This window comes from Sphingobium bisphenolivorans (assembly GCF_000412635.1).
Taxonomy (GTDB): domain Bacteria; phylum Pseudomonadota; class Alphaproteobacteria; order Sphingomonadales; family Sphingomonadaceae; genus Sphingobium; species Sphingobium bisphenolivorans.
The window spans coordinates 1-54,829 of sequence record NZ_ASTG01000007.1 but is presented as its reverse complement, the minus strand read 5'-3'; the positions used below and the strand labels follow the sequence as shown (position 1 = coordinate 54,829).

The following is a 54,829-nucleotide window of genomic DNA, read 5'->3' as shown; positions in this document are numbered from 1 at the left end:
AGCGCGCGGAGCAGCGCGGCTCGCCCCAAGGCCTGTGGCCCGAGGTCCGCAGCGTCCTCATGCTGGGCATGAGCTATGCGCCCGGCCGCGATCCGCTGGCGCTGGCCGAGGTGGGCGATCGAGGACGAATTTCCGTCTATGCGCAGGGGCGCGACTATCATGATGTGGTGAAGAAGGGACTGAAGGCCCTCGCCCGCTGGCTGGTGGAGCAACAGCCGAGCGCGCTCAAGGTCTTTGTCGACACAGCGCCGGTGATGGAAAAGCCGCTGGCGGCGGCGGCGGGACTGGGCTGGCAGGGCAAGCACAGCAACCTCGTCAGCCGAGCGCATGGCAGCTGGCTCTTCCTGGGGGCCATCTATAGCGAGATCGCGCTGGAGCCCGACGCGCCGGAAATTGACCATTGCGGCAGCTGCACCGCCTGCCAGGCTGCCTGTCCGACAGACGCCTTCCCCGCGCCCTATGTGGTCGATGCGAGGCGGTGCATTTCCTATCTTACCATCGAACATAAAGGGCCGATCCCGGAGGAGTTTCGCGCGAGCATCGGCAACCGCATCTATGGCTGCGATGATTGCCTGGCCGTGTGTCCATGGAACAAATTCGCCGATTCAGCGGCGGCGAACCGGGCCTTCATCGGACGGGCAGAACTGGCCGCGCCTGAGCTCGGCGATCTGCTTGCGCTCGACGATGCAGGCTTTCGCGAGATTTTTTCCGGTTCGCCCATCAAGCGGATCGGGCGCAACCGGATGGTGCGCAACGCAGCGGTCGCGGCGGGCAATAGCGGCGACGCGCGCTTGATCGAGCGGCTGCGCCTGCTGACCGCCGACGAGGACGCGGTGGTGGCCGAAGCCGCGGCATGGGCGCTGGAGCGCCTGTCGCGGTCGTAAGAAGAATCAGCGCTGGAGCGCGGCGGCGCAGCTGGCCGGGTCCATGTCCGCACCCGCAGGCGAGCGGGCATCGACATGGGTGACGAGCGGCTCCTTCCCCTGCGGCGGGACATAGAGATAGGCGTCGAGGACGCAGCGCCCGTTGCCGAACTGAAGCTTGCGCATCGTGCTTTCGCGAATGTCGAGGCGGGGCGTGCCGAACTTCTGCGTGAGGTGCCGGGCGTCCATACCGATCAGCGGACCGGACTTGGTGAAGGCGCTGGCGGGCGGGCCAGCCGGCGGCGCAGCGATCCGGGACGGCGGCGGCGGCACAACGCCACCGCAGGCGGCCAGCGGCAGCGAGAGAAGCACGGCGAGAGCCGGACGGCAGCGGATCATATGGCTTTCCTTCGGGACCCATGCAGCATGTGCACCGCCATAGCCGCGCTCCAGATCGGCGCAAGCAGGTTGACCAGCGGCACAAGGAACAGAAGCGCCGAGACGAGGCCGAGGAGCCACCGGCTGCCGCGCCGGAGCGGCGGCAGATCGGGATGGCGCGGCTCGACCATGTCGGCAAGGTCGCGGCCGAGCAGCATGGCGTTAACAATCAGGAACAGGCCGAGCGTGCCGACACCCGTCGCCAGCAGCAGCAGATAGAGGGGAAGCGCAAGGAGGTTCCAGCCGATCGCGCGCCCAACGGAGGCCAGCGCCAGTGCCAGGCTGCGGCTCCAGCCCACGGACCGGGCCGCCGCGGCCGCCCGCGGATAGCTGTCCCGTTCCACGGCCGTGACGATGTCGTCCGCGAAAAGATTCATGATCGCCATCGCGGCCGCGCGGAACAGCAGCCATGCGGCGGCGGCAAGGACGATCGTGGTGGCGACGGCCTCCGCCAGCCCTCCCCCGCCCCAGCCGAAATGAAGGCGGACCATATGGAAGCCACCCCAGAGGGCCGCCGCCAGGAGCAGAAAGGCGAGCAGCGTCAGGAACAGGGTCTTGACCAGCAGCCGCAGCGCTGCGGGATGGAAGATCGAGGGAAAGGCGCGCAACGCTGCGGTAAGAAGCATAAGCCAGCTATTCCCCGCCGCATGGCTGCGGTCAATCAGCGGCGTTGCGCCCCGCCCTTCGCCTCGATAGAGAAGCGCGAAATTTTCAGGCTCATGATGAAGGATATCGCGTGACCGCTGCTGCCCCCACGCTGGACGTTGTCGCCATTGGGAACGCCATTGTCGACGTGCTCGCGCCCAGCGACGACGCGTTCATCGCCGAACATGCGCTGACCAAGGGCGGCATGCAGCTGATCGACGCCGCGACCGCCGAGAGCCTTTATGCCGACATGGGCTCGGGCAAGGAAATCAGCGGCGGATCGGCCGCCAATACGCTCGCGGGGCTCGCGGCGTTGGGCAAGAAGTGTGGCTTTATCGGTCAGGTGAATGACGACCAGTTGGGCGCCGTCTTCGCGCATGACGTGCGCGCGCTCGGCATCCGTTACGAGACGCCGGTGGCGAAGGGCGATGTGCCGACAGCCCGCTGCCTGATCCTGGTAACGCCCGATGCGCAGCGGACGATGAACACCTTTCTGGGAGCGTCGCAGTTCCTTCCCGAGACAGCGCTGGACCTGGAACTGATCCGATCGGCCAGCATCCTCTATCTCGAAGGCTATCTCTGGGACCCGGAACAACCGCGCGCGGCGATGCGGGCCGCGATCGATGCGGCGCGCGGGGCGGGAAGGAAGGTCGCCTTCACCCTGTCCGACAATTTCGTGATCGACCGGCATCGCGCCGATTTCATCGACCTGATCGACCAGGGGCTGATCGACATTCTCTTCTCCAATGAGGGTGAGATCCAGTCGCTTGCCCAGATCGACGATTTCGACAAGGCGGTGGCCGCGATCGCCGCCAAGGTGCCGGTGCTGGTATCGACGCGCAGCGAGAAGGGCGCTGTCGCCGTGGTCGATGGCACCCGCTACGAGGCGCATGCCGCCCTCGTCGCCGAGGTGATCGACACGACCGGCGCGGGCGACCTGTTCGCGGCCGGCTTCCTGGCGGGGCATCTGGAAGGGCTGGCCGTCGAGCAGTGCTTGAAGCTGGGCGCGGCGGCGGCGGCCGAGGTGATCTCGCACTGGGGAGCGCGGCCGGAGGCGGACTTGCAGGCGATTCGCGCAGCGACGCTGGGGTGACTTGAGCGTCCCGGCTGATGCCCGCCCTGTTCAGGCGGCTTTTTGCTTCTTGAACAGCGCCCGGTCATCCGGGCCGAAGCCCCAGCGCCAGATGACTACCCCATAGACGGCGAGGATCGTCGCGACGCCGAAGACCAGCTCGACCCATTCGAAACGGGCGGGCAAGGCGACGAAGGCGGAGCCGACGAGACAGGCCACGCCAGACGCGCTCAGCAGCGGCCAGCGCCACGCGTTGATCCGGGCACCGAGCAGGTGGGACAGAAGCCGCGCCTTGATCAGGGCGCTAACGCCCAGCGCCAGGCAGAGCGCCAGCGCGGGCGCCGCCGCGATCGCCATGGGGGGAAGCCGCAGATGGCGCGCGAGCATGATCAGCGCGAAACTGAGCCCCGCCTGCACCGCGATCATCAACAGCGAAATCACCAAGTTACGGTGCCGCGCTATATAGACGAGCGCCGATTCGCTGACCACCGCGGTAGCGGCGACAACTTCGGCCAGCAGCAGGAAGGCGAGCGCGCCGGTGCCGCCGACGAAGTGCGGTCCGACCAATCCCATCACCGCCTCTCCGGGGATGCCAAGCGCCAGGGCGATGCCCGCCTGTGCCGCGATGATCCAGAAGCCGACCTGACTCACCTGTCGTGCAATGGCGGCCAGATTCCCCTCGGCAAGGTTGCGGGTGATGACCGGGCCAAGGATCGGATCGAAGCTGGTCTTGAGCTTTTGCGGCAAGGAGGCGACCTGCTGCGCGACATAATAGACGCCAACCACGGCCGGGCTGACGAACAGGCCAAGGATTGCCAGGTCAAGGCGGCGCGAGCCCCACTCGACCCCGTCCGCCGCCGCAAGGGGCAGGTTTCGCCGCGCGAGGCGCCAAAGCCGGCCGGGGTCGGGACGCCAGCCATAGGGGATGCCATAATGGCGGGTCATTGGAATGATCGAGGCGACCAGCGCCGCGACCATCGAGAGGACATAGGAAAGGATGAGGCCGTCGCGCGTCGAATAAAAGGCGAAGGAAAAGGCGCCGATGCTGATCGCCCATGGCTCTATGATCGATCGCGCCCGCACCGTGGCGCCGATATCGAAGCGGTAGGCACAGGCGGCGAGCGCCACGTCGGAGCACGCCACGGCGATGACGATCAGCGCCAGCAGCCGGTCGAGGCCGTTGATGCCGCTGTTGGGGAACATCGCGTGAGGAAAGGCGACCAGAATACCGCTGCCGATCAACGCCGCGATCAGCGTCACCAGCATGGCGTCAGTGACGACATGGCTGTGCGGGCGCTCGGTCTGGGCAAGCGCGCCAGCGAGGCCGCGCTTAAGGCCAAGGGTGGCGAGTTGCGCCACGAACTCCACGACCAGCACGGCATAGGCGAAACGGCCGAGCGCATCGGCCCCATACCAGCGGCCGGCGATGAACAGGAAGGGCAGGCGCGCGGCGAGGCGCAGCAGGAAGCCGAACACATTGGTCCGGCCCCCCTTGGCAAGCGCGGCGATATCATCCTGCTGCGCGGGAGAGGCGCTATCGGCCGCCAAAGAAATCTGATCCCCCTGTCGCATCGTCTTTTCGGGCCGCAATGTAGCAGTATCTGCCGGAAGCGCGACGATTATTCCGCGCGCAGCGGACGGGCGAGCAGCGCGTCCATCACCTGGGCGAGCGGCGCGGCCTCTTCCAGCAGCGCGCACACGGCCTCCACTACCGGCATTTCCACCTGCGCGGCGCGGGCGGCTTCGCGCAGAACGGGGGCGGTGAAGGCTCCTTCCGCCACGGTACGGCGGTTTGCGAGCAGCTGCTGGGCAGACTGCCCCTCGCCCAACCCCTTGCCCAGCGAGAAGTTACGGCTGTTGGTCGACGAACAGGTGAGGACCAGGTCGCCAAGGCCTGAGAGGCCGCCCAGCGTCTCCGCCCGGGCGCCCCGAGCAAGGCCGAAGCGGGTCATTTCGGCGAAACCCCGGCTGATCAAGGAAGCGCGGGCGTTGAGGCCAAGGCCCGCGCCCTCCGCGACACCGCAGGCGATGGCGAGTACATTCTTGACCGCGCCCCCGATCTCCGCACCGACGACATCGTCGGAGAGATAGGGGCGGAAGGCCGGCCGGGCGATCCGCGCCGCGATCCGCGCTGCAAGCTCCGCGTCGCCGCAGGCGAGCGTGATCGCGGTGGGCAGGCCCTTCGCCACCTCGTGCGCGAAGGTCGGGCCGGAAAGAACGGCGATCGGGGATGTCGGCTGCGCCTGCGCCGCGACTTCGGACATGAGCAGGCTGCTGCCCGCCTCTATGCCCTTTGAGCAGAGGATGAGCGGCGTGCCCGCCGGCGCCTGTGCCACGACGCTGCGCAGATGCTGGGCCGGGCTGACGATCAGCAGCATGTCCCGGTCGGCCATCGCGGCGATGTCGCCGGTCGCCTCGATCGAAGCGCTCAAGGGAATACCGGGCAGGTAGAGCGGGTTCTGCCGATCGCTGTTCACCGCCTCGACCACTTCGGGTTCGAGCGCCCAGAGGCGGACATGCTGGCCGTTCGCGGCAAGCGTCTGCGCGAGGGCCGTGCCCCATGCGCCTGCTCCGATGACGCCTGCCTTCATGCCTTCACTCCTGCTCCGCGCGCCTTTTCCGCGTCCGGGTCGAGCGGCCAGCGCGGACGCGCTGGGACCGTGAGGTCGTCGACCAGTCCAGCGGCGTAGCGCTCGGCCCCCGCCCATGCGATCATTGCCGCATTGTCGGTGCAAAGCCAAAGCGGCGGTGCGACGAAGGGCAGATCGTGGCGCGCGGCCAGCGCTTCCAGCGCGGCGCGGATCGACTGGTTCGCGGCGACACCGCCTGCCACGACGAGCGCCGTGATGTCGGTGAGGCCGGCAAGCTGACGCTCGGTCCGGTCGATCAGGCAGTCGATCACCGCTTGCTGGAAGCTGGCGGCGATGTCCTGCGTCGAATAGCGCCCCGACTGAGCGGCGCGCATCACCGCGCTTTTCAGTCCGGCGAAGGAAAAATGCGGTTCAGCCGTGCCGACCAGGGGGCGCGGTAGGGGCACCGCCTTTCCGTTGCCCTCAGCAGCGGCTTTCTCGACGGCCGGGCCGCCGGGATAGCCGAGGCCGAGCAGCTTGGCCGTCTTGTCGAAAGCCTCGCCCGAGGCGTCGTCGATGGTGGTGGCGAGCCGGGCATAGTCGCCAGGCCCGCGCACATGGAGAAGCTGACAATGGCCGCCCGACACCAGCAGCAGCAGATAGGGAAATCGCAGCGACGGATCGGCTAGGCGGGGTGAGAGCGCGTGGCCTTCCAGATGGTTGACCGCCACCAGCGGCTTGCCCGCCGCGTGGGCCAGGGCCTTGCCGGTGACCAGGCCGACCATCACGCCGCCGATCAGGCCGGGGCCGGCCGTCGCGGCGATCACGTCCACATCGCTGAGTTTCAGCTCCGCATCATCGAGCGCCGCCTCGATCAGCGGGGCGAGTGCCTCCACATGGGCGCGCGCGGCGATTTCGGGCACCACGCCGCCATAGGGGCGGTGCGCCTCCTCCTGCGTGGCAAGCCGGTGGGCGAGGATCTTGCCCTCGGCCGTCACCAGCGCCGCCGCCGTCTCGTCGCAGCTAGATTCCAGGCCAAGGATGATCGTCATTGCCGCTTCCATCTAATGTCCGCGCCCATTAGAGCAAGCGGCATCATGCAAAAGCCCTCCCGTCCGCTTCGCCTTGGCACCCGTGGTTCCCCGCTCGCGCTTGCACAGGCGCGGATGACGAGGGAGGCGCTCTGTGCCCGGCATGGCTGGGATGCGGAAGATGTGACGATCGTCACCGTGCAGACCAGCGGCGACCGTATTCAGGATCGCGCGCTGGCGGACATCGGCGGCAAGGCGCTGTGGACCAAGGAACTGGACCGCGCTCTGATAGGGGGCGAGATCGACTTTGCCGTCCACTCGATGAAGGATGTCGAGACGATCCGGCCGGCCGCGATCCGCATCGCGGCGATGCTGCCGCGTGCCGACGTGCGCGATCGGCTGGTGGGCGCGGAGAGTTTCGAGGCGCTGCCGGAGCGGCCGGTGATCGGCACCAGTTCGCCGCGCCGCTCCGCACAGGTAAGGCGGCTGCGCCCGGACGCGCAGGTCGTGCTGTTTCGCGGCAATGTCGCCACGCGCCTCGCCAAGCTGGCGGCGGGGGAGGCGCATGCGACCTTGCTGGCCTCGGCCGGGCTCGACCGGCTGGGCGAGAGCGAGGTCGGGACCACCATTCCGCTCGACATCATGCTGCCCGCGCCATCGCAAGGAGCGGTGGGGATCGAGACGCTGAGCGACAATGAAGCGATGCTCGACCTGCTCGGCACGATCAGCGATCTGGATACGGCCGACTGCGTGATCGCGGAGCGGGCAGTGCTGGAGGGGCTGGGCGGCACCTGCCATTCGCCGATCGCGGCGCTGGCGGTGCTGGACGCGGCGGCGATCCGGCTCCGAGCCGAGATATTGAGCGCGGACGGGCAGGAAACCGTCGCGGGCGAAGTGCACATAGCGCGAGGCGATCTGGCGAGCGCGCGCGCATTGGGGCGCGACCTGCTCGGCCGGGCAAGCCCGGCGCTGCGGGCGCTGTTCGAGGCGTGAGGCCGCTCGTCATCCTGCGGCCTGAGCCGGGAGCGAGCAGAACGGCCGAACGGGCAGGGAAGATGGGGCTGGACGCGCGGGTATGGCCGCTCTTTGCTCCGCGCGCGATCCCATGGTCGCCGCCCGCCTCGGACCGCTATGACGCGCTGCTGCTGACCAGCGCCAACGCGGTGCGGCTGGCAGGCGCACACCTCCAACATTATCGCGCGCTGCCCGCCTATGCCGTAGGCGCCGCGACGGCGGCGGCGCTGAAGGCAGCGGGCTTTGCCGATGTGACGGCGGGCGACGCCGACGCCAGTGCCATTGCGGCGATGATCGCTGCTGATGGGCATAGATCGGTGCTGCATCTGGCCGGACGCACTGTCGCGCCGATGGAGGCGGGACCGCTGCAGGTTGAGCGCATCACCGTCTATGAGATGATCCGGACGGGGGATGACGGGCTTGCGCAGCGGCTGGAGCCTGGAAGCGTGCTGCTGATCCATTCTGCCCGCGCCGGAGAATTGCTGGCGCAGCGCGTGGGCAGCGAACGCAGACGGGCGCTCCACCTGGTCGCCATCAGCCCGGCGGCGCTGGCAGCCTGCGGCACTGGCTGGGCAAGCGCCGAAACGCCCGATCGGCCCGACGATGAGAGGATGCTGGCTCTTGCCGCCGCTTTGTGCAAATGATCGCGGCTAGATGGAAGAAAGGCCCTTGATGAGCGACCAGGACGGCGCAGCGACAGAGAAGGCGGCAGTGCCATCCGCGCGCCGGCGCAGTTCATGGCTGATTATCCTGTTGCTGCTGGTCGCCTTTGGCATCGGCGTGCTGCTCACCATCTGGGCCCTGCCGCAGATCCAGGGCTGGCGCGGTGCTCCGGCGCCGCGTGCAGCCGTCTCGGATGGCGGAATGCCCGCCGCGCGCATGCGGCCGCTGAGCGTCGATGCCGCGCAGATGCTGGACAGCCGGGTGATCCAGCTGGAAGAAAGGCTCAACCGCATCACGGTGGAGGCGCAGGCGGCGTCCGGCAATGCTGCGCGGGCGGAAGGGCTGCTGGTCGCCTTTGCGGCGCGGCGCGCGCTCGATACCGGCATGCCGCTCGGCTATATCGAGGGGCAGTTGCGGCTTCGCTTCGGGCAGGCCCAGCCGCGCGCCGTCGCCACCATCATCAATGCAGCGCGGGAACCGGTGACGCTGGCAGACCTGCGCGCCGGGCTGACCGCCCTGTCGGATCAGGTCACGACCCCGCCGTCCAATGCCAGTTGGTGGGAAGCGCTGGAGCATGAGGCACATGAGCTGATTTCGATCCACAAGGCTTCCACGCCTTCCCCCCGGCCGCAGGCGGCGCTGGACCGCGCGATCCGCTATCTGGACGGTGCGCGGGTCGGGGCTGCCCTCGCGGAGGTCGAGCAGATGCCCGGACGGAATGCCGCCGACCGCTGGATGCAGTTCGCGCGCCGTTATATGGAGGCGCGTAGGGCGCTCGACCTCATAGAAACCGCCGCCATATTGGAGCCGCGCCAGTTGCGCACGGCGGATGGCGGAACGGTGGCGCAGACTTCTCCGCTGGCGCCCTGAGTCCCTGTCACAATCGACCAACCGTTGGTTCTCATTGATGAAACTGATAGACGCGGCGCGCGTTTGTCATGAGAATGTCACCTTTCTCCGTCAGGAATAGGATTTCATTTTCGTGCCGCCTTATGCCGATGCCATTGCGAGCTTCTGGAGGGACCGCCTTGCCGCTGGCCCTCGCGCGGTGGAGAGGCCTTCCTTCCCCCATCTGATCGGCAACGTCGCTGTGCCGTTCGATTTCGCGCGGACGCGCGCGCAGGCCAAGGCGCTGTCGGCGTCGATCCGGGGCGATGGGCGGCAGTTGCTGCTGATCCCCGGATTTCTTGCTCCCGAACAGCGGATGGAGCCGTTGCGGGCGGTGCTGAACGCAGCCGGATTTGAGGCCTATGGGTGGGGCATGGGGCGAAATCTTGGCCCCCGGATTGACAGCATGGAGCAGATCGATCGACGCGTGGACGAGATCAGGCAGCGGAGCGGCGCTCCGGTTACGCTGGTAGGCTGGAGCCTGGGCGGCCTGTTTGCGCGCGAATATGCCAAGTTCGCGCCCGAAAAGGTCGGCGGCGTGATCAGCATGGGGTCACCCTTTTCCGGCGATCCGCGCGCCAATCATGCCTGGCGCCTTTATCAACTGGTATCGGGCTTCCCGGTGGATCAGCCGCCCTTCCCGTGCAAGCGGGAGGAAAAGCCGCCAGTGCCCACCATCGCCCTCTGGTCGCGGCGCGATGGCGTGATCCTGCCTGCCTGCGCCAAAGGCCGGCCGGGCGAGCGCGACGAGGCGATCGAAGTCGATTGCACCCATATGGGTTTCGCCGCCGCGCCGGAGGGGATATTGGCGGTCGGCAAGGCGCTGGAGATGATGGCGGGGCATTGACCCCGAATGTTCCTGTGCCTCGAATTCGACCGATGACCGCTGAAGGTCAGGCAGAGGCCAGCCTCTTGAGCGCCTCGTCCCTTCCGATCAGGGGCAGCAGCAGCCCCATATCCGGCCCATGATCCAGCCCGGTCAGCGCACGACGGAGCGGCAGGAACAGCGCTTTCCCCTTGCGCCCCGTTTCCGCCTTCAGCGCTTCGGTGAGCGTGCGCCAGATGCTGGCGTCAAATGCTGCGTCCGCCAGGATGCGCTTCGCGCAGGAAAGGAAATCCCGATCTTCCTCAGCCGCCGCGGCCGCTTCGATGGGCCCGGTAACGATCCGCCACCATTCAGCTGCACCGGTGAGATTTTCCAGATTGGGCCGGATGGCGTTCCACGCCGCTTCGTTCATTCCGTCGGGCAACCTGTCGGCAACAGCCGCATAGGGCAGGAGGTGAACGATCTTCTGGTTGAGCGCGGCGAGTTCGCCCTCGTCGAAGCGCGCCGGGGCGCGGCCGAAATGCGCGAAGTCGAAACTGTCGATCAGCGGCTGCACGTCGGCAAAAGGTTCGATCGGCATCGAACTGCCAAGACGGGCGAGCAATGAAAGGACGGCCATCGGCTCCAGTCCGATCTCGCGGAAATGCGCGACGCCGAGCGAGCCCAGCCGCTTGGAAAGCTTGCCTTCACTGCCTGTCAGCAGCGCTTCATGGGCGAAGCGGGGCAGCGCCGCATCGAGGGCATCGAACATCTGAATCTGGGTGGCGGTGTTGGACACATGATCCTCGCCGCGCAGAACATGGGTGACGCCCATGGCGATGTCGTCGATGACTGACGGCAGCATGTAGAGCCAGCTCCCGTCCGCGCGGCGGATCACCGGGTCGGAGAGCAGATGCGGATCGAACCGCTGCTCGCCCCGGATAAGGTCGGTCCAGAGGATCGGCTGGTCATGGTCGAGCCGGAAGCGCCAGTGCGGCCTGCGGCCTGCGGCCTCATAGGCGGCGATCTGATCCGTCGTGAGCGAGAGGGCGGCGCGGTCGTAGACCGGCGGAAGGCCACGGCCGAGCAAGACCTTGCGGCGCAGGTCCAGTTCCTGCGCGGTTTCATAGGCGGGATAGACGCGGCCCGATGCCTTGAGCGCTTCGAAGCTTTCCTCATACAGGGCGAAACGGTCGGACTGTTTTTCCTCCCCGTCCCAGCGCAGGCCGAGCCAGTTCAGGTCCGCCTTGATCGCGTCGGCATATTCCGGGCGCGAACGTTCCTGATCGGTGTCGTCGAGGCGGAGGAGGAACTTGCCGCCGCTCTTGCGCGCCCACAGCCAGTTATGCAGCGCGGCGCGGATGTTGCCGACATGAAGGTTGCCGGTCGGCGACGGTGCGAAGCGGGTAGTGATGGTCATATCCGTCCCTCTCCGTTCGGTCCGAGCTTGTCGAGAACTGTTCTCGACCGACGCTTCGCGGCTGCGCCCGAAGCTGCTCGAACCGAACGGGAAATTAGGTGGTGCGAAAGGCGTTGGTGATCGGATAGCGGCGATCGCGGCCGAAGTTGCGCATGCCAAGCTTCACGCCCGGGGGTGACTGGCGGCGCTTATATTCGGCGACATAGAGCAACCGCTCGATCCGGGCGACCGTCTCCCCGTCGAAGCCGCGCGCAACCAGTTGCTCGACGGAAAGCTCCTCCTCGACCAGGCCGTAGAGAATCGGGTCCAGCACCTCATAGGGGGGCAAGCTGTCCTCGTCCTTCTGATTGTCGCGCAGTTCCGCGCTCGGCGGCTTGGTGATGACCCGCTCGGGCATGACCGGGCCGGCCGGGCCGAAGCCCGCCCCGAGCGATGGCACATTCTCGTTCCGCCAGCGGCACAGGTCGAACACCGTCGTCTTGTAGGCGTCCTTCAGCACCGAATAACCACCGGCCATGTCGCCATAAATGGTGGCGTAGCCGACCGACATCTCGCTCTTGTTGCCGGTGGTGAGCAGCATATGGCCGAACTTGTTTGACAGGCCCATCAGCGTCAGTCCGCGCACGCGGGACTGGATATTCTCCTCGGCAAGGTCGCGGGGCCGGCCCGCGAAGACGGGCGCCAGCATCGCATCGAACGCTTCGACCGCCGGCTCGATCGGGATGGTGTCGTAGCGGATGCCGAGCAGGCGCGCGCATTCGACGGCGTCGTCCAGGCTTTCCTGGCTGGTAAAGCGCGAGGGCATCATGACGCACCAGACGCGATCAGCACCCAGCGCATCGACCGCGACGGCGGCAGAGAGCGCTGAGTCGATGCCGCCGGACAAGCCAAGCACCACGCCCGGAAAGCGGTTGCGGTTCACATAATCGCGAAGGCCAAGCACCATCGCATTGTATATGTCGGCCGGACGCTCATCGAGAGTGTGGCGGTTGCCGGGGATGCAGACCCATTGGCCATCCCATTTTTCCCATGTGGTGAGGACGAGGGCCTCTTCCCAGTCGGGAAGCTGCTGGGCGATGCTGAGGTCGCCGTTCATGACGAAAGAAGCGCCGTCGAACACCAGTTCGTCCTGCCCGCCGACGCGGTTGAGATAGACCAGCGGCAGGCCCGTCTCCCGGACGCGCGTGCCTGATACGGCGTTGATGCGGCGATCGTCCTTGTCCACCTCGAACGGGCTGCCATTGGGACTGATCAGGATTTCGGCGCCTTCTGCCTTCAGATGCGCCGTGACGAAGGGGAACCAGATATCCTCGCAGATCGGCACGCCGATCTTCACCCCGCGAAAATCGATCGGCGCTGGCAGCGGCCCGGGCGCGAACAGGCGCTTTTCGTCAAATGTGCCGTAATTGGGCAGTTCCCGCTTCTGGCGGATGGCGGTGACCGCGCCATCTTCCAGCAGGGCGACGACGTTGAACAGCACACCCTGCGACGCGACCACCGTGCCGACCAGCATGGCCGGACCACCGTCAGCGGTGGCCTGCGCCAGCCGGTCGAGCTCATGGTTCGCCCGATCCACCAGCGCGGGCTTCAGCACCAGATCCTCGGGCGGGTAGCCGATCAACTGCAGTTCGGGAAAGACGATCAGGTCCGCGCCCGCCGCCTGCGCGCGCCATTCCAGCATCGCGTCTGCATTGGCCTTCAGGTCGCCCACCGACTGGGTCATCTGGGCAAGGGCGATCACGAGTTTGTCTGTCATAGCCAGCGCCCCTAATCCATTTCGCCGCAACGCGCAAAAGCGCCTTTTCAGCATCGGCAAGCGCCGCTAAAGGGGCCGCGTTTCTGACAGCGTCATCAATCCGTCACGGGGAGCAAGGCCATGAAGCTCATGACCGGCAATTCCAACAAGCCGCTTGCGGCTGCCATCGCCGACTATATCGAGATTCCCCTGACCGACGCGAGCGTTCGCCGCTTCGCCGACGAAGAGGTTTTCGTGGAGATTCATGAGAATGTCCGCGGCGAAGACGTGTTCGTGCTGCAATCGACCAGCTATCCAACGAACGACAATCTGATGGAGTTGCTGATCATGATCGATGCGCTGAAGCGCGCGTCGGCAAAGCGAATCACGGCTGTCGTTCCCTATTTCGGCTATGCGCGGCAGGACCGGAAGCCCGGCCCCCGCACCCCGATCTCCGCCAAGCTGGTCGCCAACCTCATCACGACGGCGGGCGCCGATCGTGTTCTGTCGGTCGATTTGCACGCTGGCCAGATCCAGGGCTTCTTCGACATTCCCACCGATAATCTTTTCGGTGCACCGGTGATGTCGGCGGATATCCAGGCGCGCTTCGGTGATCGCAACCTGATGGTGGTGTCGCCGGACGTGGGCGGCGTGGTGCGTGCGCGCGCGCTTGCCAAGCGGCTCGACAATGCGCCGCTCGCCATCGTCGACAAGCGGCGCGAGCGCGCCGGCGAGTCCGAAGTCATGAACATCATCGGCGACGTGAAGGGCCGCTTCTGCGTCCTGATCGATGACATCGTCGATTCGGCCGGCACGCTCTGCAACGCTGCGGGCGCGCTGAAGGCGGCCGGCGCCGAGGAAGTGGTCGCCTATGTCAGCCACGGCGTGCTCTCGGGCGGCGCGGTGGCGCGCGTCGAGGCTTCCGAACTGAAGGAACTGGTGATCACCGACTCCATCCAGGGGACGGACGCGGTGTGCACCGCAAAGAGTATCCGTCACCTGCCGATTGCCCCGCTGCTGGGCGAAGCGATCAAGCGGATCGCCGACGAAAGCTCGGTTTCCAGCCTGTTCGACTGATTCGTTAGAAAGCTAATAATTTGGGAAAGGGGCGCTGCGGTTGGACCGTCAGCGCCCTTTTTGCATGAAGTCGCGCGGCGCGACTTTCAGGCGGTGGGCAGCAAAACCAAGGGCACGGCCAGGATCAGGATCATCGCGCCAACGATCCGCTGGCCGAGCGAAATGCCGAGCGGACCGTCACGCCAGATCATCGGGCAACTGAGCAGGGCGAGCAGCATCAGCATGTTCGACAGCGCGACCGAGCCGCCCAAGGGCATGTCCTGCCGCAGCGCCAGCGCACCAAAAAGCGCCGCGAGGCTCATTATCCACCCGATCAGCGCCACCATCTTGCTCCCTTGCCGGTGAAGCCGAAAACGGCGGCATGCGGGAGAAGTTTAGGCGTGCTGCGCCCAGGGATCGTAGGTGCCGAAGCTCCAGACATTCCCCTCCGGATCGAGCGCTTCATAACCGCGTCCGGGATAGCCCTCATTGTCATGCGGCTCCGCGACGACGATCGCGCCTTCGTTGCGTGCGTGGAGGCAGTGGGCGTCGGCATCCTCCACGACCACATAGATGGTGGCGGTGACGCCGCCCAGATCGCGCGGCGTGGTCCAGCTATAAAGCGACTCACCCTCGCCATCGCGGGCGCTGCCGAGCATGATCATGCCTTCGCCCCGTACAAGCTCTGCATGATGGACGATGCGCGGATTATCCTCATCCTCATAGCAGGCCCGCAGTTCAAAGCCGAAGGCGTCGTACAAGAAGCTGATGGCGGCGGGGGCATCGGCGTAGCGCAGGCACGGAATGACAGGGGAACCGGGCATCTCTCCCTCCTTCACGATGCGGAATCGCAAGGACAAAGCCTAGCGCGAAGGCGGCTTTGCGGCTAGGCCCGTAACCATGACCACCCGCGACGATCTGGCCCTTGCCCACCGCCTCGCCGATGCCGCAGCCGCAGCCATCCGCCCCTTTTTCCGCGCGCGCTACGACATGGAGTTCAAGAGCGACAAGTCGCCCGTGACGGAGGCCGACCGGGCGGCCGAAGCGGCGATCCGCGCGATCCTGGAGAAGGAGCGCCCGCAGGACGGCATCATCGGGGAGGAATATGGGGCGACGCGCGAGGACGCCGAGCGCCTGTGGATCCTCGACCCGATCGATGGCACCCGCAGCTTCATCGCCGGGCGGCCGATCTTCGGTACGCTGGTCGCATTGACGCAGTCGGGGTGGCCGACCATCGGCATCATCGACCAGCCGATCGCCGGGGAGCGCTGGGCGGGGATGGCTGGGCAGCCCACGACCTTCAACGGTCAGCCCGTGAAGTCGCGCGCCTGCCGCTCGCTGGAGGAAGCGGTCCTGGCCAGCACCGGGCCGCAATATTTCCCCGGCTGCACGGGCGAGCATTTCTCCTTGCTCGCTGGCCAGTGCCGCGACACCGTCTGGGGCGGCGACTGCTATAATTATGGGCTGGTCGCGTCGGGCCATGTCGATATCGTGGTCGAGGCGGGCCTCAAGCTGCATGACATCGCCGCGCTTGTCCCGGTCGTGGAGGGCGCAGGCGGGCGCATGTGCGATTGGGCGGGGGAGCCGATCACGGCGGAAAGCGACGGCCGCGTCATCGCTCTGGGCGATCCGGCGCGGCTGGACGATGTGCTGGAGGCGCTGGCCGAGGGGCGTCACGGGCATTGAGGAGCTGATCCAGGGCCGCCTTGGCTCATCCTTTGGTTCAGGACGAGCGGACAGCCTGCACAGCATCGGCATAGATGGCGGCGCTCGCTTCATCGAAGCAGACGAAGAAGATGTCATCGAACCCGCCCGGCTCTTCCAGCAACAGCTGGTTGACCGCATCGGCGGCGACCGCTGCCGCTGCCTGCTTGGGATAGCCGTAGATCCCCGTGGAGATGGCGGGAAAGGCGATCGTGCGCAGACCATGGTCCAAGGCCAGCGTCAGCGATGCGGTATAGCAGCTCGCCAGCAGTCTCGCCTCGCCATTTCCGCCGCCCTGCCAGACGGGGCCAACGGTGTGGATGACGTGCCGGGCGGCAAGCTGGTAGCCCGCTGTGATCCGCGCCTCCCCGGTCGGGCAGCCGCCGAGCGTCCGGCATTCGGCCAGCAGCCGCGGTCCCGCCGCGCGGTGGATAGCGCCGTCGACACCGCCGCCGCCCAGCAAGGATGAATTGGCTGCGTTGACGATGGCGTCTGTGGCGCAGCGCGTAAGGTCGCCGGTCACCACATCCCAACGGACGTCGGCGCTCATCAGGTGGCCGGGCCGCCAATCGACCAGACATGGCCGAAGGGATCGGTAAGCTGGCCATAGCGATCACCCCAGAACTGATTGTCGAGCGGGAAACGGACCGTGGCGCCTGCGTTCAGGGCGCGTTTCCACCAGGCGTCGGCATCGTCCACCTGCAGATGCAAGGTGACCGCCTGCGGCTTTTGCGCCGGAGCGCCACCCATCATCTCGGGAAAATGATCGTTGAGCATCAACGAGCCGCCATTGATGCGCAGATGCGCGTGCATGATCCGCTGCCGTCCTTCCGCTACATGCCGGGCAAGCTCGATCGCGCCAAAGGCACGGGAATAAAAGGCGATGGCTTCGGCCGCGCGATCATTGGCGATGGTCAGGTGCGGTACCACGCCGCCCGCTGGACTTTGACTATCTTTCATCAATCTACGCCTCTCCTTCTGGCCGGAGCAGCAGGATAGGCGGTTTGCGCTGCGATCAGAAGATGCCGAGAAACTTCTTTTTCTGGCCCTGCTTCTCTTTCGCGCTGCTCTTGCCCGACTCTTCCTTCGCGGTCGTACCGCGCCCGACATCGTCGCGCGGCTTGCCGCCCTTGGTGCGCTGGGCGGCTGCCGTGGCGCCGGCGAGCACCGGGCCGCAGGCGGCGCTCTTGGCATCGCCGACATCGACAAAGGCGAGCACGGCGGCGAGCGGGGAGGCCGCAATCCCCAACGCTGCGGCAGCACCCCCGCGCGCGATCAGTTCGGGACTGATGACGCTGATGCCGGGCCTGGCGAAATACCCGTTGATGCCGATCGGCGACTGGGCGGAGAAGAGGCTGAACTTCTTGCCGTCGGCGCGGAAGGCAAGGTCGAGGCTCTCATTCTTGAAGGAGAAGCCGCCACGGCCCAGCATCACATTCTTCTTCGTGTCGATGATGATCGGATCGGCCGCCGCGATGCCGTTGCGCACGGTGAAGGCGATGAGGCCGCAATTGATCTGCACCGGCTCCTTCAGCTTCTTTTCGAACATCTTGGTAATGAAGGTGCCGATGTCGAGCTCGGACAGCTGGACATTGCGCGCCCACATGGAGCCGGCGGGAAGGATGACGGCGATGCGCCCGTTCGAGGTGCTGAGCGAATCATGAAGCGTGTCGCCTAGCCCCGCCATTTGGACCCGCGCCTTGATCGTGCCGGTGGTGCCCGATTCCTCCACGCCCCAGCGGCCGAGCAGCTTCCCCATCGGGGTGGGCGACAGGCGGATGTCATAGCTGGTCCGCACCGGCGCGCCGCGCGCGTTGATGCTGATGTCGGAACTGACATGGCCGCCCGACATGTCGAAGGTAAGCGGGGAAAGGGTGAGGAGGCTCCGTTCCAGCGCGAGCTTCAGCCCGATATTGGAAATGGGGACGTTGGGTGCCCGCACGCGCCGCACCTTATAATCGACATTGGCGTCGAAGTTGCGGATCGCCTCCACCCGCAGCGGCGCGTCGGGAAGCACGCGCGGTGTGCCGCCGACGGTCTGGACAGCGCCGGCCGCACCCTGCTTCTCCAGTCTTTGCGGATCATAGCCGATAAAGGGTCCGACATCGATGATGTCGAGCGTCTGGGTGGCAAGGTCGGCCTTTAACAGCAGGCGGTTGTCGGGCAGCGACACGGTCATGCGTCCGGCCAGGTCGCTGTCGCCGAACCGGCCCTTCAAATGGGTGAAGCGCCATTCGCCGCCATTTTTCGTCAGGGCCGACGTGAAGCGATAGGTCCGCGTGTCTGGGACTGCCACGCCGAGGAAATCGAACAGCCGGGCGAGGTTGGGGCCATAGGTGACGAGCCGCAGGTCCGCGCCTTCAATCTGCGTTGCGCCGGGCAGCGTTCCGCTGACTTCCATCACCGTCGCCCCTGCCTGCGCATGGAGGGCGAGGCGGTTCTTGCCGCCGGTCACCGTTTCATTGGGCGAAAGCAGACCGCCGCGCAGGGTGAAGGTCCGGTCGCGCATCGTCCCGTCACCGGAGAAGCGGATGTCGCTGGCGAAGCGGGTGTCCTGCGCCTTCACCGTCTCGAACCCGATGTCCGTCGAAAGCTGCATCCGCGGGTCGCGGTAGCGCAGCTTCGTGCCGGTCAGGATCGCGCGCTGGATCAGCGGCAGGTTGAGCGGCTCGCCCTTCTTGTTCGGATCGCCGAAGGTCCATGTGTTGCTCTTGCCGTCGCGTGACCATTCAAGATCGGTCGCGGCGTTCCGCAGTTCGAGCCAGCGCACCCGATATTTGTCACCGAAGAGGAGGCTGAGCGGGGCGATGCGGCTGTCGATCAGGTCGGCGCGGAAGAAGGCGGGACGGCTCGCCCAGGGCGTGTTGGCGATTGCCATCTGTTCGGCACGGAACTTGATGGTGATAGGGTTGAAGTAAAGCTGGAAATCGCCACCGACGCGGACAGGCCGTTCGAGGCGGCTGGTCAGGAACCGTTCGAACGGATGTTTGAGGAAACGCCCCTTGGTGATGAACAGGATCAGCCAGAGCGTGAAGATGATGCCGACGATCCAGAGCAGGATGCGGACCGGCAGGGGCAGCTTGCGCCAGCGTTCGCGCGCGCGATGCAGATGATGGCGGGCACCGCTGGGATGCGGCACCGGGGTCGCCGGACGGTCCGGCCGGAGGGGATCGGCATCGGCCATGGCGCTTCAACGCCGATCCCGCCTTTTGGGTCCGAATCGCTTGCCTTTCAGCGCATCGCCCTCTATGGGCCGCCCTTCGCGATATTCGGAAGGACCGCCCGGCTAACTAGGGCTGCCGTGGCTGTCCGTAATCGTCGCGCTGAAAAAGGAGACGAAAATGCCCAAGCTCAAGACCAAGAGCGGTGTGAAGAAGCGCTTCAAGTTCACCGCTTCCGGCAAGGTCAAGCATGGCGTCGCTGGCAAGCGTCACCGCCTGATCTCGCACAACGCGAAATACATCCGCCAGAACCGTGGCACCTCGGTCATGTCCGACGCCGACGTCGCTCATGTGCGCCTCTGGGCGCCCTATGGCCTGAAGTAAGGAGTAGGGACATATGGCACGCGTAAAACGTGGTACGACCACCAAGGCGAAGCATAAGAGGATTTTGGATCAGGCGAAGGGCTATTATGGCCGTCGCAAGAACACGATCCGTATCGCCCGCCAGGCCGTCGAAAAGGCCGGCCAGTACGCTTATCGCGACCGCAAGGTCAAGAAGCGGACCTTCCGCGGCCTCTGGATCCAGCGAATCAACGCCGGCGTCCGCGCCGAGGGCCTGACCTATTCGCAGTTCATGCACGGACTGAAGCTGGCCGGCGTCGACCTCGACCGCAAGGTTCTGGCCGACATCGCGATGCACGAAGGCGAGGCCTTCAGCGCCATCATCGCCCAGGCGAAGGCTGCGCTGCCCGCGGCTTAAGCTGATCGGCGCGAGAGCGAACAAAGGGCGCCGGGGCAGATGCCTTCGGCGCCTTTTTTGTTGCCTTTCCCCCTCTACCCCTTCGTCATTCCCGCGAAAGCGGGAACCCATCTCCGAGGGAGCCATGAAGCGCGAGATCAGCCCAACCGTCTATATCCTTGCAAGCCGGAAAAACGGGACGCTTTACACAGGCGTCAGTTCCGACCTCGTTAAGCGCCTATATGAGCACCGAAACGGCTTGATCGAGGGCTTCACCAGCGACTACGGCGTCAAACGCCTCGTCTGGTTTGAAACGCATGACGCGATGGACAGCGCGATATTGCGTGAAAAGCGGATCAAGAAATGGAACAGGCAATGGAAGATCGAGCTGATCGAAGCTGGCAATCCCGAACGGGACGATCTGGCTCTCAGCTTTGGATTCGAGCCCTTGCCCTCTACGCGGCGACCGATCGAAAGATCGGGAGATGGGTTCCCGCGTTCGCGGGAATGACGGGATTATGGATGAGAAAAAGATGACTGAAATTGCCAATCTGAAAGCCGGCCTGATCGCCGACATCGGCGCAGCCGATACGCTCGACGCGTTGGAAGCGCTTCGCGTGGGGGCCATGGGCAAGAATGGCGTGGTGACCGGCCTGCTCAAGACGCTCGGCCCGATGAGCCCGGAAGAGCGGCTGGAGAAAGGCCCGCCGATCCAGGATTTGCGGGAGAGCGTGACGGCGGCGCTCGGCGAGAGGAAGGCGGCGTTGGAACAGGCGGCGCTGGACGCCAAGCTCGCGGCCGAGACGATCGACATGACCCTGCCCGCCGATCTCGGTGCTCAGGGGTCGGTGCATCCGGTCAGCCAGGTGATGGACGAACTCGCCGAGATTTTCGCCGATCTCGGCTTTTCCGTCGCGACGGGGCCGGAGATCGAAGACGACTGGCATAATTTCACCGCGCTCAACATTCCCGAGACGCACCCGGCGCGGGCGATGCACGACACTTTCTACTTCCCCGAGGCGCAAAACGGGAAAAAGATGCTGCTGCGCACGCATACGTCGCCGGTGCAGATCCGCACGATGATGAACGGGGAGCCACCGATCCGGATCATCGCGCCGGGCCGGGTCTATCGTTCGGACAGCGATGCGACGCACACGCCGATGTTCCACCAGATCGAGGGTCTGGTGATCGACAAGGGCATCACGCTCGGCCATCTCAAATGGACGCTGGAGACGTTCCTCAAGGCTTTCTTCGAGCGTGACGACATCGTGCTGCGGCTGCGGCCGAGCTATTTCCCCTTTACCGAACCGTCGGTCGAGGTGGATGTGGGCTATACCCTCACCAGTGGCCAGCGGGTGATCGGCGGCGATGGCGACGCACCGGGCGGCGGCTGGCTGGAAGTGCTGGGCAGCGGCATGGTCAACCGGCGTGTGATCGAGGCGTGCGGGCTCGACCCGGATGAGTGGCAGGGCTTTGCCTTCGGCACCGGCGTCGACCGGCTGGCGATGCTGAAATATGGGATGAACGACTTGCGCGCTTTCTTCGACGGCGATCTGCGCTGGCTGAAACATTATGGCTTCATGGGCTTGGATGTGCCCACGCTGAGCGGAGGAGTGGGCGCATGAAGTTCACGCTGAGCTGGCTCAAGACGCATCTCGATACCGATGCCGACCTGCCGACTATCCTCAAAGGGCTGACGAATATCGGTCTTGAGGTCGAGGGCGTTGAGAACCCCGCCGACAAGCTCGCTCCCTTCCGTATTGCGAAGGTGCTGACGGCCGATCCGCATCCGCAGGCCGACAAGCTACAGGTGCTGACCGTGGATGCGGGGGATGGCCCGCTTCAGGTGGTCTGCGGCGCGCCCAACGCCCGCGCGGGCCTGGTGGGCGTGTTCGGGACCGAGGGCGCTGTCGTGCCGGTCAATGGCATGGTGCTCAAGAAAACCGCCATCCGCGGCGTCGAATCCAACGGCATGATGTGCTCGTTCCGCGAACTGGAGCTGGGCGAGGATCATGACGGGATCATCGAGCTCGCTGCCGATGCGCCGGTCGGACAGGTCTATGCGGCATGGGCGGGGCTGGACGATCCCGTCATCGACGTGTCGATCACCCCCAACCGACAGGATTGCATGGGCGTGCGCGGCATTGCGCGCGATCTGGCGGCAGCGGGCCTTGGCACGCTGAACGCGATCGTCGTGCCGTCGGTCCAGGCTGTCGGACCGGGACCCGATGTGCGGATCGAGGATACCGACGGCTGCCCCGCCTTCTTTGCGCGCACGGTCAAGGGCGTCAGCAACGGCGTCTCGCCCGAATGGATGGCGAAGCGGTTGAAGGCGATCGGGCAGAAGCCGATCAGCACCCTGGTCGACATCACCAACTATATCATGATCGACCTTGGCCGGCCGCTGCATGTCTATGACCTCGCCACGCTCAAAGGACCGCTGACTGCACGGCGGGGCAAGGCGGGCGAGCAGGTGCTGGCGCTGAACGGCAAGAGCTACGCCGTCGATGAGACAATGACGGTGATCGCCGATGAGGAAGCGGTGCACGACATTGGCGGCATCATGGGCGGCGAGCATTCCGGCGCGACCGAGGCGACCACCGACGTGCTGATCGAATGCGCCTATTTCACGCCGGAGCGGATCGCGGTCACGGGGCAGAAGCTCGCCTTGACCTCCGACGCGCGCGGGCGGTTCGAGCGCGGCGTGGACCCGGCGTTCCTGGACGACGGCCTGTCGATCGCCACCGATCTGGTGGTGAAGCTGTGCGGCGGGACGGCGAGCGAAGCGACGCGGGCAGGCTCGCCGCCGCTTGCGGCCCGCACCGTGACCTATGATCCCGCGCAATGCCTGACCCTGGCCGGCGTCAATGTGGCGGAGGAGGAACAGCGGCGGATCCTGGAGAGCCTGGGCTTTGGCGTGGAGGGCAATGCCGCCGCCTTCAGCTATGAGGACGGCATGCCGGTGACCACGCCGGCCAATTGGACGGTGACCGTGCCAAGCTGGCGGCGCGATGTCGACGGCTGGCCCGACATCGTCGAGGAGGTGGTGCGCATCGTCGGGCTGGATCAGGTGCCCTCCACCCCCCTGCCCCGCACTCCGGGCGTCGCAAAGCCGACCGCGACCGCCGAACAGCTGGTCGAGCGGCGCGTCCGTCGGACGGCGGCGGCGCGCGGACTGGCCGAGGCGATCAACTGGTCGTTCATTTCGGAAAAGGAAGCCGCGTCTGTCGGCGGCGGCGACTGGACGCTCGCCAACCCCATCTCCGAAGACCTGAAGGTCATGCGGCCCTCGCTGCTGCCCGGCCTCTTGTCGGCCACGCGGCGGAACATGGATCGCGGCGCGGCATCTGTGCGGCTGTTCGAGCTCGGCCGGCGCTATTTCGGTGACAAGGAACGGGCGACGGTCGGCTTCGTGCTGGCAGGCGAGAAGACGCCGCGCGGCTGGCAGACGGGCAAGGCACAGCTATTCTCCGCCTTTGATGCCAAGGGAGAGGTCATCGCGCTGCTCGCGGCGGCGGGAGCCCCCGTCGGCAATCTGCAAAGCTTCGGCGAGGCTTCGGCGGCCTACCATCCCGGTCAGTCGGGTACATTGCGGCTGGGACCGAAGGTCGTTCTGGCCGAGTTCGGCGTGCTGCATCCCTCGCTCGCGCGCCAGTTCGGTCTTGCCGGGACGGTCGTGGCGGGAGAAATCTTCCTCGACGCCATCCCGGCGAAACGCAAGAGCGGCTTCATGCGCGCGCCCTATGCGCCGCCCGCGCTGCAGGCGGTGAAGCGGGACTTCGCCTTCATCGTCGATCAGGCGGTCGAGGCCGACGCACTGGTGCGCGCGGTAAAGGGCGCGGACAAGAAGAACATCGTCGATGCGCGGCTGTTCGACGTCTTCGTCGGACCCGGCGTCGACGAAGGCAGGAAGAGCCTGGCCGTCGAAGTGACACTGCAGCCGGGCGAAAAGAGCTTCTCTCAGGAAGAACTCGACGCGATCAGCGCAAGCGTGGTGAAGGCGGCGGAAAAGCTGGGCGCTACTTTGCGGGGGTGACCCCCCACGCTCGAACCGAACGGAGGCAGGCTTGTCGGACGAACTTATCACCATCACGTCCGGCGGCCTCACCGCCAGCATCAACCCGCTCGGCGCCGAGCTTTGGTCGCTCAAGGACGCTGGCGGGCGCGAGCTCATGACAGATGCCGACCCGCGCTGGTGGACGGGGCACGCGCCGCTGCTCTTTCCCTTTGTCGGGCGGTCGCGGGGCGACGTCTATCGGCTGGGGGTGCATGAATTTTCCATGCCGCAGCACGGCTTCGCCCGGCGCCTGCCCTTCGCTCAGGTCGAGCATCACGCCGAAACCGTGACCTTTCGGCTGGAAGCGGACACGGCCACGCGGGCGCTCTACCCCTTTGACTTCCGGCTCGACATGCAGTTCGCCGTCGCAGGCGCCACGCTGATGATGACTGCCAAGGTCATGAACCGCGACGAGGCGGACATGCCTTTCGCCTTCGGCTATCATCCCGCCTTCGCCTGGCCCTTGCCCTTTGGCGGTACGGTAGAGGAGCATCGGGTGCTGTTCGAAAAGCCGGAGCCCGCCCCGATCCGCAAGGTGGGCAGAGAGCCGGGGCTGATCAGCCTTGAGAGCAGGCCGTCGCCGGTCGAGGGAAACAGACTGGCGCCGACTCATGCGATGTTCGAGGGCGATGCGCTGATATGGGATCAGCTGGAAAGCCATAGCCTGATCTGGGGCGTGCCGGGACGGACCCGGCTGAAGATCGACTTTCCCGACACGCCATGGCTGGGGCTGTGGCAGAAGCCGGGCGCGCCCTATCTGTGCGTCGAGCCATGGGCGGGAATGGCCGACCCGGTCGGCTTCGAAGGCGATGTGTGGGACAAGCCGGGCATCATGTGCCTGCTGCCGGGCGACGAACGGCGGTTCCGCATGAACGTGACGCTGTTGGAAAGCTGACCCCTCTATATTTTTTCGTCATTCCCGCGTAGGCGGGAATTCATCTCCAAACCTTTCCGCCTTCCGCATGTGCGGGAGATGGATCCCCGCCCACGCGGGGATGACGATGTGATGTGATCAGACTGCCCATGACCATACCCTCCCGCCGCACCTTCGCGATCATTTCCCACCCCGACGCGGGCAAGACCACCCTCACCGAAAAGCTGCTGCTGGAAGGCGGCGCCATCCATCTCGCCGGCGAGGTCAAGGCGCGCGGGGCGAACCGGCGCGCGCGGTCGGACTGGATGAAGATCGAACAGCAGCGCGGTATTTCCGTGACGTCGTCCGTCATGACGTTCGAACGCGACGGCATCACCTTCAACCTGCTCGACACGCCGGGCCACGAGGATTTTTCCGAAGATACCTATCGCACGCTGACGGCGGTGGACTCGGCGGTGATGGTGATCGACGCGGCCAAGGGTATCGAGCCGCAGACGCGCAAGCTGTTCGAGGTCTGCCGCCTGCGCAACGTGCCGATCATCACCTTCGTCAACAAGGTCGATCGCGAGGGCCGCGATGCCTTCGCCCTGCTGGACGAGGTGGCGGACGCGCTGGCGCTCGACGTGTGCCCGATGAGCTGGCCGGTCGGCATGGGGGCCGACTTTGAAGGCATTTACGACTTTGCCAGGAACCGCCTGCGCCAGCCCTCGGGCGCGAGCAAGGAGTTTGAGGGCAAGGAAGTGTTCGTCGAGGGTATCCAAGACGACGCGCTGGGCGAGCATATCTCCGATCGGGGTCTGGAAAAACTGCGGGAAGAGGCGGAGCTGGCGGTCGGCGGCTATGCCGAATTTGACCTCGCCGCATATCGGCACGGCGACCTGACGCCGGTTTATTTTGGATCGGCGCTCAAGCTCTTCGGCGTGACCGAGTTGATCGACGCGCTCGCCGCCCATGCGCCGCCGCCGCGCGCGCAGCCGGCCGAGCCTGCACCGGTCGAACCGGAAGATGGCGAAGTCACGGGCTTCATCTTCAAGGTGCAGGCCAATATGGACCCGCAGCATCGCGACCGCATTGCCTTCATGCGGCTTTGTTCGGGCAAGTTCCGGCGGGGCATGAAGCTGACGCCGTCGGGAAGCGGAAAGCCGATTGCGGTGCATTCTCCCATCCTCTTCTTCGCGCAGGATCGCGAGATTGCGGATGAGGCTTTCCCCGGCGACATCATCGGCATCCCCAATCATGGCACACTGCGCGTCGGCGACACGCTGAGCGAGAAGCCGGGCGTGCGATTTACCGGCCTGCCGAACTTCGCCCCGGAAATCCTGCGGCGCGTGGCGCTGAAGGACCCGACCAAGACGAAGCAGCTGCGCAAGGCGCTGGACGACCTTTCCGAAGAGGGCGTGATCCAGGTCTTCTATCCGGAGATCGGCAGCAACTGGATCGTCGGCGTGGTAGGCCAGTTGCAGCTGGACGTGCTGATTTCGCGGCTTGAGGCCGAATATAAGGTCGCGGCCGGGCTGGAGGCATCGCCCTTCGACACGGCCCGCTGGATTTCGGGCGACGAAGCCGCGATCAAGGACTTAGTCGCCTTCAACGGCGCCAACATGGCGAAGGATCGCGACGGCAATCTGGTGTTCATGGCGAAAAGCGCATGGGACATCGGCTACCAGCAGGAGCGGCATCCCAAGGTCAAGTTCAGCGCGACGAAAGAGCGGTAGCGCTTACGGGAGAGAGGACGATGGTCTGGGACCTGGGAGCTGCCCTGCTAAAGAAGGGAGAGTTCGAAACGGTCCGGCTGTTGATCCGCGACCCCGATGGGATAGGAGGCGGGCGGTGAACCCTGTCCTCTACAGCTTTCGACGCTGCCCCTATGCGATGCGTGCGCGCATGGCGCTGATTGCAAGCGGGCAGCGGGTGGAACTGCGTGAGGTCGTGCTCCGCGACAAACCCGAAGCGATGATCGCTGCCTCGCCGAAGGCTACGGTTCCGGTATTGGTCCTGCCGGAGGGCGGCGTGATCGACGAGAGCCTGGACATCATGCGCTGGGCGCTGGCGGGCCATGATCCGGAAGGCTGGCTTTCAGGCGACGACGCGGCGCTGATCACAAGCAATGATGGCCCGTTCAAACAGCATCTGGACCGCTATAAATATGCGACGCGCTACCGGTCCGACCCGCAGGCGCATCGCGCCGAGGCTGTGCGGATGCTGATGGATCTGGAAGTGCGGCTTAGTCGCAATATCTTCCTGTGTGGCGATCGCAGGATGCTGTCCGACATCGCCATCTTCCCCTTCGTTCGGCAGTTCGCCGCGACGGAGCCCGACTGGTTCGCCGGCCAGCCGCTTACGCGGGTGCGGGCCTGGCTCGATGGGCTGGTGCGATCGGCCCTGTTTTCCCGCGCGATGCTGCGGCTGCCGGCGTGGCGGGAAGGCGACACACCGGTCTATCTTTAGCCACGCCGCAGCAGGAAGACCGCATGTTCGGCGAACAGATTGGCGTTCGCATGCGTAGTTTCCTGGTCGCCCTTCAGGAACCACTGACCGTCGATTACCCAGCCGCGCTCCTTCACCAGCGCGCGGAAATCGTCGACCGTGACATGGTGGATGTTAAGCGTGTTATACCATGTGTCGGGCAGCAGGCGCGTCACCGGCATACGGCCGCCCCACATCAGCGACAGCCGGCCGCGCCAATGGGCGAAATTGGGGAAGGAGACGAACGCCTGCCGGCCGATGCGCAGCAGTTCCTCGACAACGCGATCCGGACGCCGCGTGGTCTGGAGCGTCTGGCTGAGGATCGCATAGTCGAAACTGGCGTCGGGATAGTAGGCAAGGTCGGTGTCGGCATCGCCCTGCACGACCGACAGACCCCGGCCGACGGCAGCAGCGACATTCTGCCCGTCGATCTCCAGGCCCCGCGCATCGACCTGCTTGTCGTCACGCAGCGCGGCCATCAGCGCGCCGTCGCCGCAACCCACGTCCAGCACCCGCGATCCGGGCGCCACAGTGCGGGCGATGAGCGCGAGGTCGGGACGCAGGCTCAAGCGCGACCGCCCTTCAGGAAGCCGTCGACCACCCGGTTCAGTTCCGGGCATTCCAGCAGGAAGGCGTCATGGCCGAAGGGGCTGGAAAGCTCGACGAAGCTCGCCTGCGCGCCGCTGGCGTTGAGCGCATGGACGATGACGCGCGATTCTGCGGTGGGATAGAGCCAGTCGGTATCGAAGCTGACGAGGCAGAAGCGCGCCTTCGACGCGGCAAAGGCGTTGGCAAGGCTGCCGCCATGATCCTCGGCAATGTCGTAATAATCCATGGCGCGGGTGATATAGAGGTAGGAGTTGGCGTCGAACCGCTCGACGAAGCTGAGCCCCTGATGGCGCAGATAGCTTTCCACCTGGAAATCGGCGTCGAAACCGAAGGTCTTGGCATCCCTGCCCTGCAAGCGCCGCCCGAATTTCTCCGTCAGGCCCGCTTCGGACAGATAGGTGATATGCGCAGCCATGCGCGCGACGGCGAGGCCTGCGCTCGGGATCTGGCCGTCGGCATAATAGTCGCCGCCCCGCCAGTTGGGATCGGCCATGATCGCCTGCCGGCCGACTTCATGAAAGGCAATATTCTGGGCGCTGTGGCGCGCGGTGGAGGCGATGACGATACAGCTTTCGACGCGCTCGGGATAAAGGGTCGGCCAGGTCAGCGCCTGCATTCCGCCCATCGACCCGCCGACGACGGCCTGCAGACGGTCCACGCCCAGATGGTCGAGCAGCATCGCCTGCGCGCGGACCATGTCGGCGATGGTGATGACAGGAAAGCGCATCGCGTGCGGCTCGCCAGTGGCGGGATCGAGACTGGCGGGGCCGCTGGAACCCATGCAGCTGCCGATCACGTTGGCGCAGATGATGAAATGGCGTGCGGGATCGATCGGCCTGCCTTCTCCCACCAGCCGCCACCACCAGCCGGGCTTGCCGGTTACGGGATGGTCGGACGCGACATATTGGTCGCCGGTCAGCGCGTGGCAGATGAGGATGGCGTTGGAACGATCCGCATCCATCCGCCCATAGGTTTCATAGGCGATATCGACGGGGCCGAGCGAGGCGCCGCTGTCGAGCCGCAAGGCACCCGCGAGGCGCGCCTGCCGCCGCAGGCCGAAACGTTGATCATCGGGAAAGGAGGCGCTGGCCATCATGATCGGGCTAGGACCGGTACCCGCCTCTGTCAATCGGCTCTCATGCGCTCTAGATGGCGGGTATGACAGAGACAGCCCGCATCCCGATCGTCGCCTTCGGCCCGCTCTATCCCTATCTTGACGAGGCATTGGCGCAGCGCTTCGTCGTTCATGCCGTGCCGGCGGACGCCGACCTGAATATGCTGCCGGACGAGGTGCGGCAGGCGCGGGCGCTGGTGTCCTTCGGATCGGTCGGCGCACCTGCCGCGATCATGGACGCCCTGCCCCGGCTTGAGCTGATCGCGCTGTTTTCCGTTGGCTATGACAAGGTCGATATCGACCATGCGCGGGCAAAGGGCATTCGCGTCACCAACACGCCCGATGTGCTGACCGACGACGTCGCCGATCTCGCGGTCGGGTTGCTCTATGCGACGGTCCGCAACATCGCGGCTAACGACCGGATGGTGCGCACAGGCGAATGGGCGAAGGGCGTGAAGCCCGCGCTCAGCGGGCGCGTCACGGGCAAGCGGATCGGGATTTTGGGGCTGGGCCGGATCGGCCGAGCCATCGCGCGGCGGCTGGAGCCGGTGGCCGGCGAGATCATCTACCATAGCCGGCGACCGGCGGACGACGGCACCGCTTATCGCTACATCGCCGATCCGCTCGACTTCGCGCGAGCGAGCGACGTGATTATCGTAGCCACATCCGGCGGGGCGGAAGCGCGGCATCTGGTCGGTGCGGCGATGCTGGACGCGCTGGGGCCAGGGGGCGTCCTCATCAACATCAGCCGGGGGAGCGTGATCGATGAAGAGGCAATGGTGGCGGCGCTTGCGGAGCGGCGGATCGCGGGCGCCGGGCTGGACGTGTTCGCGAACGAACCGCATGTCCCGCATGCCCTGCTGACGATGGATCATGTGGTGCTGCAACCGCATCAGGGCAGCGCGACCGTGCAGACGCGCAAGGCCATGGCCGATCTGGTCCTTGCCAATCTCGACGCCTGGTTCGCTGGCGAGCCGTTGGTGACGCCGGTGGTCTAGCGCTTTGCGCGCGGGAACGCTAAAGCGCCGGCCATGACCAAGCCTGCCCCCAAAGACTGGATACTCGGTATCTCCCCCTATGTGCCGGGCAAGTCGGCCGCCGATGACGGACGCCAGCTGGTGAAGCTGTCAGCCAATGAAAATCCGCTGGGTACCAGCGATGCGGCGCGCGCAGCATTGGTATCTGCGACAGCGGACCTTGCCACCTATCCGGACCCCGGCGCAGCCGCCATGCGGGAGGCGATCGCGCAGGCGCATGGGCTGGACCCGGCGCGCGTGATTTACGGCACGGGTTCTGACGAACTGCTGCATATCGCCGCCAGCGCCTATGCAGGGCCGGGGGATGAAATACTCTATGTCCGCTACGGCTTTTCCGTCTACGACATCGCGGCCCGGCGCGTGGGCGCCACGCCCGTCGTGGCGCCCGACCGCGACTATGCGACCGATGTCGATGCGCTGCTGGCCTGCGTGACGGAGAGGACCAAGGTCGTCTTCCTCGCTAATCCCAATAATCCCACCGGCACGATGACGCCGCGCGAGGAAATTGCGCGTCTCCATGCGGCCCTTCGCCCGGACATCTTGTTCGTGCTGGATCAAGCCTATGCCGAATATCTGGAAGCAGATGAGGATGATGGCGGCCTGGAACTGGCGAAGACCGCCGCCAATGTGCTGGTGACGCGGACCTTCTCGAAGATTTACGGGCTGGCGGCGGAGCGCATCGGCTGGGGCTATGCGAGCGCCGAGGTGATCGACGTGCTGCATCGCATTCGCGCGCCCTTCAACGTGACGACGGCCGGCCAGGCGGCGGCGATCGCGGCGGTGAAGGACCAGGCCTGGGTCGAGGCGAGCCGGACGCACAACCGGAAGTGGCGCGAATGGCTGGCGGGAGAAGTGGCTGCGCTGTCCAACCACGGATTGCGCGTCGTGCCGAGCAAGGCGAATTTCCTCCTCATCCTGTTCGACGGCAAGCTCGACGCCGAGACGGCGATGAAGGGACTGTGGGACGAGGGCTTTGCCACCCGCTGGCTGCCGGGGCAGGGTCTGCCCAACGGCCTGCGCATCACGATCGGCACCGAGGAACAGGTGCGCAAGGTGGCGGCGAAGCTGCGCGCGATGGCGGAAGTGGCCTGATGCTGCCCTTTTCCCGTGTCACGATCATTGGCCTCGGCCTGATTGGCGCCTCTCTTGCACGCGCCATCCGGGAGGCGATGCCGACCGTGCGGGTGACGGGGTACGACGCCGACCCGCGCGTCCGCGAAATCGCGCGCGCCATCGACCTGGCCGACGATGTGACGGACACTGCGGGCGCCAGCGTCACCGACGCCGATCTGGTCGTGCTGTGCGTGCCGGTCCGGGCGATGGGAGTCGTCGCGGCGGAGATTGCCGACGATCTTCCGGCTGAGGCGATCGTCAGCGACGTCGGGTCATGCAAGGCCGATGTGCTGGCACAGCTGAACGCCGCGCTGCCGGGACGGACGATCATCCCTGCGCATCCGGTCGCGGGAACGGAGAATAGCGGGCCGGAGGCGGGCTTCGCCTCCCTGTTCAGGGGGCGCTGGTGCATCGTGACGCCGCCCGCGGGTGCCGATCCGGCCGCGGTCGAGCGCGTGTCCGAACTGTGGCACCGCGTCGGCGCAGAGGTCGAGACGATGGACCCGCAGCATCATGATCTGGTGTTGGCGGTGACGAGCCATCTGCCGCACCTCATCGCCTATACCATCGTCGGCACCGCCAGCGATCTGGAGGATGTCACCCAGTCCGAGGTGATCAAATATTCGGCGGGCGGCTTTCGCGACTTCACGCGCATCGCCGCGTCCGATCCGACCATGTGGCGCGACGTCTTCCTGGCGAACAAGGAGGCAGTGCTGGAGATGCTTCAGCGCTTTTCGGAGGACCTGTCGGCTCTGCAGCGGGCCATCCGCTGGAATGACGGCGACACGCTGTTCAACCTGTTCACCCGGACGCGCGCAATCCGGCGGTCGATCATCGAGCAGGGACAAGACGATCCGAAGCCCGATTTCGGACGTTCACACTAAACCCACTTGTTCGACCCTCATCGGACGGGCGGATTCAGCGCATTGATCGCTGCATGAACCCGCGCTTCCGCCTCGTTCCGATCGAGCCCGGGCGGCACGATCTCCCCCACCTTGTAAGTAATGGTGCCCGCGCGTTTCAGGAACTTTCCGCGCGGCGACACATGGCCGCTGTCGATGGCGATGGGCACGACGGGCAGCTTCAGCAACGCATAGATCCCCGCGAAGCCGGAGCGCAGCGGCGGGCTCTCACCATGCGGAACCCGCGTCCCTTCTGGAAAGAGGCAGACCGGGCGGCCCTGCGCGGTCGTCGCGAGAGCCGCGCTGCGAAGGGCGCGCAGGGCACTGGCGCCGGCGCTGCGCTCGATCGGGATCAGCCCGTAGCGCCGGGCAATGCCGCCCCAGAGTGGAATGTCGAACAACTCGCGCTTGGCGGCGATGGCGGGGCGATGCAGCAGGCAGAGCAGGTCGATCGTCTCGAACATCGATTCATGCTTCAGGATATAAAGATAGGGACCCTGGGGAAGTTCGCCCTCAACCCGCACCTTCTGGCCCAGCAGCCAATTCACGCACCAGCGGTGGAAGCGGCTCCATCCCGTCGCCACCGCGGGAATGGAATGGGGCGCGACCAGATTGCTCGCCATCGCGGCGAGCACGAACAGCAGCGAGCCGACATAGAAGGCGAGCATGAAGGCGAAGGAACGGATGGCCGTGATCATGAAAAGCCGTCAGATGCCGATCAGCGCCGCGGCCCGGCGCAACAGATATTTGTTATATTCGCGCGCCAGCATGGTGAGGCTGGGGCGGCTCGGCACGGCGTCGTAGACGAGCGTCACCCGGCCGGGCAGAGCCTGCCGCAGTTCGAGCGCGGCGCGGCGCATATGCCAGTCGGTGGTGATGAGCCGTACCGCCTTATAATCTCGCCGCTCCAGCCAATGGGCGGTTTCGATGGCATTCGACCGTGTATCGATCGCTTCGCGCCCGAGCGTGATACAGCAGCGGAAAAGACGCTGCGGCGCATCATATTGCGCGGCCAGTTCGGCGGGGCGCACGGAGCGGTCGACGCCGGAGATCAGCATCCGCTTCGCCGCGCCCTCCTTGAGCAGGGCTAGGCCCCGGTCGATCCGCCCCGCGCCCCCCGTCAGCACGACGATCGCATCGGTCTGACGCCCATCGAGCGGCTGGGGCAGCAAAATTGCGAACCAGGCAAAACCCAGCATCCAGCCGAGCAGCGTCACCGCGACGAAGCGGATGATCATAACAGCCGCCCCAGCGATCGAAGCACGGTCCAGCGCGCGGCGACCGTCGCCAGCAGGACGCCGCCCACCGGCAGCACCGCCAGCAACGCCCAACTTGTCCAGGGAAGCTGCACCGTCGCCAGCAGTTCCGATCCGGTGGCGAGCAGGCGTGCGCCAAGCAGGGCCAGCACCAGCAGCGCCATGGCGAAACCAAGCGCTCCCCCCAGCAGGGCGTCAAGGCCGATGCGGCGCTGAAACAGGCGGGCGATCTGCACATCGGTGGCGCCCATCAGGTGCAGCACGTCGATGGTGCCGCGATGGCCATCATGCGCCGCGCGCGCCGCCAGCACCACCACCGCGCCAGTCGCCAGCGTCATCAGCAGGACGATGCCGGCTGCCAGCCAGCCGAGAGAGGACAACAGCCCGGCGACAGGTTGAAGGAAGGCGGCATGCGGCTCCAGCCTGAGCTTGGGCGAAAGCGTGGCAAGCTGCCGGCGCAGATGATCGATCTTTGCCTCCGCCTGCCCCGACGTCAGTTCGATGTCGATGAGCGCCGGGATCGGCAATTCCCCACTGGCGGCGTCCTGCCCCAACCAGGGACGGATCTGTTCGATCAATGCCGCCGGGTCGACGGGCTGGACCGCGCGTACATAGGGGATGCGGCGCAATCTTTCCGTCACGAGGGCAGCAAGGCGGGCGCGCTGCTCGCCATTCGCCTCGACGATCTGGACCGTGGCACGTCCGGCCAGGTCGTCGCCCATCGAGTGGACCGCTGCATTGAGGCCAAGGCCGGCAGCGGCGGACAGCACCGTCAGGAACATCATGATGGCAACGATCCACGGCATGGGACCTGCCACCCGCCCCTCCGGCAGCAGGCGATGGCGCGCAGCGGCGGCGGCGCGGCGATCGACACCCATGCGCATCAGCCGCTGACCTGCTGGCGCGGCGGGTAGCGCAGCGATCCGGTAGGATCGGACAGCCGGCCCCGGTCCAGCTTCATCATCTGGGCCGCCGAAACTTGCGCGATCAGCGGCAGGTCGTGGGTGGCGACGACGATCGTGGTGCCAAGGCGGTTGAGCGCCTCGAACAAAGTCATGAGGCGGCGGGCCATGTCGGCATCGACATTGCCTGTCGGCTCGTCCGCCACCAAGATTTCCGGGCGCCCGATCACGGCGCGGGCGATGGCGACGCGCTGCTGCTCTCCACCGGACAGGGTGGCGGGGCGCGCCTGCCCCCTGTCTCCTAGTCCCACCCAGTTCAGCATTTCAGTGACAGGCGCGTCGATCTCCGATTCCACCATCCCCGCCACGCGCAGCGGCAGCGCGATATTGTCGTAGGCGGAGAGGTGCGGGACGAGGCGGAAGTCCTGGAAGACGACACCGATGCGGCGGCGGAAGCCGGGCAGCCGTTTGCGCGGAAGCGTCACCACATCCTCGCCGAACAGGCGGATCACGCCGCGGCTGGGCCGCTGCGCCAGGTACAACAGCTTCAGCAGCGATGTCTTGCCCGCGCCCGACGCCCCGGTCAGGAAATAAAATCCGCCTGCGTGCAGCGAAAAGCTGATGTCGGACAGCGTCTCGCTGTCCAGACCATAGCGCAGGCCCACATTTTCGAACTGGACGATGGCCGACATCATCGAAAAATGCGCCCCGACGCTCCCTGCTTTCCCCGTCTGCCAGCCATGGCACATGGCGTGGGCGGCCGTAAAGCCCGCCCGGAGGTTCCGGCGAGTCGCCGCTTGTTACGCGGGCATGTTTGTTGCCGCTTGCCCTTGAGTCCAAGGCATGGCTATGAAGCAACATGATCCTGGTGTGTCCCAGCTGCGCTACGCGCTACATCGTGCCAGACAGTGCCGTCGGCCCGAACGGCCGTCAGGTCCGCTGCGCCGCCTGCAAACATAGCTGGTACCAGGAGCCGCCGACGCTCGCACCGAGGGAAGAGGCATTCGCCGGAGCGGGCGCGGATGCGCCCGTCGCGCCACCCGTGCCGCCCGCAGCCGAGCCCGAGCCGCTTGCCGCCCCTCCCGCCGCGTCGCAGCCCGTGGCCGATCCGGTGCCGGAAGTTGCTGCGGCTGCCGCAGACGCGCCGGTAGCGGAGGCCCCCCCGCACGAGGCGAAGCCGGACTATCGCTTCGACGATATCTACGGGCATCGTCATCGTGAGCGGGTCGCGCCACAGGAAGAACTGCCGCCGCAGCCGGTGAAGTTCCGCCGCAACAAGCTCAAGCTGTGGACCTATGCGGCGGCGAGCTTCTGCCTGTTGATCGCGGCGGCAGGCGGGGCGCTCTGGTATTTCGGCGCACCCAGCTGGGCCGTCAATCTCGGTTTGGTGGCGGAGGAAGGCGATCCCGACCTGCTCTTCTATCTCTCCAAACCCGCCGAGCGCCGCAAGCTGCCGACGGGCGAGGAATATTTCGCTTTCGGTGCGCGGATCGTGAACAGCGGCAAGCAGAATCTGCCCGTTCCCCCCGTCCTGGTGCAGCTTCGCGACCGGCAGAACCGGCTGGTGTTCAGCTGGACGACCAAGGCGGACCGCGCCAAGCTGAAACCCGGCGAGGAAGCCTCGATCAACGAGAGCCGGATCGACATTCCGAAGAATGCGGAAAATCTCTCGCTGACCTTCGTCCAGTAGGACTTCCAATCAAGTCCGTTCGGGCTGAGCATGTCGAAGCCCACGACTGAGCGAAGGCAAGTGCCTAGCTCCGCGCGGCTTGGCCCTTCGACAAGCGCAGATGGGCGGAGTGTAAAGGAAGGTCGCCGTTCAAGGATAGCTGACTGTCTTGGGCCGGCCTTGCGGGATTGGAATGAACTCCTGATCGTCGCCCGGGATCAACGGAAAGCGCATCGCTTCCCAATCGTCGCGCGCCTGCATCAGCCGGTCCTTCGTGGACGAGACGAAATTCCACCAGACATGGCGGGGGCTGGCAAAGGCCTCGCCGCCGCAGAGCATCACCCGACCGCCATCGACGCTCATCAGCGTGGCGCGAACGCCCGGGCGCAAGACGTAAAGGGTTTGCGGCTGAAGCGGACGCCCGTCGAGCGCGGCATCGCCACCCGACACATAGATGGCGCGCTCGTCCGCCTCTGCGTCGATCGGCACGGAGCCGCCGGGCAGAAGCTGGATGTCGGCATAGATCGTCTTGGCATAGGTGGTCGTGGGCGCCGTTTCCCCCCACAGCGTGCCCATGATGACCCGCGCTCGCGCCTGTCCGCAGTCGATGACCGGCAGGCCACCCTCGCTCACATGTTCGAAGGCCGGGTCGCGCTCCTCGTCCCTGTCAGGCAGCGCCAGCCAGGTCTGGATGGCGGACAATTTGGAGGGCTTGGCGCGATCCTCTTGCGGAGAACGTTCCGAATGAACGATCCCCTTGCCCGCCGTCATCAGGTTGACCGCGCCCGGCTCGATCAGTTGCTCGGTGCCGAGGGAATCGCGGTGAAGGAAACTGCCTTCGTACATATAGGTGACGGTGGCGAGATTGATGTGCGGATGCGGCCGCACGTCGATCCCCTTCCCCGCGTCGATCTGGGCAGGCCCCGCCTGGTCGAAGAAGATGAACGGTCCCACCATCGTCCGCTCCTTGGCGGGCAGGGAACGATGGACACGGAAATCGCCGAGATTGTGCGAGGTCGGCGTGATCGTCTGGATGATAGGGTCGGTCGGCTGGGTCATGCTGCGTCCGTTTCAGAGCTGGTCGAAGGGGGGAGGTGACGGGTCAGGCTTCGCCCGGTGCCCGTGCCTTGATGGCAAGGGCATGCACCTTCTCGCGCAGCAGGTCGGCGAGGGCCGCGTTCACCAGCCGCTGGCGGGCGACCCGGCTTTGCCCGGCAAATCGAGCGGCGACGATATCGACGGTGAAGTGGCTCTCGCCCGTGCCGTCATGGCCGGCATGCCCCCGATGCTTTTCGCTGTCGTTGATGACGGCAAGCTGGTCGGGGCTGAGGGCGGCGCGCAGGCGCGCCTCGATTTCGGTGGCGACAGGGCCTTTTGAAACGTCGGTCATGCCGCCTATATAGGCCTTTTGACCGCAAGTGCATCAGGGCAATCTTGGCTAGCGAATCCTTCTCGACCCGCCGCTTCAACCGTTTCCATGGACGCGTGGAGAGCGATCGCGCCTGCGCGGTCGACGGTTGCCTGGAGCCTGGCGAATTCCGCGCGCCGCCCCTGGAAGGGCAGCGGGCGCGGCAGGATGGCCCGGCGTGGCGCTGGCTCTGCCTTGACCACGTGCGCGAATTCAACCAGGGCTATAATTTCTTCACCGGCATGAGCCCGGACGAGATTGCCGCCGCCCAGCGCCCCTATGCGGGGTGGGAGCGGGAGACGCGCGCCTTTTCCTCCAACGCCGCCAGCCCGCCGCCGCGCTGGTCCGACTTTCAGGACCCGCTCGACGCGATCGGCGCCAAGTTCAAGGAGCGGGTAGCGAAGGCTCGTGCCGACAACCAGATGCGGCAGGACGGCAAGTTCCTTTCGAACGAGGATCGCAAGGCGCTGTCGGTGATGGGCCTCCCCATCGACGCCGACCGCAAGGCGCTGCGGCAACGTTACACGGAACTGCTGCGGCGCTACCATCCCGATCATAATGGCGGCGACCGCGCTCATGAACATGCGCTGCAGGGCGTGATCGAGGCCTATGGCCGGCTGCGCAGGGCGCCTGCCTTCGCCTGACCGGAGACTGCCACCATCCGACGGCCAAGCAGGCCAATTTGGCCGAATGGGCTGCTTGATCGTTATGCCCGCACGCCTCACTGTATCGACATGCTCCCTCCTCAAGGCTAGGGCATGGCCGACCCGATCGTTTCAAGAGACAAAAAGATGACCGACATCCCCAACGTCCAGCCCGATACCCGCGCCGAAACGCTGTTGGCCGCGCCCGACCGCGAGGTGGACGCGCGGGAGGTGTTCGGCGTCGATGTCGATCTGAAGATTCCTGCCTTCTCCGAAGCGGATGAGCGGGTGCCGGACCTGGATCCCGCCTATGTCTTCGATCCGGACACCACGCTCGCGATCCTGGCGGGCTTTGCGTACAACCGCCGCGTGATGGTGCAGGGTTATCACGGCACCGGCAAGTCGAGCCATATCGAGCAGGTCGCCGCGCGACTCCGCTGGCCGTGCATCCGCATCAACCTCGACGCGCATATCAGCCGCATCGACCTGGTCGGCCGCGACGCCATCGTGCTGAAGGACGGGCAGCAGGTGACGGAATTCCGCGAAGGCCTGCTTCCCTGGTCGCTGCAGCGGCCGGTGGCGCTGGTGTTCGACGAATATGACGCCGGCCGCCCGGACGTGATGTTCGTGATCCAGCGCGTGCTGGAGACGGACGGCAAGATGACGCTGCTCGACCAGAACCGGGTGATCCGCCCCAACCCCTGGTTCCGCCTGTTCGCGACTGCCAATACGGTGGGCCTGGGGGACACGACCGGCCTCTATCACGGCACGCAGCAGATCAACCAGGGCCAGATGGATCGCTGGAACCTGGTCGTCGCGCTCAACTATCTGCCCGCCGCGACGGAGGCACAGGTGGTGCTCGCCAAGTCGGGCGAATATGATCATGAAGGCGGCCGCAAGGAAGTCGAGAATATGATCAAGGTGGCGGAACTGACCCGCCAGGGCTTCATCAACGGCGACATCTCGACCGTCATGAGCCCGCGCACCGTGATCAGCTGGGCGCAGAATGCGCTCATCTTCAAGAATGTCGGCTTCGCCTTCCGCCTCTCCTTCCTCAACAAATGCGATGAGGCGGAGCGGGCCCTGGTCGCCGAATATTATCAGCGCGTGTTCGGCAAGGACCTGCCGGAAAGCGTCGCCCACCGGACGGCGTGACGCCATGATCGTCGTCGAACGAATCGACCCCGAGGGCGGGACCGCGCACCGGATCAGCATCCGGGGGCATGAGTTGATCGCGGACATGACCGCGCCCGACGGACATGATGCCGGGCCGGACCCGCATGATCTCTATGACTCGGCGCTGGGCGCGTGCAAGGCGATGACCATGCTCTGGTATGCGCAGCGCAACGGCATACCGGTGGAGGACATCCATGTCGGCGTCGTTCGCGACGCGAGCGAGGAGCGTACGGGCATCTATCGCCTGACGACCCGCATCGCGCTCGGAGGGCCGCTGACCGATGAACAACATGACCGGCTGATCGCGGTGGCGGCCAAATGCCCGGTGCACAAGCTGATGAGCGAGGTCGAGACGCAGATCGAGACAGTCGCGGTACCGCGCGTGGGCGAGGGCGAACGGCCGTGAGCGACAACGCCGCCCTGTTGCCGGAACTGGACCGGCTGCCGCTGGAGGGCGGCTTCAACCTGCGCGACTTCGGCGGCCACGGGACGGCGGACGGTCGCCGGGTCAGGCGCGGCATGCTGTACCGGTCGGGCACCATGGCATTGCTGACGGAGGCCGATGCCGCGCTTCTGCAGTCCCTGGGCATCCGGGCAATATGTGATTTCCGCCGCCCCAATGAGCGGACGGCCGAGCCGACACGCTGGCACGGCGCGGAAGTCGATTATTTTTGCCGCGACTATGTGGAAACCAGCGGAGTTCTGGGCGAAGTATTGAAAAGCGACGACGCGACGGCCGAGGATATGAGGCAGGCGATGATCGCGCTCTATCGCGCCATTCCGGTCGACCATGCCGCATCCTATCGTGCCATGTTCGCGCAGATTCTCGCGGGCCGCGTGCCCATTCTCATAAACTGCTCGGCGGGCAAGGACCGCACCGGCTTCGGCGCCGCGCTGATCCTGACGGCGCTGGGCGTGACGCGCGAAACCATCTTGCAGGATTATCTGCTGACTAATGTCCATGCCGATTGGAACTGGCTGTTGACGCAGCGCGACACGCGCATATCGCGCGCATGGCGGCGGCGGCCGGACATGTTGGAACCGCTGTTGAAGGTCGATCCGGCCTATCTGGACAGCCTGTTCGCGACGCTGGATAAAAGTCATGGCGGAATGGACGGCTATCTGACCGACGCGCTGGGCGTGGACGGCGCCGCGCGCGACGCCTTGCGAGGGGCCCTGCTGGACTGATGGCCGAACGGTCGCCCCTCGATAGCTTCAAGGATGTGCTGTCCGGCGCAGCGCGATCGATGGCGCGCGATTCGGAGGTGGAGGTCAGCTTCACCGCCGACACGCCGCATACGGCCGGCAAGGCGATCAAGGTGCCGACCCCGGCGCGCGCCTTGCCCGCCGATCAGGTGGCGCTCGCGCGCGGGTTCGCCGATGCCAGCGCCCTCAAGCTGCGCCACCATAATGCGCGCGTGCACGGCGCTTCGGCTCCGGCCGACGCGGTGGCGCGCGCGGTGTATGACGCGGTCGAGCAGGCCCGGGTGGAGGCGATCGGTTCGCGTGCCATGGCCGGGGTCCGGGCGAACCTCAACCATGCGCTCGACCTGCGGCTGAAGTCCGATCCCATCCGCCGCGCCCGCTCCGCCGACGAGGTGCCGCTTTCCACGGCGCTCGCGCTCAAGGTGCGCGAGCGGCTGACTGGACAAGCCGTGCCCAAGGAGGCCGCGCCCGGCCTGGCGATGATCGATCAGTGGCTGGAGGACAAGGCGGGTGCCGATCTCGACGCGCTTGGCCTCGCAATCGACGATCAGCGCGCGTTCCAGAAGCTGACGTCCGCCATGCTGGAGCATCTCCAGCTGATCGACACCGAAGTGCCGCCGCCCTCAGATGAGGAAGAGCCCCAAGAGCAGGGCGAGGAAGAGGAAGAGCAACAGGAAGACGGCGACTCCGGCGAGGACCAGCCGGGCGACAGCGACGCCTTGGCCGAAGCGCGCGCTGACGACAGGGGCGGCGACACTGAGGAAGGCGAAACCGAATATAGCGACGAGTTCGACGCCGACAGCGACGAAGGCGCCGACGACATGGGCGATGAGGGCATGATGCCGGTGCGCCCGAACCGCCCGATAGGCGACCTGCCGCCCGGCTTCGACTATAAGCCCTATACGCTGCTGCATGACGAGATCGTGACGGCGGAGGACCTGTGCGACGAGGATGAGCTGCTGCGCCTGCGCGGCTTCCTCGACCAGCAGCTCGTGAGCCTGCAGGGTGCCGTCACCAAGCTCGCCAATCGGCTGCAACGGCGGCTGATGGCGCAGCAGTCGCGCAGCTGGGACTTCGACCAGGAGGAAGGGCTGCTCGATGCGGCGCGGCTGGCTCGGATCGTCATCGATCCGACGCGCTCGCTCTCCTACAAGATCGAGCGGGACGCCGAGTTCCGCGACACCGTCGTCACGCTGCTGATCGATAATAGCGGCTCGATGCGCGGGCGGCCGATCTCCATCGCCGCGATCAGCGCCGACATCATGGCCCGCACGCTGGAGCGCTGCGGCGTGAAGACCGAGATTTTGGGCTTCACCACGCGCGCTTGGAAAGGCGGGCAGAGCCGCGAGGACTGGCTGGCCGCTGGCCGTCCGCCAATGCCGGGGCGTTTGAACGACCTGCGCCACATCATATACAAGAAGGCCGACGAACCCTGGCGGCGGGCGCGCAAGAACCTGGGTCTCATGATGCGCGAGGGGCTGCTCAAGGAGAATATCGACGGCGAAGCGCTGCTCTGGGCGCACCAGCGCCTGATCGCGCGCAATGAGGAACGCCGCATCCTGATGGTCATTTCCGACGGCGCGCCGGTCGACGACAGCACCCTGTCGGTGAACAGCGGCACCTATCTGGAGCGGCATCTGCGGCAGGTGATCGACTGGATCGAGAATCGTTCGCCCGTGCAGCTGGTCGCGATCGGCATCGGCCATGACGTCACCCGCTATTATCGCCGGGCCGTTACCATCATGGACGCCGAGCAGCTCGGCGGCACGATGGTCGAGCAATTGGCCGGACTGTTCGACGAGGATTAGCAGCGAGCCGGTTGCGGGCTTCGCGCGATGTCGAAGCCCGGACCTTCCCTTGAAAAGAAGTATGGCACATTCGACCTTGTGTGAAGCGCGAACCGGCGTTTTGACGAGGAGAGTGCAATGAGTGTCGCCTTTCGCCGCGAGAGCGACGAGGAGCATCTGGAGCCGACCTTCGAGATTCCGATCCCGCCTGGTCCCAACTGGGTGACGGCGCGGGGATTGCGCCTGACGCGGGAAAAGGTGGAGGCGCTGGAGGCGGTCGATGCCGAAGCCATGGCCGAGGATGAAGCTAAGAAGCTGAAGCGCGAGTTGCGCTACTGGCGCACGCGCCTTGCCACCGCGCAGGTGCAGCCGGTGCCGGATGGCGATGCAGTCGCCTTCGGCAGCCGCGTGACCTACCGGCTGAACGGCAAGGAGAAGCGAATCGCGATCGTCGGCGATGACGAAGCCGATCCGACGGAAGGGCACATCGCCTTTACCGCGCCGCTTGCTCGCGCGATGATGGATGCCGAGGAAGGCGAGACGGTGGACTTCGGCGGCAAGGCCGAGGCTATCACGATCGTCGCGATCACACCCATCCAGGGAGAATAAGCCGGCATCTTGACGCGCCCTGTTCCTCCTCGGAGGCCCATGGACCGCTCCAAAAAAAAGCCCTCCAGTCCGGGCTGGAGGGCTTCGCTATGGCTCAACCGTTCCGCCCTGCCTCGAACAGGAACCAGGCGCGTTCCTCTGCCTCATCGGTCCAGTCGTCGATAATGCCCTCAGTCGCGTTGTCGCCCGCTTCGGTAGCCGCGCTCTTTGCGGCGCGGAGCGCCTCGACAAGGCGCAGATTATCCTCACGCAACTCATTCAGCATGTCCGCCGGACCGACATAATCGGCGTCATTGTCGCGGATCGTCTGGTGTCGGCCGATGTCGCCGATCGAACGAAGCGTGGTGTTGCCGGTCTTGCGCACCCGCTCGGCGATCGCGTCGGTGGTGGCCAAAATCTGCGTGGCCTGCTCATCGAACATCAGGTGGTAGTCGCGGAAATGGGGACCGGACACGTGCCAGTGGAAATTCTTGGTCTTGAAATAAAGCGCAAAGCTGTCCGCGAGCACGCCGTTCAACGCGTCCGCCACTGATTTAGCCGCATTGCTGCGCAGGTCCGTCGGGGTGTTCAGGTCGGGGGCCGTCATGGTCTGCTCCTGGGAGAGGAATGGTTTCGCTGATATAATGGTCGGCTGGAGGGAAGGTGCCAAGATCTCCGGCAAATTTCCCGCCGAAATAGTTGCTCACTCTGATGCAGGCCGTCGATCAGGCGAGGTGCAACGCGGACACGCCCGTCAGGAGCGCCGCGAGCAGGATCAGCGCCCCGCCAGCGTAGCGGAGGCCACGCAACGGCAGTTGGAACATGCGCTCGCGCAGCAGGATGACGGGCAGCGATGCGGCGATGATTCCGATGGCTCCCCCGCTCGCCGCCAGCAGCGGGTCGGCGGTGCGGACGGTCAGCCCCAGGATCAGGAACTGCGCGCCCTCGCCAAAGCCGAGGATGAACAAGCCGAGCGCGCTGGTGAGGAAAGGGCCGAGGCGCCAGTCGGTGAGCGGATCGGGCGTCCTCACCGGCCAGCACATGCCCGCCCCCAGAAACAGCAGCGCCAATGCGAGGAACAGAAGCCGCGCGTCCGATCCCAGCATCGACGCCAGCAAGGAACCGGCAGCAGCGCCGATCGCCGCATTCGCCATGGCGGCAACGGCCAGACCCGCGATAACCGCGCCGTTGCGATCAAATCGTGTGGAGAGCGCCAGGGCCAGCCTCTGCCCCTTATCCCCCATCTCTCCGGCCAGGCAGCCGAGCAGCGCGATCAGCAATGCGTCCATCGGCAGCCCGGCAGATGTTCAGAGCGTCACGCCAGGAGCGGCGGCCGGCGTTGGCTTGATCGCGACGGGCATGGCGGCGACCTGCGCCTCCGCGATTTCCACCGTGATCGCCTCTCGCATCAGGTCGAGATAGGATAGGACGAGGGGACCGGCGCCCTGCAGCGAGAGCGTCGACTGCAATGTCCCGGCGAGCCCTTCGACGCTGTCGATGTGGAAGGCGCGGGCGACATGGCGGATCTGGTCGATCTGATCGCGCAGGCGCGGCACCGAAACATTCCCTTGCTGCCCGGCAATGGCATCGACCCTGCCCAGCAGATCGGCAAGAATGGCCAATATCGGATCATGTCGCATGGAGAAGTCTCCCCCCGTCCTGTAGCTCCGACTCCCATCATGGCGCGAAGCTGGTTAAGGCCGCGTAAAGTCTAGCATGCGCCCGTCGTTCCGGCCATGAGCCTTGACACGGTCCCGAATCTACCCCATGGGGCGCTGCTGAAACGGGGCGGTCCCTCTCCTAGGAATGGGGCCGCTTTTCCTTTTGACGATATTCACGACCAGGAACCAGGGCCATGGCCAAGCCAGCAACTGTCAAGATTCGCCTCGTCAGCTCGGCTGACACCGGCTTCTTCTATGTTACCAAGAAGAATCCGCGCACCAAGACCGAGAAGCTGAGCTTCCGCAAATATGACCCGGTCGTGCGCAAGCATGTCGAGTTCAAGGAAGCCAAGATCAAGTGATGCGCGGGCGGCGCTCGCCGCCTGATGATCGCTGAGGTCCGGGCATCTGTCCACAGGAAAAGGCCCGTCCCTATGAGGGAACGGGCCTTTCCTTGTTACCGTTGAAGGCGCCCCGCGTCGGGAGAGCGCCTTGACCCGATCAGTTGCCGACCGGCTGGCCGTCGGTGCGGCGCACGACGATGGTCGAGGAGCGCGGCTGCTGCCCCGACACCGGCCAGTTGCCCGTCGGATGCTGAATGTTGATGAAGAAGGATTTGAGGTCCGGCGTATAGGCGATGCCGGTGATCTCGCAGCCCGTCGGCCCGACGAGGAAGCGCTTGGACGTTTTGCTCGTCTGGTCGACATGGTACATGGAATTGTTACCAAACGCCTGGGTCATGTTGACCGCCGCACCGTTCAGCGTTCCCGCATTGCCAGTGAGATTATGGTCGGTCTGAACCCAGAGCCGACCCTGCGGATCGATGCGCAGGCCGTCGGGGCTGGAGAAATGATCGCCGTTGATGTTGCCCTTGAGGTTGGCTTCGACAAGGCTGGGATTGCCCGCCAGCAGGAAAACCTCCCAGGTAAAGGCAATCGCAAGCGGCGAGTCGCCATTCTCGCGGAACTTCAGGATGTGGCCGTGCAGGTTGGTGGTGCGCGGGTTGGGATTGTCGGTGACGCGGCGACCGCTGTTGTTGGTGAGCGTCACGAAGATCGCCTGCTTGTTCGGCGCGACCGTGATCCATTCCGGACGGTCCATCAGCGTGCCCCCGGCCACGCGCGCGGCCGAGGCGGCGTTGATCAGCACATCGGCGGTGCTGTTGAAATTGACCGTGGTCGGCGTCGGCGGCGTCGTGGATTGGCTGACATTGCCGGGGTCCAGAGCACCCGCAACCAGACCGTTCTGGCCCTGCACCAGCGCGCGCCACTCACCCGTGCCATCGGCGTTGAACCGCGCCACATACAAGGTGCCATAGTCGAGCAGGTCGGTGTTGGACGCGCGGTTGCTGCTGCTGTACGCGCGGTCCGGCACGAACTTGTAGATGCAGCCGGGCGTTGAATCGTCGCCCATATAGAAGGCGACGCGATTGTTGCCGTCGTTGAGATAGGCGGTATTTTCGTGACTGAAGCGGCCCATCGCGGTCCGCTTGGTCGGCGCGGCCAGTTCCAGATAGGGGTCGATCTCGACCACCCAGCCATAATTGTTGTTGGGCTGCGTCGGGTCGAGATAATTGTTCGTCGTCTCTTCGCAGGTGAGGTATGTGCCCCAGGGGGTCCGGCCCGACGAGCAATTGTTCAACGTGCCCCGGATGGTCGAGGACAGCAGGCCCGCGGCAGGTCCGCCCGCGCGGTAATCGGTATTTCCCGTGTAGCGCTTGTTGTAGCGGGAGCCCGCCTTCACCGCGAACTTGCCGTCCGTGCCCTTCGCGACCTCGACCACGGAAACGCCGACGGCGGACAGGGCGATCGCCTTTTGGTCGGCCGCTGCGGTAGCGGCGGTATAGGTGCCGCTGGCGAAGAGGATGTTATAGTCCGGCAGTTCATGGTTGATCGCCAGCAGGCCGCCGCCGTTGGGATCGACGCCCGACAGCTCGAAAAACTCCATGCCGTCATGATTGCCGCCGGCCCAGAGGTTGGTCTGGCTGGCGCTGCTCGGAAAGCTGCCGGGCGCATAAGCGGTGCCGGTTTCGACCGAATCGCCGGCCTTCAGCAGCACATCGACCGTATAGCCATTGGGCACGGTGACCGTGTCGTTGGTGTTGATCGCGACCGACGCGAAGTTGATCGCATAGCTGGCAGCCGGCGTGGGGGTCGGCGTCGGAGAAGGGGTGGGGGTCGGAGACGCACTGTCATCATCGTCGCCGCAAGCGCCCAACGCGCCCAGCATCGGCAGCATCGACAGGCCGAGCAGGCCGTTCTTCAGGATCGAGCGGCGTCCCGGATTGGCGGCGACGATCGCCTCCAGGCAGTTTTCGTCGGACGTGATCTTCGGTTGGGCGTCGCGATAGGGCGCGCGCGCCTCGTCGGTCAGGTGAGACATTCTAGGATACCCCTGTGTGCTAACCGGGCTGTCGGCGGAACGCCGCGCCCTTGGCGAGCGGACATGGCAGAGCCGGATGACGGAGACGCTTCGCTGTGGCGACAAGGTGATGAAAGCCGGATGACAGGCCCGTGACAATCATGGCGGCCCGGTTACAGCAGCGCGTTCACCTGCTCGACGAAGCGCAGCACGGATATCGGCTTCGACACATAGGCCTGCGCGCCTGCGCTGCGGATACGCTCCTCATCGCCATGGCCGGCATAGGCGGTCACCGCCATGATCGGGATGGCGGACAGTTCCGCATCGCGCTTCAAGGAAATGATAAGGTCGAGGCCGCTGATATGCGGCAGATGAATGTCGGTAATCACCAGATCGGGGCGGAAGGCCCGCGCCTGCGCAACCAGATCGCGTCCGTCGCGCAGCGGCAACACCTCATGCCCGTGCGCGCGCAGCAGGTCGCAAAAAAGTTTGAGGTTGAGTTCGTTGTCCTCGACAACGAGCACGCGCTTTGCCACCAGTCACCCGCAATCAAGAAATGCGCAATGTAGAGCGCGCCACCTAATTCTGCCCCCTGCCGAGATCAACCATGCGCCCCGACATTTCCGATGGCAAGCAGCATAGCCCAAGCGCGGCCCAAGAACCATCCACCCTGGCCTTGCTGGCGCTGGGCTGGCTGCTGGCGGACGAGCGGCGTGCCGACCGCCTGCTGGGGCTGACAGGCCTTGACGCCGACGCTTTGCGGACGGGCCTCGGCGACCCGGCCATTCTGGCGGCGGTGCTGGGTTTCCTGGCCGATCATGAGCCTGATCTCATCGATTGCGCGCAGAGCATCGACAGCAGCCCCGAAGCCCTGATCGCCGCCAAGGAGAGCCTTAGCCGATGAGCCGCCCGCTGATCATCACCGACTGCGACGAAGTCTTGCTCCACATGGTCGTGCCCTTCCGGGAGTGGCTCGACGAAACGCACGATGTGCATTTCGACATGCAGGAGCGGGGTTTTGCCGAAGCGCTGCGCCACAAGGACAGCGGTGAGCCGCTGGAACGGGCGCTGGTCTGGGAGTTGCTGACCGCCTTCTTCGATACGCAAATGCCCCGGCAGCAGCCGATCACCGGCGCGATCGCGGCGATGGAACGGCTGAGCCGCGAGGCCGATATCGTCGTGCTGACCAATATCGGCAAGCGCCATCATCAGCTTCGCGTCGATCAGCTGGCGGCGCATGGCCTGACCTTCCCCGTCCACTGGAACCAAGGCGGCAAGGGCGCACCGCTAGCCGCCATCGTCGAAGCGCGGCGCCCCTCCGTCGCGTTGTTCATCGACGATCTGGCCGAACATCATGCCTCCGTCGCGCGGCATGCCCCGGCCGTCTGGCGCCTGCACATGGTGGGCGAGCCCGAGATTGCGGGGACGGTTCCCGCAGCCCCGCTCGCCCATCGCCGCATCGACGATTGGTCAAGCGCCGAGACATGGATCATGGAGCGCCTGGCCGAAGGGCCTGCTTCCGACACCACACCGACCATCAATGGAGTAAGCGCATGAGCATCGAAGCCCGTCTGGCCGAACTGGGCATCGCCCTTCCGGAAGCCGCCGCGCCCGTGGCAGCCTATGTGGCAGCTGTCGAAGCCAATGGATTGCTGCATATTTCCGGGCAGATCTCGCTGTCGGACGGCCAGTTGATGACCGGCCGGCTGGGGGAGGATCGTGACCTCGACTATGGCGTCAAGGCGGCGCGTGCCTGCGGGCTCAACCTCATCGCGCAGATGAAGGCGGCCCTCGGCACCCTGGATCGGGTGGAGCGGATCGTGAAGCTCGGCGCCTTCATCAGCAGCACACCCGGCTTCACCGACCAACCGAAGGTCGCGAACGGCGCATCGGAACTGATGGTCGAAGTCTTTGGCGACGCAGGCAAGCATGCCCGCAGCGCTGTCGGCGTGCCCGTGCTGCCGCTGGGCGCGGTGGTCGAGATCGACGCGGTCGTTCTTGTCCGGGCGGCGGCCTGATCGCGCAAGCTGGCTGACCGCCCGGCCCTATGCCCATCGCGGGCTGCATGGGGCGGGCGTCAGCGAAAATGGCATGGCGGCGTTCGAGGCCGCCATCGCCCGCGGGTTCGGCATCGAATGCGACGTGCGGCTGAGCCGGGACGGCGTGCCCATCATCTTCCATGATGCGGTGCTCACCCGCCTGACGAGATCGGCCGGGGCCGTAGCGAATTATGAAGCTGCCGCTATCGCCGGCATGAGCCTGCCCGACGGGTCCGCGCCGCCCATGCTCGACCATCTGCTTCAGCGATGCGCCGGCACGGTTCCGCTGCTCATCGAGATCAAGGCAGACGACCGCCATGTCGCGCGCGTCTGCGCCGCCGTGGCCGCCGATCTGGCGCGGCACCCTGCCGCTCAAGCGGCGATCATGTCCTTCAACCCCATGGCCGTGCGGTGGTTCAGGCGCCAGTATCCCGACAGAATGCGCGGCCTGGTGGTGGCGGAGCGGCATGGCCGGGGCTGGAGAGGCCGGCTGAAGCGGGCTCTTGCACTTTGGCTCGCCAGACCCGATTTCATCGCCTGTGATATTGCCGGCCTGCCCTCTTCCCTTGCCACTCGCCTGCGCGCCAGGGGCGTGCCGGTGCTGACCTGGACAGTGCGCACGGCCGAAGAGCGCGCCCGCGCCGCGCGCCACGCCGACCAGATCATCTTCGAGCAGCCGCATGACTGAATGGGTCGCGCGCGTGGAACAGGGAGTCGCGGCTTTGCCGCAGGATCAGTGGGATGCCTGCGCGGGGGACGCCAACCCTTTCGTCAGCTGGGCCTTCCTCGCCGCGCTGGAGGAGTCGGGCAGCGTCGGAGGCAGGAGCGGATGGCAGCCCCTGCCGCTGCTGATCGATGGACCGGACGGCCGCATCGCCGCCGCCGCGCCGCTCTACGCCAAGACGCACAGCCAGGGCGAATATGTCTTCGACCATGGCTGGGCCGATGCCTGGGAACGGGCGGGCGGGCGCTATTATCCCAAGATCCAGCTTGCCTCCCCCTTCTCCCCGGTGCCCGGCCCGCGCCTGCTGCTGAGAGACGAGGCCTTCGCCCCTGCGCTGGTCGCCGGTATCGAGACGCTGGTCGAGCGCAATAACCTGTCGTCAGCGCATGCAACCTTCATCGCGTCCGATCAGGTAGCCCTGTTCGAAGCAGCCGGCTGGCTGATCCGCGAGGACAGCCAGTTTCACTGGAGCAATCGCGGCTATCGCAACTTCGGCGACTTCCTCGCCGACCTGTCGAGCGCCAAGCGCAAGAATATCCGCAAGGAACGGGAGCGGGCGGTCGCGGGGCTGGAGATCGTGCACCTGACCGGGCCCGCGCTCACGGAAGCGCATTGGGACGCTTTCTGGACCTTCTACCAGGACACGGGAGCGCGCAAATGGGGGCGCCCCTATCTGACCCGCGCCTTCTTCTCGATCCTTGGGCAGACGATGGCGGACCGGCTGCTGCTGGTGCTGGCCATGCGCAATGGCAGGCCGATCGCCGGAGCGCTCAACCTGATCGGCGCCGACACCCTCTATGGCCGCTACTGGGGCTGCACAGAGGATGTGCCGCACCTCCATTTCGAACTATGCTATTATCAGGCGATCGACATCGCCATCGCGCGCGGCCTGAAGCATGTCGAAGCCGGGGCGCAGGGCGGACACAAGCTGGCGCGCGGATATGTCCCTCAGCCGACCTATTCCGCCCACTTCATACCCAATGCGAGTTTCCGCAGGGCCGTCGCCGACTTTTTGGAAGCTGAGCGACAGGGCGTCCAGCAGGACCGCCTCTGGCTGGCAAAACGCACGCCCTTCCGCAAGGATGACGCGGCCTCGGCTTAGGCAGTGCCCAAAGGCGCGCTGGCGATCCACGCCCGCGCCTGGCGCTGTGCCTCTGCGATCTCGCGCGCGGTCATTTCTCCTGCGATTTCAGCACGCATCGCCTGGCCTTCCGCATTGCCCTTGAGCGCGGCCAGGTTGAACCATTTATGCGCTTCGACAAGATCGATTGAAACCCCGCCCGTGCCGCAGCTATAGGCGACGCCCAGTTCGAAACATTCTTCCGCCGATTGCCAGGCAGCCTCCGGAAGGCGGCTCTCCATCAGAAATCGAGCGCTTGTCAGACTGTTAGCCACTACCGAATCCCCCTGTGGATTTCGACATATTGGTTTTCGACAGGCGCCAGGGTGCACATGTAGCGGATAAAAAATGGTTAACGCGCCATAAGGGATGTTTTCACTTCCCTCCCGTCGTCGCCCCGATGAAGGAAAGCCGAAAAATCAGGCGCAGGGGTGGCGCTGGGGGTTCATAGACCCCATAGGGCTGCGATGACCGACCGCCTGCCCAGGAAAGACATTTCGTTCCGCGAATTCGTACTACTCTGCGCCTGCCTGATGGCCATGAACGCGCTGTCGATCGATCCCATGCTGCCTGCCTTGCCGGACATCGGGCGGGACCTGCATGTTCCCAATGCCAATGATCGCCAGCTGATCATCAGCGTCTACTTCCTTGGCCTTGGCGTCGGATCGCTGCTGTTCGGCATGCTGTCCGACCGATTCGGCCGCAAGCGCGTGATGGGCGGCGCAATGGCGCTGTTCATCCTCTCATCCATCGCCTGCGCGGGCGCGCAGAACTTTTCTATGCTGCTGATCGGCCGCGCCTGCGCGGGCTTTTTCGCGGGATCGAGCCGTGTCATCACCGTCAGCGTGATCCGCGATCGGTTCAGGGGCGACGCCATGGCGCGCGTCATGTCCCTGATCTTCGCCGTCTTCCTGCTGATCCCGGTGATGGCGCCCAGCTTCGGGCAGGCAATCCTGTGGATCGCGCCATGGCGCTGGATCTTCTGGATTCTTTCGATCCTCACCGTGTTCATCCTGCTGTGGATGCTGCTGCGCCTGCCCGAAACATTGCAGCCTGAAAATCGAATGCGGGTCGATGCTACCTCGCTGATGCGGACGGTCAGCACGATCGTCAGGACGCGCAGCACCATCGGCTATATGCTCGCCAGCGGCGTGATCATGGGCGCCCTGGTGGGCTTCATCCTGTCGGTGCAGCAGATCTTCTTCGATGTGTTCGACGCGCGAAAAATCTTTCCCTTCGCCTTCGCCGTAATTGCCGGCAGCATGGGCGTGGGCAGCCTGCTCAACAGCCGGTTGGTGTCCCGCTTCGGTGCACGGCGGCTCAGCCAGAGCGCCCTTATCGGCATGGTTCTTGTGAACCTGCTCCACCTCGCCGTGATCCTGACCGGTCGCGAGACGCTGGTAAGCTTCATCGCCTTTCAGGCGGCGACGATGCTGATGCTGGCCTTCACCGCCTCCAATTTCAGCTCCATCTCCATGGAGCCATTTGCCAGGGGCGCCGGTATCGCCTCATCCTTTCAGGCGTTTCTGACCACGGCCGTGTCCAGCGCGCTCGGTACGCTTGTCGGCCGCGCCTTCGACAACAGCACGCTGCCGCTAGCGCTGGGCGTGATCGTCTTCGGAACCATATCCCTGCTGATCGTCGCCTGGGCCGAAGAGGGCAAGCTTTTCACACGCCCCCGCCACGATGCATTGCGGGATCATCCCACCGAGCCGATCCATTGAAGGCGGGGCTGATACCCCGCCTTGTCCTTCAGGCGTCCTGACCGCCGGGTGTCGGCGCGCCGGGCATCGGCGGCACCGGCTGCGGCGGAATGCCGCTATCCTGCTCATGGGCTTCCACGATGCCGCGGCCAACATGACTCTTGTGATAGCCGTAGAGGAAGTAGAGCACGAGGCCGAGCCCGCCCCACACCGGCAGCACCATCTGCGCATCGACCGGCAGGTTGAAGAACAGGAACACGCATCCGACGGTCGCCAGCGGCGCCACCACCCATACCAGCGGCGTGCGGAACGGCCGCTGCCGGTTCGGTTCCTTCACTCGCAGCACGAGCACGGCGATCGACACCATGAAAAAGGCGAACAGCGTGCCCGAATTGGAGATGTCGGCAAGCTGCCCCACCGGCAGCAGCGCTGCGGCGATCGCCACGAAAATGCCGGTGACGATGGTGACGACATGCGGGGTCTTGAAACGGGGATGGATGCTCGACAGTTTCTCCGGCAGCAGGCCGTCGCGCGCCATGACGAAGAAGATGCGCGTCTGACCGAACATCATCATCAGGATGACGGACGGCAGGGCAAGGTTGGCGGCAAGGCCCAGAGCGTTGCCCACCGTTGTCCAGTTGATCGCGCGCAGCACATGAGCCAACGCTTCGTTGGAACAGACCAGGTCCTGCGCATGAGCGGCCGTCGCGCAGGTTGCGGCAAAGCCTTGCGATCCCGGCGCTACGACCGCGCCATCCGGACCCAGCACCGGCTGAGCGCCCATGGCGCCCACCGCGCCGGCGGCGACCAACAGATAAAAAATCGTGCACAGGGCAAGGCTGCCGATCAGACCGATGGGGACATTGCGCTGCGGATTCTTCGTCTCCTCGGCAGCGGTCGAAACCGCGTCGAAGCCGACGTAGGCGAAGAAGATAGAAGCGGCTGCGCCGACGATCCCCATGCCGCTGGTCCCTTCCGGGCCGAACCAGCCATTGGGCGCGAAGGGCGAAAAATTGCCGGTATCGAGGACGGGCAGCGTCAGTGCGACGAAGGCGGTCAGCGCGGCCACCTTGATCGCCACCAGCACGGCGTTCACCCGTGCGCTTTCGGTCGTGCCGATCACGAGCAGCGCGGTAACGGCGAGGGCGACGCCGATCGCCGGGATGTTGATCGTCCCGTGCGAAAAATCCGCATGCGGGATCAGGCCGTTCATCGTCCAGACGGGCCCCGCCGACAGCGCTTGTGGTAACTCAAGCCCGGTGATGCTTTTGAGCAGCCCCATGAAATAGCCCGACCAGCCGACGGACACGGCGCTCGCGGCCACCGCATATTCGAGGATCAGCGCCCATCCGACCATCCAGGCGAGAAGCTCGCCCACCACTGCATAGGTGTAGGTATAGGCTGAGCCGGACACCGGCACCATCGACGCGATCTCGGAATAGCAGAGCGCGGCAAAGGCGCAGACCGCGCCCGCGATGACGAAGCTCCACATCATGCCCGGTCCGGCCTTTTGCGCGGCGGCGGCGGTCAATACGAAAATGCCGGTGCCAATGATGGCACCGACACCCAAAAGCGTCAGTTGGACCGGTCCCAGCGTGCGGACGAGGGACTTTCTCTCGGCCGTCGCCAAAATGGCGTCCAGCGGTTTAATGCGCCCGAATATCATGAACGGAGCCCTTTTATCATGTCTTTTGCCCGACAGCCCGCAGGCCGCCTCCTTTTTCTATGAAATGAAGACTATCGCCTAATGTGGCGCGCGCAAGTATGTTGCGCGCCCGAGACATGGCTCCAAGGCTTCTCGCGGCGATAGGAAGGACAAGGAATGATCGATCTGCTGCGGGCAAGAAGCTTCGGCAACACCCCGCATGGTTTTGCTGGGCGGCGGGGCGGTGTATCGACCGGCATCCATGCAGGATTGAATGTAGGGCTCGGCTCCGCGGATGAGCGCGACGCCATTTTGCGGAACCGGGCCTTGGCACGCGACGCGCTTCTGCCCGGCGGGACGCTGGTCACTCTGCATCAGGTACACTCGGCCGATGTCGTCACTGTGACGGCGCCGATCGCAGAGGATAATCGCCCCGCCGCCGACGCCATGGTGACGAACCGGCCCGGGCTGGTCCTCGGCATCTTGACGGCGGATTGCGTGCCTGTGCTATTCTCCGACCCGCAGGCTGGGGTTGTGGGCGCCGCCCATGCCGGGTGGAAGGGAGCCCTGTCCGGCGTGACCGACGGCACGATCGAGGCGATGGAGGCGTTAGGGGGTAAACGCGATCAGATTGTCTGCGCGGTCGGTCCCTGCATCGGCCGCGCTTCCTACGAGGTCACGCTGGAATTCGCCGCCCGCTTCGAGGAAGCGGATGCGGCCAATGAGCGCTTTTTCACCGAGGGGAGGACGGGACACTGCCAGTTCGACATCGCCGCCTATGTCGCCTGGCGCCTCGCTTCTGCCGGAATCAGGCAGATCGAGATATTGGGAGAGGATACCTACAGCCAGCCCGAGCGGTTTTTCAGCTATCGCCGGTCCTGCCATCGGGGCGAAGCCGATTACGGCCGTCAGATTTCGATGATCGCTGTGCAAGGCAAATGGACACCCTGATTTACCGGGTTTC

General features: G+C 65.6%; 61 protein-coding genes (1 of these 61 cut by a window edge). 34 read left to right on the top strand and 27 right to left on the bottom strand.

Annotated elements, in window-relative coordinates; all coding sequences use genetic code 11:
- On the top strand, positions 1–884 hold the 3' portion of the coding sequence (queG, locus tag L858_RS0107060) for a tRNA epoxyqueuosine(34) reductase QueG (protein WP_022682451.1). It extends 166 nt beyond the left edge of the window; the window shows 884 of its 1,050 coding nt (coding positions 167–1,050); its start codon lies beyond the left edge, outside the window; its stop codon occupies positions 882–884.
- A 6-nt stretch (positions 885–890) separates the two neighbouring features.
- Here the strand turns inward: queG and L858_RS0107055 are convergent, their stop codons facing one another.
- Together L858_RS0107055 and L858_RS0107050 are read right to left on the bottom strand one after the other, a co-directional pair.
- Complete coding sequence (locus L858_RS0107055) at positions 891–1,262, bottom strand: hypothetical protein (RefSeq protein ID WP_022682450.1); 372 nt, start codon at positions 1,260–1,262, stop codon at positions 891–893.
- On the bottom strand, positions 1,259–1,927 hold the full coding sequence (locus L858_RS0107050; RefSeq protein WP_022682449.1) for an EI24 domain-containing protein: 669 nt from the start codon (positions 1,925–1,927) through the stop codon (positions 1,259–1,261). The genes L858_RS0107055 and L858_RS0107050 overlap by 4 nt, the downstream gene beginning before the upstream one ends.
- A 110-nt stretch (positions 1,928–2,037) precedes the next feature.
- Between L858_RS0107050 and L858_RS0107040 the strand changes: the two genes are divergently transcribed.
- Positions 2,038–3,039, top strand: a complete 1,002-nt coding sequence (locus L858_RS0107040) for an adenosine kinase (RefSeq protein WP_022682447.1) — start codon at positions 2,038–2,040, stop codon at positions 3,037–3,039.
- A gap of 30 nt (positions 3,040–3,069) precedes the next feature.
- Here L858_RS0107040 and L858_RS0107035 read toward each other — a convergent pair whose 3' ends face one another.
- The 3 genes from L858_RS0107035 to tsaD are packed head-to-tail and all read right to left on the bottom strand — an operon-like array spanning position 3,070 to position 6,640.
- Positions 3,070–4,590 carry a lipopolysaccharide biosynthesis protein gene (locus tag L858_RS0107035; protein ID WP_022682446.1) on the bottom strand — a complete coding sequence of 507 codons (1,521 nt, stop codon included), beginning with the start codon at positions 4,588–4,590 and terminating at the stop codon, positions 3,070–3,072.
- A gap of 47 nt (positions 4,591–4,637) precedes the next feature.
- The gene (locus L858_RS0107030; protein ID WP_022682445.1) at positions 4,638–5,609 is read right to left on the bottom strand and encodes an NAD(P)H-dependent glycerol-3-phosphate dehydrogenase; all 972 of its coding nucleotides are present in this window, start codon (positions 5,607–5,609) and stop codon (positions 4,638–4,640) included.
- Positions 5,606–6,640, bottom strand: a complete 1,035-nt coding sequence (gene tsaD, locus L858_RS0107025; protein WP_028055892.1) for a tRNA (adenosine(37)-N6)-threonylcarbamoyltransferase complex transferase subunit TsaD — start codon at positions 6,638–6,640, stop codon at positions 5,606–5,608. The genes L858_RS0107030 and tsaD overlap by 4 nt, the downstream gene beginning before the upstream one ends.
- Positions 6,641–6,685: 45 nt before the next feature.
- Between tsaD and hemC the strand changes: the two genes are divergently transcribed.
- The 4 genes from hemC to L858_RS0107005 all read left to right on the top strand — a co-directional run bounded on the left by hemC (position 6,686) and on the right by L858_RS0107005 (position 10,031).
- Positions 6,686–7,612, top strand: coding sequence for a hydroxymethylbilane synthase (hemC, locus tag L858_RS0107020; RefSeq protein ID WP_022682443.1), 927 nt, complete (start codon positions 6,686–6,688; stop codon positions 7,610–7,612).
- A complete protein-coding gene (locus tag L858_RS0107015; protein ID WP_022682442.1) occupies positions 7,609–8,277 on the top strand; it encodes a uroporphyrinogen-III synthase in 669 nt (222 codons plus the stop codon). Before hemC ends, L858_RS0107015 begins: the two co-directional genes overlap by 4 nt.
- A gap of 10 nt (positions 8,278–8,287) precedes the next feature.
- Positions 8,288–9,166: a hypothetical protein gene (locus L858_RS0107010; RefSeq protein WP_022682441.1), complete on the top strand. Its 879-nt coding sequence runs from the start codon at positions 8,288–8,290 to the stop codon at positions 9,164–9,166.
- 112 nt (positions 9,167–9,278) lie between these two features.
- On the top strand, positions 9,279–10,031 hold the full coding sequence (locus tag L858_RS0107005) for an esterase/lipase family protein (RefSeq protein ID WP_022682440.1): 753 nt from the start codon (positions 9,279–9,281) through the stop codon (positions 10,029–10,031).
- A gap of 46 nt (positions 10,032–10,077) precedes the next feature.
- Here L858_RS0107005 and gltX read toward each other — a convergent pair whose 3' ends face one another.
- A complete protein-coding gene (gene gltX / locus L858_RS0107000; RefSeq protein WP_022682439.1) occupies positions 10,078–11,409 on the bottom strand; it encodes a glutamate--tRNA ligase in 1,332 nt (443 codons plus the stop codon).
- Positions 11,410–11,503: 94 nt separating this feature from the next.
- Positions 11,504–13,165 carry an NAD+ synthase gene (locus tag L858_RS0106995; protein WP_022682438.1) on the bottom strand — a complete coding sequence of 554 codons (1,662 nt, stop codon included), beginning with the start codon at positions 13,163–13,165 and terminating at the stop codon, positions 11,504–11,506.
- Between the two features lie 120 nt (positions 13,166–13,285).
- Between L858_RS0106995 and L858_RS0106990 the strand changes: the two genes are divergently transcribed.
- Positions 13,286–14,221, top strand: coding sequence for a ribose-phosphate pyrophosphokinase (locus L858_RS0106990; protein WP_022682437.1), 936 nt, complete (start codon positions 13,286–13,288; stop codon positions 14,219–14,221).
- An 86-nt stretch (positions 14,222–14,307) separates the two neighbouring features.
- Here L858_RS0106990 and L858_RS0106985 read toward each other — a convergent pair whose 3' ends face one another.
- Complete coding sequence (locus tag L858_RS0106985) at positions 14,308–14,547, bottom strand: hypothetical protein (RefSeq protein WP_022682436.1); 240 nt, start codon at positions 14,545–14,547, stop codon at positions 14,308–14,310.
- Positions 14,548–14,595: 48 nt separating this feature from the next.
- Positions 14,596–15,024 (bottom strand): VOC family protein, encoded by a 429-nt coding sequence (locus tag L858_RS0106980; RefSeq protein ID WP_022682435.1) that lies wholly within the window; start codon positions 15,022–15,024, stop codon positions 14,596–14,598.
- A gap of 76 nt (positions 15,025–15,100) precedes the next feature.
- Here L858_RS0106980 and hisN point away from each other — a divergent pair, with 76 nt between their 5' ends.
- Complete coding sequence (gene hisN / locus L858_RS0106975) at positions 15,101–15,886, top strand: histidinol-phosphatase (RefSeq protein WP_022682434.1); 786 nt, start codon at positions 15,101–15,103, stop codon at positions 15,884–15,886.
- Positions 15,887–15,923: 37 nt separating this feature from the next.
- Here the strand turns inward: hisN and L858_RS0106970 are convergent, their stop codons facing one another.
- From L858_RS0106970 to L858_RS0106960, 3 genes are read right to left on the bottom strand one after another with little or no spacing between them, the layout of a single operon-like run.
- A complete protein-coding gene (locus L858_RS0106970; RefSeq protein ID WP_476661772.1) occupies positions 15,924–16,457 on the bottom strand; it encodes an O-acetyl-ADP-ribose deacetylase in 534 nt (177 codons plus the stop codon).
- A complete protein-coding gene (locus L858_RS0106965) occupies positions 16,454–16,864 on the bottom strand; it encodes a VOC family protein (protein ID WP_022682432.1) in 411 nt (136 codons plus the stop codon). Before L858_RS0106965 ends, L858_RS0106970 begins: the two co-directional genes overlap by 4 nt.
- Before the next feature lie 55 nt (positions 16,865–16,919).
- Positions 16,920–19,088: an AsmA family protein gene (locus L858_RS0106960; RefSeq protein WP_022682431.1), complete on the bottom strand. Its 2,169-nt coding sequence runs from the start codon at positions 19,086–19,088 to the stop codon at positions 16,920–16,922.
- 157 nt (positions 19,089–19,245) lie between these two features.
- Between L858_RS0106960 and rpmI the strand changes: the two genes are divergently transcribed.
- From rpmI to L858_RS0106915, 8 genes are all read left to right on the top strand, one after another.
- Positions 19,246–19,449, top strand: coding sequence for a 50S ribosomal protein L35 (rpmI, locus tag L858_RS0106955; RefSeq protein ID WP_007689506.1), 204 nt, complete (start codon positions 19,246–19,248; stop codon positions 19,447–19,449).
- 13 nt (positions 19,450–19,462) lie between these two features.
- Positions 19,463–19,825: a 50S ribosomal protein L20 gene (gene rplT / locus L858_RS0106950; RefSeq protein ID WP_022682430.1), complete on the top strand. Its 363-nt coding sequence runs from the start codon at positions 19,463–19,465 to the stop codon at positions 19,823–19,825.
- A gap of 124 nt (positions 19,826–19,949) precedes the next feature.
- Positions 19,950–20,315, top strand: coding sequence for a GIY-YIG nuclease family protein (locus L858_RS0106945; protein ID WP_022682429.1), 366 nt, complete (start codon positions 19,950–19,952; stop codon positions 20,313–20,315).
- A gap of 22 nt (positions 20,316–20,337) precedes the next feature.
- Entirely contained in the window at positions 20,338–21,429 is a 1,092-nt protein-coding gene (gene pheS / locus L858_RS0106940) for a phenylalanine--tRNA ligase subunit alpha (RefSeq protein ID WP_028055890.1), read from the top strand.
- A complete protein-coding gene (pheT, locus tag L858_RS0106935) occupies positions 21,426–23,840 on the top strand; it encodes a phenylalanine--tRNA ligase subunit beta (RefSeq protein WP_022682427.1) in 2,415 nt (804 codons plus the stop codon). Before pheS ends, pheT begins: the two co-directional genes overlap by 4 nt.
- 31 nt (positions 23,841–23,871) lie before the next feature.
- Positions 23,872–24,756, top strand: a complete 885-nt coding sequence (locus L858_RS0106930) for an aldose 1-epimerase family protein (RefSeq protein ID WP_022682426.1) — start codon at positions 23,872–23,874, stop codon at positions 24,754–24,756.
- Between the two features lie 128 nt (positions 24,757–24,884).
- Complete coding sequence (locus L858_RS0106925) at positions 24,885–26,450, top strand: peptide chain release factor 3 (RefSeq protein ID WP_022682425.1); 1,566 nt, start codon at positions 24,885–24,887, stop codon at positions 26,448–26,450.
- Between the two features lie 115 nt (positions 26,451–26,565).
- Positions 26,566–27,183 carry a glutathione S-transferase gene (locus tag L858_RS0106915; protein ID WP_022682423.1) on the top strand — a complete coding sequence of 206 codons (618 nt, stop codon included), beginning with the start codon at positions 26,566–26,568 and terminating at the stop codon, positions 27,181–27,183.
- Here L858_RS0106915 and metW read toward each other — a convergent pair.
- Entirely contained in the window at positions 27,180–27,770 is a 591-nt protein-coding gene (gene metW / locus L858_RS0106910; RefSeq protein WP_022682422.1) for a methionine biosynthesis protein MetW, read from the bottom strand. The two genes, L858_RS0106915 and metW, sit on opposite strands and share 4 nt — an antisense overlap.
- A complete protein-coding gene (metX, locus tag L858_RS0106905; RefSeq protein WP_028055889.1) occupies positions 27,767–28,903 on the bottom strand; it encodes a homoserine O-acetyltransferase MetX in 1,137 nt (378 codons plus the stop codon). The genes metW and metX overlap by 4 nt, the downstream gene beginning before the upstream one ends.
- Positions 28,904–28,959: 56 nt before the next feature.
- On the opposite strand from metX, the gene L858_RS0106900 reads away from it, so the two are divergent.
- From L858_RS0106900 to L858_RS0106890, 3 genes are read left to right on the top strand one after another with little or no spacing between them, the layout of a single operon-like run.
- Positions 28,960–29,922: a 2-hydroxyacid dehydrogenase gene (locus L858_RS0106900; RefSeq protein WP_022682420.1), complete on the top strand. Its 963-nt coding sequence runs from the start codon at positions 28,960–28,962 to the stop codon at positions 29,920–29,922.
- Between the two features lie 33 nt (positions 29,923–29,955).
- Complete coding sequence (gene hisC / locus L858_RS0106895) at positions 29,956–31,053, top strand: histidinol-phosphate transaminase (RefSeq protein WP_022682419.1); 1,098 nt, start codon at positions 29,956–29,958, stop codon at positions 31,051–31,053.
- Positions 31,053–31,958 (top strand): prephenate/arogenate dehydrogenase family protein, encoded by a 906-nt coding sequence (locus L858_RS0106890; protein ID WP_022682418.1) that lies wholly within the window; start codon positions 31,053–31,055, stop codon positions 31,956–31,958. Before hisC ends, L858_RS0106890 begins: the two co-directional genes overlap by 1 nt.
- Before the next feature lie 17 nt (positions 31,959–31,975).
- On the opposite strand, the gene L858_RS0106885 is transcribed toward L858_RS0106890, so the two are convergent.
- Genes L858_RS0106885 through ftsE form a run of 4 tightly spaced genes read right to left on the bottom strand, consistent with a single transcriptional unit; the run spans position 31,976 to position 34,826 of the window.
- Positions 31,976–32,674, bottom strand: a complete 699-nt coding sequence (locus L858_RS0106885) for a lysophospholipid acyltransferase family protein (RefSeq protein ID WP_022682417.1) — start codon at positions 32,672–32,674, stop codon at positions 31,976–31,978.
- Positions 32,675–32,683: 9 nt separating this feature from the next.
- Positions 32,684–33,214: a YdcF family protein gene (locus L858_RS0106880; protein WP_022682416.1), complete on the bottom strand. Its 531-nt coding sequence runs from the start codon at positions 33,212–33,214 to the stop codon at positions 32,684–32,686.
- On the bottom strand, positions 33,211–34,116 hold the full coding sequence (locus L858_RS0106875) for a cell division protein FtsX (protein ID WP_022682415.1): 906 nt from the start codon (positions 34,114–34,116) through the stop codon (positions 33,211–33,213). The genes L858_RS0106880 and L858_RS0106875 overlap by 4 nt, the downstream gene beginning before the upstream one ends.
- The gene (gene ftsE, locus L858_RS0106870) at positions 34,116–34,826 is read right to left on the bottom strand and encodes a cell division ATP-binding protein FtsE (RefSeq protein ID WP_028055888.1); all 711 of its coding nucleotides are present in this window, start codon (positions 34,824–34,826) and stop codon (positions 34,116–34,118) included. Before ftsE ends, L858_RS0106875 begins: the two co-directional genes overlap by 1 nt.
- 167 nt (positions 34,827–34,993) lie before the next feature.
- Between ftsE and L858_RS0106865 the strand changes: the two genes are divergently transcribed.
- Positions 34,994–35,824 (top strand): MJ0042-type zinc finger domain-containing protein, encoded by an 831-nt coding sequence (locus tag L858_RS0106865; protein ID WP_022682413.1) that lies wholly within the window; start codon positions 34,994–34,996, stop codon positions 35,822–35,824.
- A gap of 129 nt (positions 35,825–35,953) precedes the next feature.
- Here the strand turns inward: L858_RS0106865 and L858_RS0106860 are convergent, their stop codons facing one another.
- A complete protein-coding gene (locus L858_RS0106860) occupies positions 35,954–36,862 on the bottom strand; it encodes a pirin family protein (protein WP_022682412.1) in 909 nt (302 codons plus the stop codon).
- A gap of 43 nt (positions 36,863–36,905) precedes the next feature.
- Entirely contained in the window at positions 36,906–37,193 is a 288-nt protein-coding gene (locus L858_RS0106855) for a BolA family protein (RefSeq protein WP_022682411.1), read from the bottom strand.
- Between the two features lie 44 nt (positions 37,194–37,237).
- Here L858_RS0106855 and L858_RS0106850 point away from each other — a divergent pair, with 44 nt between their 5' ends.
- From L858_RS0106850 to L858_RS0106825, 6 genes are all read left to right on the top strand, one after another.
- Entirely contained in the window at positions 37,238–37,855 is a 618-nt protein-coding gene (locus L858_RS0106850; RefSeq protein WP_022682410.1) for a J domain-containing protein, read from the top strand.
- A gap of 147 nt (positions 37,856–38,002) precedes the next feature.
- On the top strand, positions 38,003–39,010 hold the full coding sequence (gene cobS, locus L858_RS0106845; RefSeq protein WP_028055887.1) for a cobaltochelatase subunit CobS: 1,008 nt from the start codon (positions 38,003–38,005) through the stop codon (positions 39,008–39,010).
- 4 nt (positions 39,011–39,014) lie between these two features.
- Entirely contained in the window at positions 39,015–39,437 is a 423-nt protein-coding gene (locus L858_RS0106840) for an OsmC family protein (protein ID WP_022682408.1), read from the top strand.
- Complete coding sequence (locus L858_RS0106835; RefSeq protein WP_022682407.1) at positions 39,434–40,219, top strand: tyrosine-protein phosphatase; 786 nt, start codon at positions 39,434–39,436, stop codon at positions 40,217–40,219. The genes L858_RS0106840 and L858_RS0106835 overlap by 4 nt, the downstream gene beginning before the upstream one ends.
- On the top strand, positions 40,219–42,045 hold the full coding sequence (gene cobT / locus L858_RS0106830; RefSeq protein WP_022682406.1) for a cobaltochelatase subunit CobT: 1,827 nt from the start codon (positions 40,219–40,221) through the stop codon (positions 42,043–42,045). Before L858_RS0106835 ends, cobT begins: the two co-directional genes overlap by 1 nt.
- Before the next feature lie 117 nt (positions 42,046–42,162).
- Positions 42,163–42,633 (top strand): GreA/GreB family elongation factor, encoded by a 471-nt coding sequence (locus L858_RS0106825; protein WP_022682405.1) that lies wholly within the window; start codon positions 42,163–42,165, stop codon positions 42,631–42,633.
- A 94-nt stretch (positions 42,634–42,727) separates the two neighbouring features.
- Here L858_RS0106825 and L858_RS0106820 read toward each other — a convergent pair whose 3' ends face one another.
- From L858_RS0106820 to L858_RS0106810, 3 genes are all read right to left on the bottom strand, one after another.
- Positions 42,728–43,219, bottom strand: a complete 492-nt coding sequence (locus tag L858_RS0106820; RefSeq protein ID WP_022682404.1) for a Dps family protein — start codon at positions 43,217–43,219, stop codon at positions 42,728–42,730.
- 118 nt (positions 43,220–43,337) lie between these two features.
- A complete protein-coding gene (locus L858_RS0106815; protein WP_022682403.1) occupies positions 43,338–43,901 on the bottom strand; it encodes a TMEM165/GDT1 family protein in 564 nt (187 codons plus the stop codon).
- Positions 43,902–43,919: 18 nt separating this feature from the next.
- Complete coding sequence (locus L858_RS0106810; protein ID WP_022682402.1) at positions 43,920–44,252, bottom strand: hypothetical protein; 333 nt, start codon at positions 44,250–44,252, stop codon at positions 43,920–43,922.
- Between the two features lie 215 nt (positions 44,253–44,467).
- Between L858_RS0106810 and rpmG the strand changes: the two genes are divergently transcribed.
- On the top strand, positions 44,468–44,635 hold the full coding sequence (gene rpmG, locus L858_RS0106805) for a 50S ribosomal protein L33 (RefSeq protein ID WP_007687342.1): 168 nt from the start codon (positions 44,468–44,470) through the stop codon (positions 44,633–44,635).
- A gap of 139 nt (positions 44,636–44,774) precedes the next feature.
- On the opposite strand, the gene L858_RS0106800 is transcribed toward rpmG, so the two are convergent.
- Together L858_RS0106800 and L858_RS0106795 are read right to left on the bottom strand one after the other, a co-directional pair.
- The gene (locus L858_RS0106800; RefSeq protein WP_022682401.1) at positions 44,775–46,655 is read right to left on the bottom strand and encodes a PhoX family protein; all 1,881 of its coding nucleotides are present in this window, start codon (positions 46,653–46,655) and stop codon (positions 44,775–44,777) included.
- Between the two features lie 152 nt (positions 46,656–46,807).
- Positions 46,808–47,170 (bottom strand): response regulator, encoded by a 363-nt coding sequence (locus tag L858_RS0106795; protein WP_022682400.1) that lies wholly within the window; start codon positions 47,168–47,170, stop codon positions 46,808–46,810.
- A 71-nt stretch (positions 47,171–47,241) separates the two neighbouring features.
- On the opposite strand from L858_RS0106795, the gene L858_RS0106790 reads away from it, so the two are divergent.
- The 5 genes from L858_RS0106790 to L858_RS0106770 all read left to right on the top strand — a co-directional run bounded on the left by L858_RS0106790 (position 47,242) and on the right by L858_RS0106770 (position 50,499).
- Positions 47,242–47,538, top strand: a complete 297-nt coding sequence (locus L858_RS0106790; RefSeq protein ID WP_022682399.1) for a DUF3572 family protein — start codon at positions 47,242–47,244, stop codon at positions 47,536–47,538.
- Complete coding sequence (locus L858_RS0106785) at positions 47,535–48,191, top strand: hypothetical protein (RefSeq protein WP_022682398.1); 657 nt, start codon at positions 47,535–47,537, stop codon at positions 48,189–48,191. The genes L858_RS0106790 and L858_RS0106785 overlap by 4 nt, the downstream gene beginning before the upstream one ends.
- The gene (locus L858_RS0106780) at positions 48,188–48,652 is read left to right on the top strand and encodes a RidA family protein (RefSeq protein WP_022682397.1); all 465 of its coding nucleotides are present in this window, start codon (positions 48,188–48,190) and stop codon (positions 48,650–48,652) included. The genes L858_RS0106785 and L858_RS0106780 overlap by 4 nt, the downstream gene beginning before the upstream one ends.
- Positions 48,653–48,725: 73 nt before the next feature.
- Entirely contained in the window at positions 48,726–49,361 is a 636-nt protein-coding gene (locus tag L858_RS0106775) for a glycerophosphodiester phosphodiesterase family protein (RefSeq protein ID WP_028055886.1), read from the top strand.
- On the top strand, positions 49,354–50,499 hold the full coding sequence (locus tag L858_RS0106770) for a GNAT family N-acetyltransferase (RefSeq protein WP_022682395.1): 1,146 nt from the start codon (positions 49,354–49,356) through the stop codon (positions 50,497–50,499). Before L858_RS0106775 ends, L858_RS0106770 begins: the two co-directional genes overlap by 8 nt.
- Here L858_RS0106770 and L858_RS0106765 read toward each other — a convergent pair.
- Entirely contained in the window at positions 50,496–50,792 is a 297-nt protein-coding gene (locus L858_RS0106765) for an SEL1-like repeat protein (protein WP_028055885.1), read from the bottom strand. The genes L858_RS0106770 and L858_RS0106765 overlap by 4 nt on opposite strands.
- Positions 50,793–50,984: 192 nt before the next feature.
- On the opposite strand from L858_RS0106765, the gene L858_RS0106760 reads away from it, so the two are divergent.
- Entirely contained in the window at positions 50,985–52,241 is a 1,257-nt protein-coding gene (locus tag L858_RS0106760) for a multidrug effflux MFS transporter (protein ID WP_022682393.1), read from the top strand.
- Positions 52,242–52,269: 28 nt separating this feature from the next.
- On the opposite strand, the gene L858_RS0106755 is transcribed toward L858_RS0106760, so the two are convergent.
- Positions 52,270–53,886, bottom strand: coding sequence for an amino acid permease (locus L858_RS0106755; RefSeq protein WP_022682392.1), 1,617 nt, complete (start codon positions 53,884–53,886; stop codon positions 52,270–52,272).
- Between the two features lie 156 nt (positions 53,887–54,042).
- Between L858_RS0106755 and pgeF the strand changes: the two genes are divergently transcribed.
- Entirely contained in the window at positions 54,043–54,816 is a 774-nt protein-coding gene (gene pgeF, locus L858_RS0106750; RefSeq protein ID WP_022682391.1) for a peptidoglycan editing factor PgeF, read from the top strand.
- The last annotated feature ends 13 nt before the right edge of the window (positions 54,817–54,829 follow it).

Coding starts and splice junctions, on each gene's coding strand:
- L858_RS0107055 (WP_022682450.1), bottom strand. CDS start 1,262: ATGATCCGCTGCCGTCCGGCTCTCGCCGTGCTTCTCTCGCTGCCGCTG.
- L858_RS0107050 (WP_022682449.1), bottom strand. CDS start 1,927: ATGCTTCTTACCGCAGCGTTGCGCGCCTTTCCCTCGATCTTCCATCCC.
- L858_RS0107035 (WP_022682446.1), bottom strand. CDS start 4,590: ATGCGACAGGGGGATCAGATTTCTTTGGCGGCCGATAGCGCCTCTCCC.
- L858_RS0107030 (WP_022682445.1), bottom strand. CDS start 5,609: ATGAAGGCAGGCGTCATCGGAGCAGGCGCATGGGGCACGGCCCTCGCG.
- tsaD (WP_028055892.1), bottom strand. CDS start 6,640: ATGACGATCATCCTTGGCCTGGAATCTAGCTGCGACGAGACGGCGGCG.
- hemC (WP_022682443.1), top strand. CDS start 6,686: ATGCAAAAGCCCTCCCGTCCGCTTCGCCTTGGCACCCGTGGTTCCCCG.
- L858_RS0107010 (WP_022682441.1), top strand. CDS start 8,288: ATGGAAGAAAGGCCCTTGATGAGCGACCAGGACGGCGCAGCGACAGAG.
- gltX (WP_022682439.1), bottom strand. CDS start 11,409: ATGACCATCACTACCCGCTTCGCACCGTCGCCGACCGGCAACCTTCAT.
- L858_RS0106995 (WP_022682438.1), bottom strand. CDS start 13,165: ATGACAGACAAACTCGTGATCGCCCTTGCCCAGATGACCCAGTCGGTG.
- L858_RS0106990 (WP_022682437.1), top strand. CDS start 13,286: ATGAAGCTCATGACCGGCAATTCCAACAAGCCGCTTGCGGCTGCCATC.
- L858_RS0106985 (WP_022682436.1), bottom strand. CDS start 14,547: ATGGTGGCGCTGATCGGGTGGATAATGAGCCTCGCGGCGCTTTTTGGT.
- L858_RS0106980 (WP_022682435.1), bottom strand. CDS start 15,024: ATGCCCGGTTCCCCTGTCATTCCGTGCCTGCGCTACGCCGATGCCCCC.
- hisN (WP_022682434.1), top strand. CDS start 15,101: ATGACCACCCGCGACGATCTGGCCCTTGCCCACCGCCTCGCCGATGCC.
- L858_RS0106965 (WP_022682432.1), bottom strand. CDS start 16,864: ATGAAAGATAGTCAAAGTCCAGCGGGCGGCGTGGTACCGCACCTGACC.
- L858_RS0106960 (WP_022682431.1), bottom strand. CDS start 19,088: ATGGCCGATGCCGATCCCCTCCGGCCGGACCGTCCGGCGACCCCGGTG.
- rpmI (WP_007689506.1), top strand. CDS start 19,246: ATGCCCAAGCTCAAGACCAAGAGCGGTGTGAAGAAGCGCTTCAAGTTC.
- rplT (WP_022682430.1), top strand. CDS start 19,463: ATGGCACGCGTAAAACGTGGTACGACCACCAAGGCGAAGCATAAGAGG.
- L858_RS0106945 (WP_022682429.1), top strand. CDS start 19,950: ATGAAGCGCGAGATCAGCCCAACCGTCTATATCCTTGCAAGCCGGAAA.
- pheS (WP_028055890.1), top strand. CDS start 20,338: ATGACTGAAATTGCCAATCTGAAAGCCGGCCTGATCGCCGACATCGGC.
- pheT (WP_022682427.1), top strand. CDS start 21,426: ATGAAGTTCACGCTGAGCTGGCTCAAGACGCATCTCGATACCGATGCC.
- L858_RS0106925 (WP_022682425.1), top strand. CDS start 24,885: ATGACCATACCCTCCCGCCGCACCTTCGCGATCATTTCCCACCCCGAC.
- metX (WP_028055889.1), bottom strand. CDS start 28,903: ATGGCCAGCGCCTCCTTTCCCGATGATCAACGTTTCGGCCTGCGGCGG.
- L858_RS0106900 (WP_022682420.1), top strand. CDS start 28,960: ATGGCGGGTATGACAGAGACAGCCCGCATCCCGATCGTCGCCTTCGGC.
- hisC (WP_022682419.1), top strand. CDS start 29,956: ATGACCAAGCCTGCCCCCAAAGACTGGATACTCGGTATCTCCCCCTAT.
- L858_RS0106890 (WP_022682418.1), top strand. CDS start 31,053: ATGCTGCCCTTTTCCCGTGTCACGATCATTGGCCTCGGCCTGATTGGC.
- L858_RS0106885 (WP_022682417.1), bottom strand. CDS start 32,674: ATGATCACGGCCATCCGTTCCTTCGCCTTCATGCTCGCCTTCTATGTC.
- L858_RS0106880 (WP_022682416.1), bottom strand. CDS start 33,214: ATGATCATCCGCTTCGTCGCGGTGACGCTGCTCGGCTGGATGCTGGGT.
- L858_RS0106875 (WP_022682415.1), bottom strand. CDS start 34,116: ATGCGCATGGGTGTCGATCGCCGCGCCGCCGCCGCTGCGCGCCATCGC.
- ftsE (WP_028055888.1), bottom strand. CDS start 34,826: ATGTCGGCCATCGTCCAGTTCGAAAATGTGGGCCTGCGCTATGGTCTG.
- L858_RS0106865 (WP_022682413.1), top strand. CDS start 34,994: ATGATCCTGGTGTGTCCCAGCTGCGCTACGCGCTACATCGTGCCAGAC.
- L858_RS0106860 (WP_022682412.1), bottom strand. CDS start 36,862: ATGACCCAGCCGACCGACCCTATCATCCAGACGATCACGCCGACCTCG.
- L858_RS0106855 (WP_022682411.1), bottom strand. CDS start 37,193: ATGACCGACGTTTCAAAAGGCCCTGTCGCCACCGAAATCGAGGCGCGC.
- cobS (WP_028055887.1), top strand. CDS start 38,003: ATGACCGACATCCCCAACGTCCAGCCCGATACCCGCGCCGAAACGCTG.
- L858_RS0106840 (WP_022682408.1), top strand. CDS start 39,015: ATGATCGTCGTCGAACGAATCGACCCCGAGGGCGGGACCGCGCACCGG.
- cobT (WP_022682406.1), top strand. CDS start 40,219: ATGGCCGAACGGTCGCCCCTCGATAGCTTCAAGGATGTGCTGTCCGGC.
- L858_RS0106825 (WP_022682405.1), top strand. CDS start 42,163: ATGAGTGTCGCCTTTCGCCGCGAGAGCGACGAGGAGCATCTGGAGCCG.
- L858_RS0106820 (WP_022682404.1), bottom strand. CDS start 43,219: ATGACGGCCCCCGACCTGAACACCCCGACGGACCTGCGCAGCAATGCG.
- L858_RS0106815 (WP_022682403.1), bottom strand. CDS start 43,901: ATGGACGCATTGCTGATCGCGCTGCTCGGCTGCCTGGCCGGAGAGATG.
- L858_RS0106810 (WP_022682402.1), bottom strand. CDS start 44,252: ATGCGACATGATCCGATATTGGCCATTCTTGCCGATCTGCTGGGCAGG.
- rpmG (WP_007687342.1), top strand. CDS start 44,468: ATGGCCAAGCCAGCAACTGTCAAGATTCGCCTCGTCAGCTCGGCTGAC.
- L858_RS0106800 (WP_022682401.1), bottom strand. CDS start 46,655: ATGTCTCACCTGACCGACGAGGCGCGCGCGCCCTATCGCGACGCCCAA.
- L858_RS0106790 (WP_022682399.1), top strand. CDS start 47,242: ATGCGCCCCGACATTTCCGATGGCAAGCAGCATAGCCCAAGCGCGGCC.
- L858_RS0106785 (WP_022682398.1), top strand. CDS start 47,535: ATGAGCCGCCCGCTGATCATCACCGACTGCGACGAAGTCTTGCTCCAC.
- L858_RS0106780 (WP_022682397.1), top strand. CDS start 48,188: ATGAGCATCGAAGCCCGTCTGGCCGAACTGGGCATCGCCCTTCCGGAA.
- L858_RS0106775 (WP_028055886.1), top strand. CDS start 48,726: ATGGCGGCGTTCGAGGCCGCCATCGCCCGCGGGTTCGGCATCGAATGC.
- L858_RS0106770 (WP_022682395.1), top strand. CDS start 49,354: ATGACTGAATGGGTCGCGCGCGTGGAACAGGGAGTCGCGGCTTTGCCG.
- L858_RS0106760 (WP_022682393.1), top strand. CDS start 50,985: ATGACCGACCGCCTGCCCAGGAAAGACATTTCGTTCCGCGAATTCGTA.
- L858_RS0106755 (WP_022682392.1), bottom strand. CDS start 53,886: ATGATATTCGGGCGCATTAAACCGCTGGACGCCATTTTGGCGACGGCC.
- pgeF (WP_022682391.1), top strand. CDS start 54,043: ATGATCGATCTGCTGCGGGCAAGAAGCTTCGGCAACACCCCGCATGGT.